Raw genomic sequence first — 57,671 nt, forward strand, 5'->3', positions numbered from 1 at the left:
TCGCCGTCTGCGAGGTTAATACCGCGCACACCAATCGAGTTACGACCAGCAAAGACACGAACATCAGTGACAGGGAAACGAATGCACTGGCCACCGGCGCAAGTCAGAAGCACGTCGTCGAATTCCGTACAGGTATCGACCGAGAGGATTTCATCGCCCTCGTCTTCGAGCTTCATCGCGATCTTACCGTTACGGTTGACCTGAACGAAGTCCGAAAGCTTGTTACGGCGTACCGTACCGCGCGTGGTCGAGAACATGACGTCGAGGTTTGCCCAGGATTCTTCATCCTCTGGCAGCGGCATGATCGTAGTAATGCGCTCACCCTGCTGCAACGGCAGCATATTGATGAGTGCCTTGCCGCGCGATTGCGGATTACCGACTGGCAGACGCCAGACTTTTTCTTTGTAAACGATGCCGCGCGAAGAGAAGAACAGCACCGGCGTATGCGTATTGGCAACAAACAGACGAGTTACGAAATCCTCGTCCTTTGTAGCCATGCCGGAGCGGCCCTTGCCGCCACGACGCTGCGCACGATAGGTCGCGAGTGGCACACGCTTGATATAACCAGCATGACTTACGGTGACGACCATGTCTTCGCGAGCGATGAGGTCTTCATCGTCCATTTCAGCGCCGCCGAGACCAAACTCGGTGCGGCGTGGCGTGGCAAACTCATCACGAACGGCAATCATCTCTTCTTTGACGATTGTCATCACGCGAATGCGCGAGCCAAGAATATCGAGATAATCGCGAATTTCTTCGCCGATCTTATTCAATTCGTCCGCAACTTCATCGCGACCAAGTGCAGTCAAACGCTGCAAGCGCAATTCAAGAATCGCACGTGCCTGCTCTTCAGACAGATTATAGGTATTGTCTGCATTGATCGCATGACGTGGATCATCAATCAGGCGGATAAGTGGCGCAACATCAGCTGCAGGCCAGCGACGTTCCATCAACTGCTCACGCGCGGTTGCCGGGTCCGGCGCACGACGAATGAGAGCGATAATCTCGTCAATATTGGCAACAGCGATCGCAAGACCAACCAACACATGCGCGCGATCACGCGCCTTATTGAGCAGGAACTTGGTACGGCGTGTAACCACTTCTTCACGGAACGCCACGAAAGCGCGCAGCATGTCGAGAAGATTGAGCTGTTCCGGCTTGCCGCCATTCAGCGCCACCATGTTGCAGCCAAACGAGGTCTGCAGCGGCGTGTAGCGATAAAGCTGGTTGAGCACGACATCAGCAACCGCATCACGCTTAAGCTCGACCACGACGCGATAACCATCACGGTCAGATTCGTCGCGCAGATCGGAAATGCCCTCAATACGCTTGTCGCGCACCAGTTCAGCCATTTTTTCGATCATCGAAGCCTTGTTCACCTGATAAGGAATCTCGGTGATAACAATGGCTTCACGGTCGCCGCGCATTGGCTCAATCGCCACGCGACCACGCATAATCACAGAACCACGACCCGTGCTGTATGCCGAGTTGATGCCCGCGCGTCCAAGGATGATACCTCCGGTCGGAAAATCCGGGCCGGGAATGATTTCCATGATTTCTTCCAGCTCAATAGCTGGGTTTTCGATGAGCGCTACGCAACCATCGATGACTTCGCCAAGATTATGCGGCGGAATATTGGTGGCCATACCCACCGCAATACCGCCCGAACCATTGACGAGAAGATTTGGGAAGCGCGCCGGCAGAACCATTGGTTCGCGCTCGCGACCATCATAGTTATCCTGGAAATCAACGGTGTCCTTGTCGATATCCGACAGAAGTGATTCCGTGACCTTTTCCAGACGGCATTCAGTATAACGCATTGCCGCTGGCGGATCGCCATCGATCGAACCAAAATTGCCCTGCCCGTCCACGAGCGGATCGCGCAGCGAAAAGTCCTGCGCCATACGCACGAGGGCGTCATAAATTGATGCATCGCCATGCGGATGGTATTTACCCATCACTTCACCGATCACACCTGCCGATTTACGGTAGGGGCGATTGTAAGCGAGGCTCATCTCGTTCATGGCGTGGAGAATACGGCGATGCACCGGCTTCAAGCCGTCGCGCACATCGGGCAGCGCGCGACTCACGATAACGCTCATCGCGTAATCGAGATAGGAGCGCTGCATCTCCTCAATAATAGAGATCGGCTCAATACCTGTCGGGCCGCTCGGGCCGCCATTCATATCTTCGGAACCGGGTGGTGGCGTTAGATCTGACACTATTCAGATATCTTTCTCAACAGAATCGATAAAGTCACTTTATAGAACAAAACAGCACAAAAGGCCAATTTGGTGACCATTTCACTGAGCGAAATTTCCTCGCCTTATCAATACCTTGAAAGATATTCACATAAACATCGCGCAATGATGTTGTGTGAGGACACGCTTTGCGTCGACCATACGTCATTGATCGGCTACAATCCGTTTCACAAATCAAGCAATAATTGCCAATAAAAGGGGCGCGTTTAGCATGGGGTTCTACGATACGGTTTTCAGCGCCTTCGTCACCCTGCTCGTGACCATCGATCCGCCCGGTCTGGCTCCGCTCTTTCTGGCGCTCACCCCCGGCATGGATCGCAGCCATCGCAGTCAGGTAGCATTGCGTGCATCCATCATTGGCTTCATTGTCATGGCGCTGTTTGCGATTGCTGGCGCGCAGATACTCGGCATGTTCGGTATCAGCATCGGCGCTTTCCGCGTCGCAGGTGGTCTGCTTCTGTTCTGGATCGCTTTCGAGATGATTTTCGAAAAGCGAACCGAGCGTAAGGAAAAGAGCGCCGAAGTTGCCATTACCAAGGACCATATCCGTAATATCGCGGCATTCCCGCTGGCCATTCCGCTGATCGCGGGCCCTGGTGCGATCTCAGCAATCGTGTTGACATCCGATTCTTTTAACGGCATCGGTCCGCGTGCTGCCTTGCTTGGCGTGATCGCTGTATGTTTGCTCATTACCTATGTCGTATTGCTGCTTGCAGAACGCGTCGACCGGTTTTTGGGTGAAACAGGCCGCTCTATTCTCACACGTCTTCTCGGCGTTATCCTTGCAGCACTTGCAGTTCAGTTTGTAGCAGACGGCGTAAGGTCGCTAATTAATAGCTAGATCATAAAAGCACTCAACGCGTTTTCAAATATATAAAAACAATCTCGGACAAGAAAAACTTCGTTAGGATTTTCATTTAAATAATTGACTTATATATATTTTTTAGATTTTTTATAAAAATATCCGTAGCAATAGTGACATCTCCCGAATTATCGATGATTAAAACATCGTCAGCACCGTCATCAAAGTAGACCTCACGGGAAAGTCGTTTGATAATTTCTTCCCGGCTCTCGCGACCGCGGGCAGTCAACCGCTCTGCCAAGACCTCTGGCTTAGCAGAAATGACAACTATGCACCGTACGGCGTAAAGACTGCGGATTTCACCCAACACGCGGCGGGAGACATTGGCAATGACCACGGCACCTTTTGCAATTTCATGGTTGAGAGATTTTGGCAGACCATAGCTTAACCCATGCGCCTGCCAATGAAGAGCAAAAGCACCATCGTCAGCAGCCTTCGAAAAAGCCTCTTCGCTGAGACTGTCATGATATTCCGTGCCCGGCACTTGCAAACGGGTAATTGTGCGGCGAACGAAATGAAATTTTGGATCAGCAGCGAGTGCTGCACGCGCTGCTTCCATGATTGTGTCTTTACCGGCGCCGCTGGGGCCGACAACGGCCACAAAGCAACCTTTTGGAGCCGAGCTCCGACAAACATCTCTCATATCCGCACTCGATGCATTTCTAAACGATGTGCCAAAAGGAACGCAGTCGATAAGCCGCCTCACGAACAGTTCCTAATGCTTCATATGCTAGCTCACTCGCATGTACTTCATAAGCCTTGCGGATATGAAGTTCAACGATCAGATACATGAAATTATAATCCAAAGACAGGCATGTTTGGATGTCCGACACTAAGCAACGAACGTAAAAGCGATTTCTTCAACAAAAACTGACTGCTTTTGAAAAGAAAAATGGTTGAAATTTCGAGCAGGAAACCAAAACAGAGCATTGAATGCGCACATTATATTTCATAAAAAAATTAATTAAAACAGCAACCTATTTGTATATCTAAATTATTCAGCTTAACTAAAAAACGGGCGCTTAATGCGCCCGCTTTTTTCATCAAAATGGAATTTCGTCGTCGAGATCACGGGAGAAACCTCCGCCGCCGCCCTGACTGGATGGTCCAGACGAACCAAAATCATTACCGCCGCCGGAGTAGTCTGACATCTGGTTACGATTGCCGCCGCCACCGCCGCCAAAGGAGCGCCCTTCACCACCGCCTTCTCCGCGGCTATCGAGCATCTGAAGTTCACCACGGAACTTCTGCAACACGATTTCGGTGCTATAGCGGTCATTGCCGTTCTGATCCTGCCATTTACGTGTTTGAAGCGCGCCTTCGATATAAACCTTAGAACCCTTCTTCAGGTACTGTTCGGCAACCTTTGCAAGATTTTCATTGAAAATGACTACGCTGTGCCATTCGGTGCGATCCTTGCGTTCGCCGGTCTGGCGGTCACGCCAGCTTTCCGAGGTCGCAATACGCAGATTGGCAATCTGATCACCCGAATTGAGGCGACGAATTTCAGGATCGGCACCAAGATTGCCGACCAGAATGACTTTATTGACGCTACCAGCCATCAAAACTTACTCCGGGTCTCTCGCAAACACACTAAGTGAGCTTATGCCCAGCAAAACAGTGCATGCTTTTTAAAAATGGTCAAAGCACGAGCATTGACCTGAAACTCAAAACTCACCTTATAGCAGCAGCTCCCGCTGCGCTTATATTGGTCGGATTAATTCAGTCAATGTCCACAGAAGTTATGTTCTTGTTTTGTTCAAATTGCAAGCACGAAATAGGGTTTTCGGCCTGCCTTAAAGACCAAACTTTCCGTGGAAGATTGTTTCCGCAAGGTTAAGCCCTGCCGCTCACTGTTTCTTAGGCGCGCAGGGCTTGGATTTGAGCAACGCTCTTATATCGACAATGCTTCGCCGATAAATTTTTCGGAAATCTACTGCATTAAAGCGGACGATCTCCGCGCATATTCCAGATTTTCTGCAATCAACAACCACGAACAATTATGCGTCAATCTCAAAAGACGATACAGAATTACGTGAAGTGATTGTGCTTTCACAATCGTGAAAGCGAGGCAACTTAGTCAGGTGGTCTCATGCTCCATTTCCTCCTGTTGCATTGACTCGCCTATCTGGACCTCTTGTCGATATCGAGTAACCATCCCGACGTCTCTCCATCCAGCGAGTAATCACAGTCTGCGCCTGTCAGGAGTAACAGTCAATGCTCTTGCGTTCACATTTCGTATCGCATATCAGAGGTCGAGTTGTTCGATCTTTGTTCCGGTGATATTTAAGCTGTAAATGATCGAACGCCCCTTTCCTTGGAAGGGGTCCATACACATATTATGGAGCGGCGCGACGTTAAGCTCGACGCCCAACACTCCATGACAGGACCAAACAGGCAGGACGCGGAATGAGCGATCAGAAATTCATTTCCATACGTGGCGCGCGTGAACACAATCTAAAAAATGTTGACCTTGATCTGCCGCGCGACAAGCTGATCGTAATGACCGGCCTTTCAGGTTCCGGTAAATCATCGCTGGCATTTGATACAATTTATGCAGAAGGCCAGCGGCGCTACGTCGAAAGCCTTTCGGCCTATGCGCGCCAGTTTCTGGAAATGATGCAAAAGCCGGATGTGGATCAGATTGATGGTCTTTCCCCTGCTATTTCCATTGAGCAGAAGACCACGAGCCGCAATCCGCGCTCGACTGTCGGTACTGTAACCGAAATCTACGATTATATGCGCCTGCTTTTCGCACGCGTGGGTGTACCTTATTCGCCTGCAACGGGCTTACCGATTGAAAGCCAGACTGTCAGCCAGATGGTTGATCGCGTTCTCTCATTTGAAGAAGGCACCCGTCTTTATATTCTGGCTCCGATCGTTCGTGGTCGTAAGGGCGAATATAAAAAGGAACTGGCAGAACTTCAGAAGAAGGGTTTTCAGCGCGTAAAGGTCGATGGCACCTTCTACGAAATCGCTGATGTCCCTACCCTCGATAAAAAATATAAGCACGACATTGATGTGGTCGTGGACCGTGTTGTGGTGCGTGGTGATCTTGCAACCCGTTTGGCTGACAGTCTTGAAACCTGTCTCAAACTGGCCGAAGGTCTGGCAATTGCCGAATTTGCAGACAAGCCTTTACCAGCAGAAGAGACAGCCTCTGGAGGGGCGGCGAATAAATCGGCGAATGAAACGCATGAACGCGTCATGTTCTCAGAAAAATTTGCCTGTCCTGTTTCGGGTTTTACAATTCCGGAAATCGAACCGCGTTTGTTCTCGTTCAACAACCCTTTCGGTGCCTGCCCCACCTGCGATGGCCTCGGCACACAACAGGCAATCGATCCCAATCTCATCATTCCCGATGCATCTGTCTCACTCAAAGACGGTGCGGTCGCGCCATGGGCTCGGTCGTCTTCTCCTTATTATAATCAGACACTTGAAGCGCTCGGAAAAGCCTATGGCTTTAAGGTGAGCGCTAAGTGGGCAGATCTTTCAAATGAGTCCCAGCAGGCCATTCTTCACGGCACAAAGGGCAAGGAAATTGCCTTTAATTATGATGACGGCTTACGCGCTTATCAGACCACTAAGGCATTTGAAGGTGTTATTCCAAACCTCGAACGCCGCTGGAAAGAAACCGATTCAGCCTGGTCGCGCGAGGAAATCGAGCGCTTCATGTCCTCAACACCCTGCCCGGCATGCCGTGGCTATCGTTTGAAACCTGAAGCACTGGCCGTCAAAGTGGGCATGAAACATATCGGTGAAATCACCAATATGTCGATCCGCAACGCTGACCAATGGTTCCGCGATATCGATGGTACATTCAACGAAAAGCAACGCGAAATTGCAGCGCGCATTCTCAAAGAAATTCGTGAACGTCTGGACTTCCTCAATGATGTTGGTCTCGACTACCTGACGCTCGCGCGTAATTCCGGCACGCTTTCAGGGGGCGAAAGCCAGCGTATTCGTCTCGCTTCGCAGATCGGTTCGGGCCTGACGGGCGTTCTTTACGTGCTGGACGAACCATCGATCGGCTTGCATCAGCGTGATAATGCGCGCCTTCTGGACACGCTGCGTCACCTGCGCGATCTTGGCAATACCGTTATCGTCGTCGAACATGATGAAGATGCAATCCTGACAGCGGACTATGTAGTCGACATTGGACCTGCAGCGGGAATTCATGGCGGCCATATTATTGCACAAGGCTCACCTGATGACGTGATGTCGAACGCCAACTCGCTCACCGGCAAATATTTGTCAGGAGCGCTTGAAGTTGCAGTACCTGCTGAGCGTCGCGAAATCTCAAAGGCAAAGCGCATCAAAGTTGTTGGCGCACGCGGCAACAATTTGAAAAATGTCTCGGCGGATATTCCGCTTGGTACATTTACAGCCGTTACTGGCGTGTCGGGCGGCGGCAAGTCCACCTTCCTGATCGAAACACTGTTCAAGGCAGCGTCGCGCCGCATCATGGGCTCCCGCGAACATCCCGCGGAACATGACCGTATTGAAGGCCTTGAATTTCTGGATAAGGTCATCGACATCGACCAATCACCAATTGGCCGCACACCGCGTTCCAACCCTGCAACCTACACTGGCGCTTTCACGCCGATCCGCGACTGGTTCGCAGGTCTGCCGGAAGCCAAGGCGCGCGGATATCAAGCCGGACGTTTCTCGTTTAACGTCAAAGGTGGTCGCTGTGAGGCTTGTCAGGGCGATGGCGTCATCAAGATTGAAATGCACTTCTTGCCAGATGTTTATGTGACCTGCGACGTCTGCCATGGCAAGCGCTACAACCGCGAAACGCTGGAAGTACAATTTAAAGGCAAATCGATTGCCGACGTGCTGGATATGACTGTTGAAGAAGGTGCTGAATTCTTCACAGCCGTTCCTGCTGTGCGTGACAAACTCGAAACGCTTGTCAAAGTCGGTCTGGGCTATGTAAAGGTCGGCCAGCAAGCCACAACGCTCTCAGGCGGCGAAGCGCAACGCGTGAAGCTCGCTAAGGAACTGTCGCGTAAAGCTACAGGCCGCACGCTCTATATTCTTGATGAGCCAACGACAGGCCTGCATTTCCATGACGTCGCCAAGCTTCTAGAAGTGCTGCACGAACTGGTTGAGCAGGGAAATACGGTTGTGGTGATCGAGCACAATCTCGAAGTCATCAAGACTGCTGATTGGGTAATCGATCTCGGTCCAGAAGGCGGCGATGGCGGTGGCGAAATCGTTGCTGTTGGTCGTCCTGAAGATATTGCCAAGGAAAAACGTTCTTATACAGGCCAATTCCTCCGGGAACTGCTTGAACGCCGTCCAAGACGCAAAGCAGAAGCTGCTGAATAATTATAAAGCCGGGCAACGCCCGGCTCAGACTGCTGACAAACCCGTCGATTTTTTTGGCAGGTTTTTGGTGTTTTGTGAGTGCGTGTTCAGATGGTGTTTTCGGGGCTGGGTGGGCGGAGTTTGAAGTGGGCTTGAGAGCCCTCATCCCCAAGCTGGTTTTGGGGTTTTCGTCATCGCCATTGCGATCTTCTTGATATTCTGGGCGCTCGCTGCAAGCAGGCATTGCCATCTGACCTGGATGAGACCGCGAAAGAGGCATAGCGGTGCCCGTGTAGCTGTTTGGCATCGGCAAACGAGCGTTCGACCGTCTCTTTGCGCCGCTTGTAGATCACCTTGCCCCACGTCGTCTTGCGGTTCATGCCGGTGCGCTCTCGGGCATCAGCCCAGACATGCCGGGTAATGGTCCGCTCCGCCTTGGCGTTTGCGGTGCACGATGCCAGAAGCGGGCAGTCGCAGCACACTGACGGGTCCGAGCGGTAGTGCTTGTAGCCGTTGCGGTCGGTGGTGGCGTAGCTGAGTAACTGGCCTTGAGGGCAGCGATAACCGTCCGCCTCGGGCTCGTAGACGAATTTCGATTTGGCGACCATCCCCTCTTTGGGCGGGGTCGGCCTGCGATAGCCGGTCACGCCAAGGATTTGCCTGCCCTCCAGACCTCTGGCCCCTCCAAACCCCTGGCAATGCCTGCCGTGGCATAGCCCGCATCCAGACCGACTGCGCCGACAGTGAATTCGAAGCGTTCACGCTGCCGGTCCAATCGTTCGAGATAGACGATGGAGTCATGCACATTGGCTGGCGTCACATAGGTATCAGTGATTATGGCATGGCGGCCATCGACCGTGCGGTGATCGAGATAAAAGAAACCCTTAGGCTTACCGTCGCGGACCATGTAACCGCTATCGGGATCGGTACGACTGACCTTGGTTTCCTTCACCTCAGCTTCGCGTTCCTTGTCCTTCAACGGCTTCTGGCCGTGCGCCACACGCTCGGCCTCAATCGCCCGGTCGAGATCGGCCCAGTAGTCGGCTCGCGACTTCTTCAGCATCACCAGATCGTACTTGCCCTTGTTGGCATTGGCCTTCAGATGGGTCGAATCCGTATAGAGCACCGTGCCATCCACCAGGCCATGGCGGATCGCCTGCTCCACGATCGCATCGAAGATGTCCTGCGCCACGGACGTGTCGTTGAAGCGGCGGCGACGGTTCTGGGAAAGCGTCGAGGCCTCGAAGACCGGGTCCGTCAGCTTCATGCGCAAGAACCACCGATAGGCGACATTCACCTCGATCTCGCGCACCAACTGACGCTCCGAGCGCACCCCGAACAGGTAGCCGATGAACAGCGCCTTGAACATCAGCGTCGGATCGAGCGGCGGCCGACCGTTGTCGGCGCAGTAGAGCCTCGCGACGCGATCATGAATGAAGGAGAAGTCGATCACCGCGTCGATCTTGCGAAGCAGGTGATCCTTCGGCACCAGGCTATCTAGTGTCACCATCTCGAGAGCCGTCTGTTCGGGAGCGGGTTTCTTCAACATGGCCCAGTGAATCATAAACCCCCAGCTCGCGCCAGGGGTTTGTCAGCAGTCTGAGGCTCCGCATCGCGGGGCTTTTTTATTCTACAAGACCAACAATCGGCCCGTATCCACCGTGCCATGAAATGTCATTTTGATCCATGGTGGGACTATAAATCCCCGCTCCGCCGCCGCCATCAAGGAACAATGCATTGGAGCATTTGAGCTCATTACGAAAAAGCGTCGCGAAGTCATAGAAATTCACGGCGTCTTCGCTGATCGCAATTCGGATCGATTTATCAGAACAAACACCAACGCCGCTTCTGCGAGTGCGGTCTGTTGATCCTTTAATCAGAATGGGATTGAGCTTGTTATTAATAACCAGCATTGGCCCGGATTGAGTTGCAAAGCTTGGTCGAAGCTTAAGCTTCAAGAACTTATCGGTGGAAACAATACCGGCGCTGTCATTGTCAAAATAGAAAACGCCATTCGGCTTTTTATAGAAATTGGGAATCGGACCAGAGGTGCGCTGAGGCACTTTCGTATCAGCGGGAATAAGCTCCTGCCCATTTTCGAGATATAGACCCATTGGCGTAGAATCGACCTGATACATTCCAGCATTCAAGGCAAATGATAATGTTTTGCCGTCTCCAGCTACGGCATCTGCCACTTTCGAGAAAGTACGATATGGCTCACCATCTGTATTCTTCCAGAATAGTCGCAGTTTCTCTTTGTTCTTCACCGTGCAGATAATAAATTTCGTATCCTGAAAAATCTGCTGTTCACATGCCTCAGCTTGTGCTGGCGGCGTTGCAAAATAAAGACCGGTAAAGCCTATAGCTGCGAATGCGATCATCAATTTACACGAGCGCAAAGCAAAACCTCTCTCAAAAATAAAAAAGCCCGGTTAGACCGGGCCTTCTCGTAGCACTGTCCGCGACTATCGCGACAGTTATAGCACCAACCCACAAATCGAAAATCGATTTTAGAAAGCACGATGCTCGAGCTAGAAGTCAAAACATACCTCGTGCGCCAAACGTGACGCACAGCCTCTGACATTTAGCCGTTTACGGCATCCTTGAGGCCTTTACCGGCCGAGAACTTCGGCACGTTGCGGGCTGGAATTGCAACTTCTGCGCCAGTCGACGGGTTGCGGCCTGTCGAAGCTGCGCGATGCGATACGGAGAAAACACCAAAGCCTGGCAGACGTACTTCTTCGCCAGCCTGAAGTGCACCGGTGACAGCTGCGAGGACTGCGTCAACTGCAGTTCCTGCGTCGGCCTTTGTCAAACCGCCCTTTTCCGCAACTGCGGCGACCAATTCGTTCTTGTTCATAGGCATTTCCTTTCTTTATCTACCGGCGCGATTGACGCGAACGGATTGCGTGCAGTTTATTCAAATTGATTGACAAACCAAGCCTGTCAACACGAAAAAAGCCCGGAAAACCGGGGTTAAACACAGAAATGCCGAGCTTTTAGCCCGGCATTGTCAGCTTATTAGCACCCAACGATGATCAATGGGCCGTCGAGACGCCCGCATCGTCATCGACCTTAGTCGACGCGACAGGTGTTTCAGGCTCTGTCCATTCTATCGGTTGTGGCTCACGAACCAGTGCATGTCTCAAGACTTCACCAACGCGAGACACCGGAACGATCTCAAGATTGTTCTTCACATTGTCCGGAATATCCGCCAGATCCTTGGCGTTTTCTTCTGGGATCAGAACTTTCGTGATGCCGCCACGCAATGCAGCAAGCAGCTTTTCCTTGAGGCCACCAATAGGCAGAACACGACCACGCAGCGTCACCTCGCCTGTCATTGCAATGTCCTTACGAACCGGAATGCCGGTCATCACAGAGACAATTGCCGTAACCATGGCGATACCAGCCGACGGACCATCCTTTGGCGTCGCACCTTCCGGTACGTGCACATGTATGTCGCGCTTATCGAACAGCGGAGGCTCAATGCCAAAATCAACCGCACGCGAACGAACATAAGATGCCGCTGCAGAAATCGATTCCTTCATCACATCACGGAGGTTACCCGTAACAGTCATGCGGCCCTTGCCGGGCATCATGACACCTTCGATGGTCAACAGTTCGCCGCCCACTTCAGTCCACGCAAGACCAGTGACAACACCGACCTGATCTTCACCGTCGATCTGACCAAAACGATAACGCTCAACACCGAGATAATCGGAGAGGTTTTTATCGGTGATCTTCACCGACTTCTTCTTCGCCTTCAAAATCTCGGTCACGGCCTTACGTGCCAACGTCATCATTTCACGTTCAAGGCTACGCACACCGGCTTCACGCGTGTAAAGACGGATAACGTTGCGCAGCGCATCGTCTGTGACCGAAAACTCTTTAGGCTGCAGAGCATGATCCTTGATCGCCTTTGGCAGCAAATGCCGTTTGGCAATCTCGAGCTTTTCGTCTTCGGTGTAACCGGCAATACGGATGACTTCCATACGGTCCAGAAGAGGACCCGGAATGTTCAACGTATTGGCAGTCGTGACGAACATGACATTCGACAAATCATATTCAACCTCAAGGTAATGATCCATGAAGGTCGAGTTCTGTTCCGGATCCAACACCTCAAGCATTGCCGACGACGGATCGCCACGGAAGTCCTGACCCATTTTGTCGATTTCATCGAGCAGGAAGAGCGGGTTGGACTTCTTTGCCTTCTTCATCGACTGGATGACCTTGCCGGGCATCGAACCAATGTAAGTGCGGCGGTGACCACGGATTTCAGCCTCGTCACGCACGCCGCCAAGCGACATACGGACATATTCACGGCCGGTAGCCTTAGCGATCGAGCGGGCAAGAGAGGTCTTACCAACGCCGGGAGGTCCAACGAGGCAGAGGATCGGGCCTTTGATCTTGGTCGAGCGAGCCTGCACTGCGAGATACTCGACAATGCGTTCCTTAACCTTGTCGAGGCCGAAATGCTCATCATCAAGCACTTCCTCGGCAAAGTTCAGATCCTGCTTGACCTTAGACTTCTTGCCCCAAGGAATCGAAAGCAGCCAGTCAAGATAGTTGCGCACAACGGTCGCTTCTGCCGACATTGGGCTCATGCTGCGCAGCTTTTTCAGCTCAGCCTGTGCCTTTTCGCGTGCTTCCTTGGAAAGCTTAGTCTTGTTGATACGTTCTTCGAGTTCAGCCGTCTCGTCACGACCGTCCTCACCGTCACCAAGCTCCTTCTGGATCGCCTTCATCTGCTCATTGAGGTAATATTCGCGCTGGGTCTTTTCCATCTGGCGCTTGACGCGACCACGGATGCGCTTTTCTACCTGCAAAACAGAAATCTCGGATTCCATGAAGGCAAGTGCCTTCTCAAGACGCTCACGCACCGAGAGAATCGACAGCATTTCCTGCTTTTCAGGAATCTTGATCGCGAGATGCGAAGCAACCGTATCAGCAAGCTTGGAATAGTCTTCGATCTGAGTGGCTGCACCAACCACTTCGGGCGAAATCTTCTTGTTCAGCTTGACGTAGTTTTCAAAGTCAGAAACCACAGACCGGGCCAGCGCTTCGACTTCAACAGCATCTTCTTCAGGTTCAGGAAGAACCGTAGCAAATGCTTCGTGATAATCTTCGCGATCAGTAAATTTGGAAACCTTGGCGCGCGCAGTGCCTTCGACGAGAACCTTCACGGTGCCATCTGGCAGCTTAAGAAGCTGCAACACATTTGCGATCGTGCCGATTTCATAAATAGCATCAGGTGCAGGATCGTCGTCTGCAGCATTCTTCTGCGTTGCGAGCAGAATCTGCTTATCGACACCCATCACTTCTTCAAGTGCTTTGATCGACTTTTCACGTCCAACAAACAGCGGAACGATCATATGGGGGAAGACTACAATATCGCGCAACGGCAAAACGGCATAAAGCCCGTCTTCGCCACCCGCTTCTGTCTTCTGTTCAATATCCGTCATGTCAGTCCTTTCTCAGGTCGTTCGACCCGACTGCCAAAGGCTGTGGCCCCTTTCATGATGAGGCAGTCCACAACCAGTGCTTCGGTCCATAATTGGAGTGTCGAACTCCTAAATTCAAGCTGCTTTAATGGCAGCATTCATAGAATCGTCATCTATCCTGCGCCGTCACAGAAATTTGTACAATAACAACTACGCGATGTATCCAGACTGTTCCTAAAGATAGACAAGAAAAAGGCCGCTTTCGCGGCCTTATCTCTTTTTCTTCGACAGCCATTAAGCTGATGCATTGCCTTTTTCGTCCTGACGATCGGCGTAGATATAAAGAGGACGGGCGCTACCATCTACAACATCACCGGAAATAGCCACTTCCTGAACACCTTCAAGCGTTGGCAGCTCGAACATTGTATCCAGCAGGATCTTTTCCATGATCGAGCGCAAACCACGCGCACCCGTTTTGCGTTCAACTGCCTTGTTCGCAATCGCGCGCAGCGCGTCGTCATGGAAGCTCAGTTCAACATTTTCCATGTCGAACAAACGCTGATACTGCTTCACGAGCGCATTCTTTGGCTCGGTCAGAATCTGCACAAGCGCGTCAACGTCCAGATCTTCCAGAGTGGCGATCACAGGCAGACGACCAACAAATTCCGGAATAAGACCGAACTTCAGCAAATCTTCTGGTTCCAGCTCCTTGAAAACATCACCGATACGACGTTCATCAACTGACTTCACGTTTGCACCGAAACCAATTGATGTCTTTTCACCACGTGCCGAAATGATCTTGTCGAGACCGGCAAAGGCACCGCCACAAATAAACAGAATGTTCGTTGTGTCGACCTGCAGAAATTCCTGCTGCGGATGCTTACGGCCACCCTGCGGCGGCACGGACGCAACAGTGCCTTCCATGATCTTAAGGAGGGCTTGCTGAACGCCTTCACCCGAGACGTCACGGGTGATCGAAGGATTGTCCGACTTGCGGCTGATCTTATCCACTTCGTCGATATAGACGATGCCGCGCTGCGCACGTTCAACGTTGTAATCGGCCGACTGGAGCAGCTTCAAAATGATGTTTTCAACGTCTTCGCCGACATAACCAGCTTCAGTGAGTGTCGTAGCATCAGCCATGGTGAACGGAACATCGATGATGCGTGCGAGTGTCTGGGCAAGATAGGTCTTGCCGCAACCGGTTGGGCCAACCAGCAAAATGTTTGACTTCGCAAGTTCGATGTCGTTGCTCTTCGACTGATGAGCAAGACGCTTATAGTGATTGTGTACCGCAACCGAGAGAACGCGCTTGGCGTCTTTCTGACCGATGACATAGTCATCGAGTACGTCTTTGATTTCCTGCGGCGTAGGCACACCTTCGCGCGACTTCACCATCGAGGTTTTGTTTTCCTCGCGAATGATGTCCATGCAAAGTTCGACGCACTCGTCGCAGATAAATACGGTCGGGCCTGCAATCAGCTTACGTACTTCATGCTGGCTTTTGCCACAGAACGAGCAATAAAGCGTATTCTTTGAATCGCCGCCGCTGTTGCTGACTTTGCTCATTGCAGTTTCCTTTCAATAAACCGAAATGAACAGCAGCCGTCTGTGTCCATCTCGATCGTTTCTTCCGGTTCGGACCCTTTGAAGAAGCAAAACAACACTTCTTCCCGGCTCCATCGGCAGTTTTTACGCACTGCCAGTCATTTTGGATCTCGCGTACCAAAGGCTTTCCGACCGAATAAGCCTTAAGTGGCGACTTTTGCAGAACCTAAAGCGGGGAACAATTGAAAAATCATGTTCCCCAGCGAGATTCGGCATAATCTGAACTATTTTAACGCCGTGAACCCCAACAGATGCTTAACGCGATGCGTTAACCTTTACGTAGGACCACGAAATAAGCCGCTTTTGTGGCAAAAGATGCTAAAATATGAAGAGGCAGACGAACTACCTCCCCGGATTACTTAGTTTCTTCAACAGCCACTTCACGCGATTCGATGACCTTATCGATCAAACCGAACTCAAGAGCTTCCTGCGCTGTCATGAAGTGATCACGATCAAGCGTACGTTCAATAGTCTCGTAATCGCGACCTGTATGCTTGACGTAAATCTCATTCAGGCGGCGCTTCATCTTGATGATGTCCTGCGCATGACGTTCAATATCGGATGCCTGTCCCTGGAAACCACCCGAAGGCTGGTGAACCATGATGCGGGCATTTGGCAGCGCATAACGCTGGCCAGTTGCACCGGCCGTTAACAGCAGCGAACCCATCGAAGCAGCCTGCCCCATACAAAGTGTCGAGACTGGCGGCTTGATGAACTGCATCGTGTCATAAATCGCCATGCCGGACGTAACAACGCCGCCGGGCGAATTTATGTACATGTTGATCTCTTTCTTCGGGTTCTCAGACTCGAGGAAGAGCAACTGCGCGCAGATCAGCATCGACATGCCGTCTTCGACAGGACCGTTGACGAAGATGATACGTTCTTTCAGCAAACGTGAAAAAATATCATAGGCCCGCTCGCCACGGTTGGTCTGCTCGACAACCATCGGCACGAGGTTCATGACGGTTTCAATTGGATCTCTCATTATGGGCCTCTGCATATTTATAACGAATATGAATCGTATGGATGTTCCATACATAGGGCTTTGCAGCCCTGTTCCGCAAGATGCCGATCAATCCCAATCGGAATCCTGCTCGACAGGCTTAATGCCGCGTTTCTCATCGAGCATTTTGCGTGCTGTTTCTGTCAGTCGAGCCTGAACGCGAACCGATCCGTCCTCAAGGTCTTCGCGCTTCACTTCGCTGCCGTGTTGATAAATCCAATCAAGGATACGAAGCTCTGACGGAGGAAACACCACATCCACCGAGCCAAGCGCACCAGCGATGCGGCTTTCAATCAGCGACAGCAACCTGTCAACGCCTTCACCAGTCCATGCAGAAAGCGGGATCGGCCGACCTTCATCACCGCCAGCCGCAGCGAGACGCAGGGCGGCCTCACGGCCAGCTTCGTCCAAATTATCGACCTTGTTCCAAATCTGGATCACGCGCTTATGATCATGGGGATCGACATCAAGACCCGTCAGAATGCTTTCGACGTCTTCAGCTTGTGCCGCATTATCCGGATCTGAAATGTCGCGCACATGCAAAATCAGGTCAGCTTCGACAACTTCTTCAAGCGTCGCGCGGAATGCTGCAACGAGATGATGCGGAAGGTTCGAAATGAAGCCCACAGTGTCTGAAAGAATAACTGTTTCACCATGCGGCAGGCGAATACGGCGCAATGTCGGATCAAGCGTTGCGAACAGCATGTCTTCAGCCAGCACATCGGCGCCCGTCATGCGGTTAAACAATGTCGACTTACCCGCATTGGTATAGCCAACCAATGCGATGACAGGATGTGGAACTTTGCGGCGCTTTTGACGATGCAACGTGCGAGTACGGACAACCGTTTCCAGCTCGCGTTTAATCTTCAGGATTTTTTCCTGAAGCATACGTCTATCTGCTTCAATCTGTGTTTCACCCGGACCACCAAGGAAGCCACCGCCACCGCGCTGACGTTCCAAGTGCGTCCAGCTTCGAACAAGACGACCCTTCTGATAATTCAGGTGTGCGAGCTCGACTTGCAGCGCACCTTCCTTGGTACGCGCTCTCTCGCCAAAGATTTCCAGAATAAGGCCAGTACGGTCGATGACCTTAACGTGCAATTCTTTTTCGAGATTACGTTGCTGCACCGGCGTCAAGGCGTGATCGACGATCACGAGACCGATTGACTTTTCTTCCAAAATTTCAGCGATTGACTCAATCTTACCCGTACCCAACAGTGTCGCGGGTCGCGGTTGGCTGACAGTCACATTTTCAGCATGGGCAATGTCAAGATTGATTGCGCGGGCAAGACCAGTTGCCTCTTCCAGCCGTGCTTCATTGGAACGCTGAAACTGCGTCCGTTCGCCTTCTTCACTTGCTGTACTGTTATTATAACGTTCCGGCAGAATGGGAACGATCACCGCTGCTCTGGTGGGTTCTGGCTCAGACAGGCCAAACCCCTTCTTTTCATCGGCAGGCGAAACATTCACGTCTTTGAATTTCGACAAATAAACTTACTCCGGGATACGGCCCCAACTGCTTTAGCAGATAGGTCATCGCATAAGCGGTTTCAAATAGAAGACGCCCCGGCCAATCAAATCATGATCCATAAACCCGCCATGCGGGATCAAAATCGAAAAAGCTGGAGCAGAGTGACAATTCAAGAGATCACCACGCTCCAGCATAAAACTGGTCAGTTATAAACTGAGAAGCGTCAGACTTCCTCACCCTCAAACATCTGTACCGGCTGGCTCGGCATGATGGTCGAAATTGCATGCTTGTAAACAAGCTGCGAATGACCATCGCGACGCAGCAAAACACAGAAATTGTCAAATGACGTAACAATACCTGTGAGTTTCACACCATTGATAAGGAAAATGGTCAGTGAAATTTTCTGCTTGCGTACAGAATTGAGAAAAAGGTCTTGAAGATTTTGCGATCGTTCAGCCATTGTTTTTATTCCTTTAATCGATCAGCAGTTTGTTCGCTTATGCCAGACGAACACGCGCAAACACATAAATCAAGCTCCCGGGTTGCGCAAAACCAGTCGCTAAAAGCAATTGCTGTGGAAAGACAACTGCTTCGCTCTTAATCTTCGGTTAACAGGATGGGAATCTTTCCGCAACCAACAAATTCAAAACCCGACATGCAAATCTTTGCAGGTATAAATACACCAACCTTATTTGATGTCATTCGAAAGTGGTTCACCAAGCATTGGTCTAACCCGATCAATCGCCCACATATAGAAACTTCCAGGCTGCATAGAAACAACTTCTTTATGTTTCTTATGGATATGAAAACCAATAAAATCAGGGTGTTTGGTCGGCTCTAAGCCATAGAACGGATCATAAATCCGCGTCGCCTCTTTCCCTACCCAGTAGTAGAAATTCTCCTGCGGGGCCGCATTCTTAAAGATGCCATACTTGCGTGCAAGCCGCGATATGCCGTCATTTCCGAAAATTGTAATCCCGATAGCAGCAGGCGTAACTTCTTTACCCGTAAGACGATAGTATAATGGCCGCAGTTTGCCGCGACGCACTCCCAGCCAGCGCGGCAGCGGATCTCTAGAAGCGACATAATCCTCAAATTCGCGAATGATCGGGTGGTCATGCGGCAGATAAAGAGCCGACACCCCGACACGAAAATGATTCTCTCGCGCCAAGTATGGCTTCGTGGGATCGGGATGAAATTGCTTTAGCAAATAAACATCCGTATCAAGCCATACACCCTGCTTATGCTTCATCAGCATGATACGGAAAATATCACTGAACTGAACGATTGTCGTTCGGCTGCGTAAATTTGGATAATGGGGATCCAGCCGCTTAAATACCTGCTCAGGCAGGATAGTACTGGCATCGTGAATTTCGACGCCCTCAGGGACATTCTCGATTGGCGCATATGAAAAAAGCTTCACACGCTGGCCTGTCATCACCATTGATGCCAGACAGATTCGATCAACATCGCGCAGCCGCGGCCCATACCAGAAAGTGCAGATATCCATCAGAGATACCGGAGAATAGAGGTTGGCATTTTTCAAAAGCTCAGAAAAATTCGAGGCTCACGCGGAACATCTGTTCCACGTGCTTAATAGCATCTGCAGTTGCGAATATTACAACACGATCTTTCGGCTTTATACGGACGTCACCATTTGGCTGAATGACCTGCCCTGCTCGGTAAATCGCGCCAATGCGCAAGCCTTCCGGCAAATCGAGATCACGCAATGGAGCGCCGACCAGCGATGACGTCTCAAGCGCTTCCGCCTCAATGATTTCCGCCATGTCCCGATAGACACTATAGACTGCGCGGATACGACCGCGTCGAACATGCTGCAATATTTTCGAGACAGTTACAGCCTTCGGATCAATATAAGCATCGATCCCCACCATGTGGGTAAAATCCTGATAGCCAGTCGTATTGATTAGCGCCATATTCGCCTTGCATCCAAGCCTCTTGGCCATGATGCTAGAAAGAATATTCACCTGATCCTGATTTGTCAGAGCGACAAAAAGATCAGCACCCTCAATATCCGCTTCCTGTAAAAGCGCCTGATCCAAAGCGCTGCCATGCAAAACCATGGTGCGTTTCAGCTGGTCAGCGATCATGAAAGCGCGCTCATGCTCACTTTCGATCATCTTTATACGCGTCTGCCATTTGCGTTCTTCAATGGCTTTCGCAACATATAGGCCAATATTGCCACCCCCCGCGATAACAATGCGATGCGCCTCAGGCTTTTCGTGCCCAAACAATGACAGCGTTCTGCGAACCTGTTCACGCGTCGTCACAACATAAGCGAGATCACCGGCATTGAGCTGATCGGTCGAGCGCGGAATAAATAGACTTCCCTTGCGTACAACGCCCACGACCGTTGCCGCAAGATCAGGGAACAGGTCGGAGAGCTGTTTGAGTGGTGTATTGATAACCGGGCACTCTTCCAGACACTCAATGGCAAGCCCGATGACCTTGTCATCCGCAAACCGCAAAACATCGGTGGCGCCCTGCAAGGCAATACGCCGCAAAACCACTTCACCCACCTCAAGCTCGGGTGAAATAATCACGTCAATCGGCAGATTTTCGCGCAGGAACAAGTCCTGATATTCCGCTTTCAAATAAGATTGCGCACGAATACGTGCGATCTTCGTCGGTACGTTGAAAACCGAATGAGCAACCTGACAAGCCACCATATTGACTTCGTCAGACAGCGTCACCGCGATAATCATGTCGGCTTCGTTAGCGCCAGCAGCGGCCAGAACATCCGGCTGTGAACCATGACCAACGAACCCGCGCACATCCAAAGTATCGCGCACGATTTCGATATGGCGCGCAGATGTATCAATGACGGAGACGTCATTTTGTTCGGCAGCAAGCCGCTCGGCAATGCCGTAGCCGACTTGCCCCGCTCCGCATACAATTACACGCATATCATCCCGCCCACTTGAATATTAAACGCCAAGCGACTTTAGCTTGCGATGCAATGCCGAACGTTCCATCCCAACAAACTCCGCTGTCCGCGAGATATTGCCGCCAAACCGATTGATCTGTGCAATGAGATATTCTTTTTCAAATCGCTCACGTGCTTCACGCAAAGGAAGCGCCATGATGTGCTGATCGGATTCGGTCGGCGCACGTGGCAGCGTGTCGCCAATTTCTGCTGGCAGAAGATCGGCTGTCACCGGCGCGTCCGGGTCATCGCCGCGTGCCAGAATCATCAGGCGTTCCACATTGTTTCGCAGCTGGCGGATATTTCCCGGCCAGCTATGTGACTGCAACACTGCCATTGCATCAGAGCCGATTTTACGCGGCTTGATACCCGCCTGCTCGGCAATCTGCGTCATGAAATACTCAACGAGAGATGGAATATCCTCACGACGCGAGGCAAGCGCCGGCACATGCACAGGCACAACAGACAGGCGATGGAAAAGATCCTCTCGGAACGTACCTTCGGCAATCATGCCTTCAAGGTTCTGTGCAGTCGATGAAATAATACGGACATCAACCTTCACACGCTTGGTTCCACCCACACGCTCAAACTGCTGATCAACCAGCACACGCAAAATCTTGTTCTGCGTCTCACGCGGCATATCGGCTATTTCATCAAGATAAAGGATGCCACCATGCGCTTCTTCCAGCGCACCAACCTTACGCTCGCCGCCATCCATTTCCGTGCCGAAAAGTTCGATCTCCATACGCTCTGGCGTAATCGTTGCGGCGTTGACCGTCACGAACGGACCATTGGCCCGGCCTGACTGCGCATGGATAGCACGCGCTGCCAGTTCCTTTCCTGCGCCCGAAGGGCCGGTAATCATAATACGGCTATTGGTTGGCGCAACGCGCTCAATCGTCTGACGCAGCTGGTTGATCGCAAGCGAAGCGCCAATCAGTTCCATGCTGTTGCCACCGCGCTTGCGCAGATTGGAAACTTCACGCTTGAGCTTGGATGTTTCCAGCGCACGTTCGGCAACCAGAATGAGACGATCCGCCTTAAATGGCTTTTCGATAAAATCATAGGCACCGCGCCGGATTGCAGACACCGCTGTTTCGACATTGCCGTGTCCAGAGATCATCACCACTGGCAGATCAGGGTGCTGCTTCTTGATTTCATCAAGCAGTGCAAGACCATCAAGCCGGCTGCCCTGCAACCAGATATCAAGAAAGACAAGCCGCGGCACACGATCATCGATCGCGGCGAGCGCGCTGTCAGCATCAAAGGCCGTGCGCGTCTCATACCCTTCGTCGCTCAGGATACCTGCAACAAGTTCCCGAATATCCACTTCGTCATCAACAACAAGAATATCGGCTGCCATATCAGTTCACCTGTCCAACTATCTCGTTTCCGGGATTTCCTTCTTCCGCACCAGCAGAGCCGGTGGAAACCTCAGGAAAGATCATACGTATCATTGCGCCACGTCCACCGTAGAAATCGGCTGGCGCATCATGCAATTCCAACTGTCCGCCATGGTCTTCGACAATTTTGCGAACGATTGCGAGACCAAGGCCAGTACCCTTTTCGCGCGTCGTCATATAGGGCTCCAGGAGCTTTTGACGATCATCGCCCGGCAAGCCTTTGCCGTTATCAATCACTTCGACCAGCAGATTTCCGTCCTCTTTGCGAGCGCGAACAAGAATATGTCCTTCACCACGCTCTTCCTTTGGCACCGCATCAATCGCCTCGCTGGCATTTTTGATGATATTGCCAAAAGCCTGACCGAGCAGACGACTGTCAAAAGATCCAATCAGCTTTTCAGAGCCGTATTCATTGGTGAATTTTATATCCTGTCGGCTGACTTCAATGAGGAATGAGGCCTCGCGCAGCGCCTCACGCATATCCATCGCCTTCATCTCCGGCTTTGGCATACGTGCAAAAGCTGAGAACTCATCGACCATACGACCAATATCACCCACCTGACGAATAATCGTATCGGTACACTGATCGAACACCTCGCGATCTTCAACAATTACCTTGCCATAGCGACGACGAATGCGTTCCGCAGAAAGCTGGATTGGTGTCAGCGGGTTCTTGATCTCGTGCGCAATACGGCGCGCAACATCGGCCCACGCCGAAGAACGCTGCGCCTGAACCAGATCAGTAATATCATCAACGGTCACGACATAGGAGTGATCGTCAGATTCCGAATCTTCGACCGTCACCTGCACATTAAAGGTTCGTGCAACACCATTTCGCGTCATATTGACTTGTTCACGATGCATCGCACGATCCGTTGTACGCGCAACTTCAAACGCCTGTCCGATTTCAGGCGCAATATTGCTCAAGCTTTTGCCGATTGCATCATGTGAACTGACACCGAACATATGTTCAGCCGAGCGATTAAGAATCGTTATTGAACCATCCGTCTCAATGCCGATAACTCCCGCATTAACGCCAGAAAGAACCGCCTCCGAGAAGCGGCGGCGTTCATCAATCTGATCTTTGGCAGACAAAAGCTCGTTGCGTTGGCTATTCAACTCAGCAACCATATTGTTGAACGTATCCGACAAAGCGCCAACGTCGCCGTCAGATGCGCGTACCGGCACGGAAATATTGAGATTACCGGCAGCAACATCGTCAGCCGCGCCGATCAAAAGCCGGATTGGGCGAACGAGACGGTCAGCCACTGCTATACCTGTCCATATGGCAGACAGGAGAACAATTAGCGTCAGACCGAAATAGAGCAGCGCAAAAGCAATCTGTGTTGGTATGCGATTTGCATCCATCTCCTGATAGCGCTGTGTATTGGCCTCCATCAGGCGCATTGATTCCAATATCTGCGGATCAACCTGCCTTACCGTGTAAAGATAAAGGTTCGGTATCTCGCGCATCTTGATAACAGCACCAACAAAATTACTATTGCCCGGAGGAATAATAACTGGCCTTCCATCAACAGCTGTTCTCAAGGCATCTTCGGTTGGAGGAGGAAGTCGCGCTTCAACGCCCGTTTCGCTTTTAACAACCACATCGCCATTTTCACGCACTAGAAATGCGCCCAACAAACCGCGACCGCCAGCCTGAAGTGTCATGTAGCGAATAAAGCCCCCCCTATCGAGACTGTAAACAGTGCGCTGCGCATCCAGTTCCTGAAGCATTGAAAATGAAGTGCTTTGCAGATTTAGCGCTGTCTCTTTAATGTAGGCAGTCGTCAGACTCTGTGAAGAACTCACAATATCGCGTGTATTGGTATCAAACCAGCGATCTAGCCCGAGATTGAGTGTGACTGACGCGACGATAGCCACCACAATCGCAGGCACGGCAGCAATCAATGAAAACAGTGCAACAATACGCACATGCAGTCGTGATGCCGCTTTTCCGGATCTTCGCGCCGATATAATGCGATAAATCTCGCGGCAAATGAGCAGGATCAGAAAAACAATAAGCGCGACATTGATAATGACCAGCGCAAGAGTCACTGCCCGATCAGGCGTGATCGGCGTTATGCCAATCAGAATGCAAAACGACAGTGATGCAGTAATCAGCGCCAGAACAACGGTAATAATACCCGGCAAAGCAAGAAGCCTGCGCCCCTCACCGCTGTGCGATGGTCGCCCTACCTTATCCATATCAGTCGTCAGATTCGCTGTATTCATGTTAACCATGTTACCCAATAGCGTTGCATCTATGCAACGCATTGTGGCGAAAATGCAACGATTGTTTACAGCTTAAATAGGGTTTCGCGAAACTGTGAGCGGCTTTCTACGCATTTTCTACTGCTTGGCGCCCCGATAGATATTAACACCGAGCTCTCTAATCTTCTTACGCAGCGTATTCCGGTTAAGGCCCAGAATTTCTGCAGCCTTGATTTGATTGCCGCGCGTAGCCGTCAAACATGCAAGGATGAGCGGATATTCCAGTTCTGCCAGAACGCGATGATAAAGACCGGGCGGCGGAAGATCAGAGCCGAACGAGCCGAAATAACGCTGCATATTCTGCTCCACCACCTGCGAAATGGTGATATTCTCCAGATCGCCCGTCACAACCACAGGTGCATCAGGCTTCGATAGTTCTGATTTCAGCTCAGCTTCGATGATCTCAGGCGAAATCTCGTCTTGCGGGTAAAGTGCGGAAAGCCTGCGCACAAGGTTTTCGAGCTCACGCACATTGCCCGGCCACGGATAACGGCGCATCATATCAAAGCCCGTGGCCGTGATGCGTTTTTCAGGCAGCCCCTCTTCCGCTGCGCGCTTGAAGAAGTGACGAACCAGATCCGGTACGTCTTCACTGCGTTCGCGAAGCGGCGGCAGTCGTAGAGGAACAACATTCAGACGATAATACAGGTCTTCGCGGAACAGGCCCTGCGCGATGAGCTGGCGCAAATCCTTATTGGTTGCAGCCACAATACGAACATCTGTCTTGATCGGTGTACGACCACCAACGGTCATATATTCGCCCTGCTGTAACACGCGCAGCAAGCGTGTCTGTGCTTCCATCGGCATATCACCGATTTCATCCAGAAAAAGCGTGCCACCATTGGCCTGCTCAAAACGCCCACTTGAACGGTTCTGTGCGCCGGTAAAGGCACCCTTTTCGTGGCCAAACAATTCAGATTCGATGAGGTCACGCGGAATAGCCGCCATATTAATAGCAACAAAAGGTCCTTTGCGACGGCGCCCATATTCATGCAGCGCGCGCGCGACCAGTTCCTTGCCTGTCCCCGACTCACCTGTAACCATCATGGTCAGATCGGTCTGCATCATACGGGCTAAAACGCGATAGATTTCCTGCATGGCTGGCGAACGGCCAACGAGCGGCATATTTTCCGCCTGCTCATCCTGCAACACGGCAGCTGGTTTATGCTTGGGCTCTGAAAGCGCACGCCCAACAATATTGATGAGCTCTGTCAGATCGAACGGCTTTGGCAAATATTCATAAGCACCGGCTTCCGAAGCGCGGATAGCGGTCATGAATGTATTCTGCGCGCTCATCACCACAATTGGCAGATCAGGACGCATTTTCTTGATGCGTGGCAGCAGATCAAATGCATTCTCGTCCGGCATATTCACGTCGGTAATCACAAGATCACCATCGCCAGCAGCGATCCAACGCCAAAGAGATGCACCATTGGATGTCACCCGCACATCATAACCTGCACGCGACAATGCCTGATTAAGCACCGTGCGAATTGCAGCATCATCATCGGCAACGAGAATCGTACCTGTCGGACGTCCGGCAATCATGCGTTATCTCCTGTCTTTGCAGACATATTTTCAGCTGAACTCTTCCACTGCGGCATCAAAATGCGGAATGTGGTGCGCGATGGGTGGCTGTCGCACTCGATTACGCCGCCATGATCACCAATAATCTTGGCAACCAGCGCCAGTCCGAGACCAGACCCATTGGTTTTCGTCGTGACAAACGGATCGAACAAATGCGGCAGCATATCCTCCGGAACGCCAGGACCATTATCATGCACGCAGAATTCAAGCGGAAGAGCGACGCGGTCGCTTGCACCTGGAACCTGTAGGCGGATACCCGGACGATAAGCGGTTGAGAGCGTTATCTCAGCACCTTCACGGTCGCCGATGGCTTCGGCGGCATTCTTCACCAGATTAAGGAAGACCTGAACAAGCTGATCGCGATTGGCATAAACCGGCGGCAATGATGGATCGTATTCCTCGACAAAGCGAATATTCCGCGCAAAACCGTTGCGCGCCAATGTCTTCACATGATCAAGTACCGAATAAATATTGACTGCTGTGCGCTCTATCGGGCGCTCATCGGAAAACACTTCCATGCGATCAACGAGCTTTACGATGCGGTCGGTTTCATCGGTAATCAACCGTGCCAATGCGCGGTCTTCATCGCCAACCACCTGTTCAAGCAATTGGGCAGCACCGCGAATACCGGAAAGCGGATTCTTGATTTCATGCGCAAGCATTGAGGCAAGTCCCGTCACCGAACGCGCAGCGCCACGATGGGTCATCTGGCGGTCGATCTTCTCCGCCATGGTCTTTTCTTTAAACAGAATAACCACGGCGCCCGGCGTTTCAATTACAGGTGCTACATAGAGATCGACAATGCGCTCAGCACCAAGTTTCGGTGATGAAATATCAACGCGATATTCATTAACCGGCACCTGAGCCGTGCGAACCTGATCGACCAAAGCCAGCAATGGACTGCCAAAAGGCAGAAACGATTCAAGACGATTACGCGCCAGAATAGACGAGCCAGAGCGAAAAAACTGCTCGGCGTCCATATTCGCATAAACGATGTGATTATCGGCACTCACCATAATCACAGGCTGATTGATCGCATCCAGTATGATTGCTGGAATGCCGTTCGCTTCACCTCTAACGCCCATCATGCGACCTTTCTGTCAGCGTCATGCAGAAAAACGCGGGTCAGCGCCGCGATAACCGCTTCGGGATCAGTGAGCGTCATGATTTCAGCCTTATCTGCCTGCGAGAATGCTTCACGCGCATGACGATCCAGATACCAGCCTAGATGCTTTCTCGAGTGGCGGATACCTGTCTTGTTGCCATAGTGCTCGAGCATATCTTCGTAATGTGTTATAATATAAGAAAGAATTCCATTAGCGGAACGCGGTGCGAAATCACTGCCTGCGATCAGCCCTGCAAGCCACGGCTGACCATAGGAAGCACGACCAACCATCACGGCATCAGCACCAGAGCGACGCAACAATTCTTCTGCATCGTCGCGTGATAACACATCGCCATTGGCAACCAATGGAATTTTCACAACATCACGCACCGCATGAATGGCGTCCCAGTCGGCTGTGCCTTCATAAAACTGGCAGCGTGTGCGTCCATGAACTGTCACCATAGCAATGCCTGCATCTTCGGCGCGTTTAGCAAGCTCCGGCGCGTTAATGCTGTTTTCATCCCAGCCAAGACGCATTTTCAGCGTAACGGGCACTTTCACGGCATTAACGGTTGCTTCAACCAACGTCATGGCATGATCAAGATCCCGCATCAGCGCGGAACCCGAATAGCCGCCCGTCACTTTCTTGGCAGGGCAGCCCATATTGATATCGATAATATCCGCGCCTTCACCCTCGGCGATGATGGCTGCTTCACCCATCCAGTGCGCTTCGCGGCCTGCAAGCTGCACAACATGCGTGCCAAGCCCTTCGCCGGATAAGCGCAACATGCTTTCCTTATGGCGATTACAAAGCTCGGCACTTGCCACCATTTCAGAAACAACCATGCCCGCACCGGCCGCGGCGGCGCGCCTGCGAAACGGAAGGTCGGAAACACCCGACATAGGAGCAAGAAAGACGCGGTTTGGAACGACCACGTTGCGTATGTTTAAAGGCTGCTCAAGATTGGTGACCAAAAGATGCTCATTTGATGTGCATGATGCAATTAGCACACACTTTAATCATTCAATGCTGTGAAAGCAAGGAAAAGCACCTAGCTGCGATGATAAATCGATTGCCGTCTGGCAATTATTTGCGCAAGGCATTATTCCGCATGTAACTAGATGAATCTTTTGGCGAAGGCGACCAACATTTTCCGGGCAGCAGCAGTCATCGTAGCCGCAGGACGTGGCGAACGTGCAGGACAAAGCATCGAAGGTCCGAAGCAATATCGGCGAATCGGCGGCGAAGCCGTGCTTTCACGCACGCTGAGGGCCTTTGCGCAGTGTCCTGAAGTTGTCGAGATCATCGTGGTCATCCATGCCGATGATACAGTGCTTTATGAGAAAGCCATCATGGAACGCTACGACAATGTGCGCGTCGTCACCGGCGGTCCGACACGGCAAGAGTCCACACGGCTTGGATTGCTGGCGCTCAACGAAAACGCTCCTGACTATGTGCTTATCCATGATGGAGTGCGTCCATTCATTGAGCAGGATTTGCTAGCGCGTATATTCGACAATCTGACACCGCAGGAAGGCGTACTGCCTGCGCTTGCTGTGTCCGACACGCTGAAACAATCAGCCAGTGACGGTACAGTCAAAATGACGGTTCCGCGCGCTGGTCTTTTTGCAGCGCAAACACCGCAGGCTTTTCCTTTCGCACAAATCCTCGATGCGCACGAAAAGGCATATCTCAGCGGACGTTCGGATTTCACCGATGATGCGTCGATTGCAGAAGCCTATGGACTTGCAGTGCAAATCATCGAAGGTTCAGCAGATAACACCAAACTGACATGGGCCAAAGATATCGAAATGGCCGACAAACGCTTGAGGCATGGCATGACTTCTTTTCCAGATATTCGGACTGGCAATGGCTATGACGTTCACAGTTTCGAGCCGGGTGATCACGTCACGCTTTGCGGCGTCGCCATTCCGCATAATAAGAAGCTTAACGGTCATTCAGATGCTGACGTGGCCCTCCACGCACTGACCGATGCTTTGCTTGCCACGCGCGGCGCAGGCGATATTGGCACGCATTTCCCGCCATCCGATCCGCAGTGGAAGGGTGCAGCATCACATATCTTCGTTGAACATGCGGTCAAGATAGTGCGCGAAGCCGGTGGCCGCATCGCCAACGTGGACGTAACTATCATAGCTGAAGAGCCAAAGATTGGTCCGCACCGCCCTGTAATGACGGAAACCATGGCCAATATGCTTGGCATTTCGCAAAACCGCGTTTCCGTCAAAGCCACCACCAATGAAAAGATGGGGTTTGTTGGCCGTGGCGAAGGTATTGCTGCTATTGTAACGGCAACCGTGATCTATCCCGGCGAGGTTCCTGAATGACACTCATTGCCGAAGCTCAAGCCATCAACGTCCTGAATGCATGTCGCAAACACAGCATCATGATTGTGACGGCAGAATCCTGCACAGGTGGGCTGATCGCGGCAGCACTCACAGATATTGCCGGTTCTTCCGATGTAGTGGACCGAGGCTTTGTCACCTATTCCAATGAAGCCAAAAATGAGATGATCCGTGTTCCGATGGAATTGATAAACCAAGTGGGTGCGGTTTCAAAAGAAGTGGCGATAGCCATGGCAGAAGGTGCACTTGCCAACTCACGTGCAGGCATCAGCATTGCCGTGACAGGTATTGCGGGACCCGGTGGCGGATCAGTAGAAAAGCCGGTCGGCCTTGTGCACATCGCCAGTGCGCGCAAAGGTTTTGCCACGAAGCACAAAGAATGCCGCTTTGGTGAAAAGTCACGCGAAGACATTCGTCAAGAAACAGTGATTTCTGCGCTGGCTCTGGTACTCGAGGCGCTTAATTCTTAACCGTATATCTGATCGGCGCGTTTCTCAAAGGCTTCCGAGAATTTGCGAAAAGCCAGATCGAACATCGATCCCATTAGCAGGCCAAGCGTGCGGCTTTTGAATTCATAATCGATAAAGAACTCAACATCGCATTCCGAACCATCCCCAACCGGCTTGAAAGTCCAGCGATTGTCGAGATAGCGGAACGGGCCATCGACATATTTCACGTCGATGACATTTTCTTCCGGCTTCAAAAGCACCTGGCTCGTAAATGTCTCGCGGATCAGCTTATAGCCAACTGTCATATCCGCGATTAGCAATGTCTTTCCGTCCCGTTCCTTGGCAGAACGAATGGAGAGTGCTTCGCACATTGGCAAAAATTGCGGATATTTTTCCACGTCCGACACCAGGGCAAACATCTGGTCTGCCCTGTGATGAACGCGTCTGACATTCGTAAACTGGGGCATACGAATTTAAGCCTGCGCTGCAATCTGCGCTTCGCGAGCGGCCTTGAGCTTTGCGAAATCGTCACCGGCATGGTGCGATGAACGCGTCAGCGGGCTGGACGCAACGAGCGCAAAGCCTTTGGTCCGACCAATCGTCTCGAAAGACTTAAATTCGTCTGGGGTAACGAAACGGATGACCGGATGGTGCTTACGGGTTGGCTGGAGGTACTGGCCGATGGTCATGAAATCCACATCCGCAGAACGAAGATCGTCCATCAACTGCAAGATTTCATTCCGCTCTTCACCAAGGCCAACCATGATGCCGGATTTTGTGAAAATTGTCGGATCGAGTTCCTTCACGCGCTGCAGTAAGCGGATCGAATGGAAATAGCGCGCGCCCGGACGAACCTTGAGGTACTTGGACGGAACTGTTTCCAGATTGTGATTGAACACATCAGGACGTGCCTTAACAACGATCTCAAGCGCGCCTTCCTTGCGAAGAAAATCTGGCGTGAGAATTTCAATCGTTGTCTTTGGTGTTGCAGCACGGATTGCACGAATAACGTCGGCAAAATGCTGCGCGCCGCCATCGGCCAAATCATCGCGGTCAACGGATGTAATAACGACGTGGGTCAGGCCCATCTGCTTGATTGCGCGTGCAACACTTTCCGGTTCATTCGGATCCAGAGCTTTCGGAATACCGGTCGAAACATTACAGAACGCACAGGCACGGGTGCAGATTTCACCCATGATCATGAATGTCGCGTGCTTCTTTTCCCAGCACTCGCCAATGTTCGGGCAGCCAGCTTCTTCGCAAACGGTAACGAGCTTGTTCGAGCGGACGATCTCACGCGTTTCATTATAGCCACGCGAAACGGGAGCCTTGACGCGGATCCAATCCGGCTTTTTCAGGATTTCATTGTCCGGACGATGTGCCTTCTCCGGATGACGAAGACGTCTCTGGTTCACCGTGTCGAGAACTGTAACCATGCTGTTTCCTGCCTATCCGAAGTTTTCACGAACTTGAAACACTTCTAAATTGGGTCCGGTTCGTAGTCTTTGGCCTGTACTCTGTCAACTTGGCACGCCCAAAGACAACGTCAATATGCTGCGGCTTACCGTCTCGCCGCTATTCCTAATGCCCTGAAAACCAGTGCCCAGATAAGGCCAAACAATAGCCCGCCAAATCCAAGGGCAAAAACCAATGTCCAGACGCCATACCAACCAGCAATCGCCATTCCATTGATCGATATGGTGTTTCCGCCGATCAGGCTCAAGCTTCCGGCCATAAAGCCGAGCGCAAGACCGCTAACGGTACACCATTTAATCATGGGCCATGCGGCGCGCCGCCATGGCCCTCCATTATCGATCAGCGGAATGTGACTACCTCTTTGTTATGCGTTCAGCACACGACCATAGGCATCCAGAACACTTTCCTTCATCATTTCGGAAAGGGTCGGATGCGGGAAGACCGAATGCATCAGCTCTTCTTCAGTCGTTTCAAGATTCATCGCAACGACGAAGCCCTGAATAAGCTCGGTGACTTCCGCGCCAACCATGTGTGCGCCGAGCAGCTGTCCGGTCTTCTTGTCAAAGATCGTTTTGACAAGACCCTGATCTTCACCAAGCGCAATAGCCTTACCGTTTGCCGAGAAGGAATAACGACCGACACGAATGTCAAAGCCCTGTTCCTTCGCCTTAGCTTCAGTCAAACCAACGGACGCAACTTGCGGATTGCAATAGGTGCAGCCCGGGATCATGAGCTTATCGAGCGAATGGACATTCGGCAGACCGGCAATCTTTTCGACGCAGATCGTGCCTTCATGCTCGGCCTTATGAGCTAGCATTGGGGGACCGGCAACGTCGCCAATGGCGTAAATGCCTTCGACATTGGTCTTCCCATAGCCGTCGATCACAACGCAACCACGATCAGTCTTCACACCGAGCGCTTCAAGACCGAGGTTTTCGATGTTGCCCTGAACGCCAACAGCCGAAATAAGACGATCAACGGTTAGCTTTTCAACCTTGCCGTCCTTGGTTTCGATATGAGCAGTGACAGAGTCTGCGCCCTTCTCAACCTTCGTAACCTTGGCTTCGGTGATGATCTTGAGGCCGAGCTTTTCCAGACGCTTGCGGGCGAAAGTGGAAATTTCCACATCTTCAACCGGCATGATGTTTGGCATCAGCTCAACAACCGTCACGTCAACGCCCATGGCATTGTAGAAGGATGCAAATTCAATACCGATAGCACCGGAGCCCATGACAACCATCGACTTTGGAAGCGCCTGTGGAACCATGGCTTCGAAGTAGGTCCAGATCAGCTTGCCATCCGGCTCAATGCCCGGCAGCGAACGCGGACGTGCGCCGGTCGCAACGATCACATGCTTGGCCTTGTAGTTGCCCTCACCCAGAACACCCTTCGGCACGGGATTTTGCGGCAGCATTGGCTGCTTCGACGATTTACCGACAGAAATCTCCGCAGGCGTATTGCCGGAAGCGCCCTTAACGAGCTTGGCTTCGCCCCAGATCACGTCGATCTTGTTCTTCTTCATCAGGTAGGCAACGCCGCCATTTAGCCGTGCCGACACACCACGCGAACGCGCAACAACCGCATCCACATCAGCACTGATCGAGCCTTCAAGCTTGAGGCCGTAATCCTTGGCATGTTCGCCGAGATGCAGGACTTCCGCAGAACGCAACAGCGCTTTAGTCGGAATGCAGCCCCAGTTGAGACAAATGCCACCCAGATGCTCACGCTCGACAATCGCAGTCTTGAGGCCAAGCTGCGCTGCGCGGATAGCGGTGACATAACCGCCCGGTCCCGATCCGATGATAATAACGTCGTAGATGTCGGCCATAGTTTCCTGCCCTTAAAACATCGCAAATACGGGAAACGGCATCTTACGCAGTTTCTTGCGGCGCGCATTCCCGAATTGCCGACTTTCTGTCGGCTTACAAATAGGAAACGCCGCATGTGTTGTCCACACGCGGCGTATAACCATATCAGACTAGCATACCCATCGGGTTTTCGATGTGACGCTTGAAGGCCTGTGCAAGTTCAGCAGCCAGCGCACCATCGACCGCACGGTGATCGGTGGAAAGCGTGACAGACATTACTGTCGCAACCTTCACTTCACCGTTCTTGACCACCGCGCGCTGTTCACCCGCACCAATTGCGAAGATCGTCGCATGTGGCGGGTTGATGATCGCAGCAAAGTCCTTCACGCCGAACATGCCGAGGTTGGACACAGAGGTCGAACCACCCTGATATTCATCAGGCTTCAGCTTGCGATCACGCGCACGCTTGGCAAGGTCCTTCATCTCATTGGAGATGGCGGACAGCGTTTTGGATTCCGACTGACGCACGATTGGCGTAATCAGACCGCCGGGGATCGACACAGCAACGCCGACATCCGCACGCTTATGCTTGATCATGCCGCCTTCAGTCCAGGAGACATTGGCTTCAGGAATGTCACGCAGCGCAAGAGCCACAGCCTTGATCACCAGATCGTTGACAGAAAGCTTGTAGGCCGGAACCTCGCCCTTCTCTGTCTTTGCCAGTGGTGCAGCCGAATTGATCTGCGAGCGCAAAGCCAGAAGCGCATCGAGTTCGCAATCGATCGTCAGATAGAAATGCGGAACAGTCTGCTTCGATTCAACCAGACGGCGGGCAATGGTCTTGCGCATACCGTCGTGAGGAACGATTTCGTATGTGCCTTCTTCAAAGAGCTTGAGAATGGCATCATCCGACTGAGGTTTTGGAGCCGATGCAGCTGCCTGTGGTGCAGCAGATGCAGCTTTTGTGCCGCCCGACTTGATTGCAGCTTCAACGTCACGCTGAACAACACGGCCATGAGGACCAGTGCCTTTAACAGCGGAAACATCAACGCCTGCATCCTTTGCGATACGACGAGCAAGCGGCGATGCGAAAACGCGATCTCCCTTGTTTTCGGCGCCACTATTAATAGCAGGAGCAGCCGCTGGGGCTTCAGCTTTTGCAGGAGCCGGGGCTGCTGCGGGTGCAGCTTCCTTCTTTGGCTCTTCCTTAGGCGTTTCAGCCTTAGCTTCCGCCTTTGATGCAGGAGCGGCATCGCCGCCTTTGGCTGCTTCTGCAACATCCTCGCCGTCTTCGGCGAGGATTGCAATCAGCGCGTTGACCTTCACGCCTTCGGTCCCGGCAGGAACGACCAGCTTGGCAACAACACCTTCATCGACAGCTTCGACTTCCATCGTCGCTTTGTCAGTTTCGATCTCAGCGATCACATCGCCGGACGTAACCTTGTCGCCTTCTTTAACCAGCCACTTGGAAAGATTGCCTTCTTCCATGGTTGGTGAAAGTGCTGGCATGGTGATTTTAATCGGCATGTCCAGTACCTCCTCAGGCGGTGTAGGTCACGGCTTTCACCGCTTCCACCACTTCAGCTACAGTCGGCAGAGCCAGCTTTTCGAGGTTGGCCGCATATGGCATCGGAACGTCCTTGCCAGCGATCGTCAGGATCGGCGCATCGAGATAATCGAAAGCCTGCTGCATGACGCGGGTAGCAATTTCAGTACCAACGGAAGACTGTGGGTAGCCTTCTTCAACGGTCACGAGACGACCGGTCTTCTTGACCGATTCAACGACCGTTGGAATATCCATTGGACGGATGGTGCGCAGATCGATGATTTCAACATCAATGCCCTGTGCAGCAAGTTCTTCCGCAGCCTTGACCGCATAGGTCATGCCGATACCGAACGAAACGATGGTCGCGTCCTTGCCCTGCTTGTGAATGCGGGCCTTGCCGATTGGCAGAACGAAATCGTCAAGCTTCGGCACATCGAAATGATGACCATAGAGAATTTCGTTTTCAAGGAAGATGACCGGATTTGGATCGCGGATAGCAGCCTTGAGAAGACCCTTCGCATCAGCAGCCGAGTAAGGCATGACCACCTTGAGGCCAGGGATCTGGCTGTACCATGCGGCATAGCACTGGGAGTGCTGAGCAGCAACGCGAGCAGCAGCGCCCGAAGGACCACGGAACACCATCGGCGCACCCATCTGGCCACCCGACATATAAAGCGTCTTCGCAGCCGAATTGATAATCTGGTCAATCGCCTGCATGGCGAAGTTGAAGGTCATGAATTCGACGATTGGCTTAAGACCAGCCATAGCGGCACCAACACCAACACCAGCAAAGCCATGCTCGGTGATCGGGGTGTCGACAACGCGGCGCGGGCCGAATTCATCCAAAAGACCCTGCGTGATCTTGTAAGCGCCCTGATATTCGGCAACTTCTTCACCCATGATGAAGACATTGTCGTCGCGACGCATTTCTTCAGCCATAGCGTCGCGCAGTGCTTCACGCACAGTCATCGAAACCATTTCTGTACCGGCTGGAATGTCTGGATCGGAAGCGACTTCAACTTTCGGAGCAGCAGGCACGCTGTCGGCCTTCTTTTCTTCAGCCTTTGGCGCTTCTTTCGCTTCTTCTTTCGGTGCTTCTGCTTTTGCAGCAGTAGCTGAACCGATGTCAGACGCGCTTTCGCCGTCACCGAGCAGGATTGCGATTGGCGTATTCACTTTTACGCCTTCCGAACCTTCTTCGATCAAAAGTTTGCCGATTGTGCCTTCATCGACGGCTTCAACTTCCATCGTCGCCTTATCGGTTTCGATTTCAGCGATCACGTCACCGGACGTAACCTTGTCGCCTTCTTTTTTAAGCCACTTGGACAGTTTGCCTTCTTCCATCGTCGGGGAAAGGGCAGGCATGAGAATTTCTACGGGCATGACAATACCTTTCCTGAATTAGAGCAGAATATCCGTGTAAAGCTCGGAAACATCCGGCTCAGGATCGTTTTGAGCGAATTCGGCAGAATCAGCGACGATGTCGCGAACTTCCTTGTCGATTTCTTTCAGCTCTTCTTCAGTGGCCCAGTTATTTTCGATCAAGCGCAGTTTGACCTGCTCAATCGGGTCGTGCTCGGAGCGCATTTTTTGCACTTCGTCCTTCGAGCGATACTTCGCAGGATCGGACATGGAGTGTCCCCGATAGCGATAGGTTTCCATTTCAAGAATCAATGGACCCTTACCCGAACGCGCCCAATCGGCAGCAAATTCAGCAGCAGCCGCTACAGCACGAACATCCATGCCGTCGACCTTGATGCCCGGTACGTTGAACGAAACGCCGCGCTTGGAGAAATCTGTTTCAGCGGAAGAACGCGAAACCGATGTACCCATTGCATAGCGGTTGTTTTCGATCACATAGATCACCGGCAGCTTCCATAGCGACGCCATGTTGAAGGCTTCATAGACCTGGCCCTGATTGGCAGCGCCATCGCCGAAATAGGTAACAGAGATATTATCATTGCCGCGATACTTGTTTGCAAAGGCAAGACCAGTGCCAAGAGGAACCTGAGCGCCGACGATACCATGACCGCCGTAAAAGCCCTTTTCCTTCGAGAACATGTGCATGGAGCCGCCCTTGCCCTTGGAGTAACCTCCACGGCGGCCGGTCAGCTCGGCCATAACGCCACGTGCTTCCATGCCGGTTGCCAGCATGTGACCATGGTCACGATAGGAGGTGATGATCTGATCACCTTCCTTGAGCGCTGTCTGCATACCGACGACAACGGCTTCTTGACCGATATAAAGGTGACAGAAGCCACCGATGAAACCCATACCGTAAAGCTGTCCGGCCTTTTCTTCGAAACGGCGGATCAAAAGCATTTCACGGTAAGCACTCAGTTCCTGCTCTTTATTAAACTTTGCAGGCGCTGGCGTCTTGGGGGTGGTGACAGAAGACGTCTGCGTTTTTCCAGCAGGCGCCTTATTAGCCCTCGGTGCCATATCTCGCTCCCTATAGCATAAACCCAAAATCAGAGGTGATTTTGAAAGCAACATGCGACGATTCAAATTATCAGAGCACCTTTCACGCACACGAAGGACGCGCGGCGCTCTACGATTGTCGTTCTATTGTGACGTTATACGGGCAATTTACAAGATACAATATGCACGCAAAGCATAGCTGCTATGCCGCCAAGCCTTTAAAAACATATCACAAAAAGACAATTAACCTGAATTTGGTTAATTAGACCGATCTTCGCGAGAAATGATTATTGTCATTTCATCGGAATGGGAGAGATTAAGCGCTCTGCGAGCCTGCTCGTCAAGCATGTCCTTTTCAATCGAACCATCGCGCAGAAGCGTGACTCGCTTCTCAAGTGCAGCTCTGTCGGCAGTCACTTGTGCAAGCTGTTCGGTCAGCAGGCTTTTCTGCTGTTCCAGCTGGAGACGCGAATAAAGACCAAATTCGCCATGATAGGCGTGAAAACCAAAATAGCTCAGAAACGCAGCTGTCAAAACAGGCAGCACAAAACGGCCACGAATAGATTTACGTTTCTGCTTGGTCCACATTTCGGCTTCCTTCCCGGACACTCACGAGGGCTTCGATACTAATTTGAAGCCGTCAATCCGATTTCCACCATAAAACATAATTCTGCTTAACAGAGCTTTACCGCAACGCGATGACAGAGGGGCCAGCGTCAGTTTTTTTGAAGCCCTTGGCTCAGCGTGAGATAGGAATGGCGACAAGAGCCGCCATCCCATCAATAAATACTGGGCAAGCTACACATCAACAATCGTTGAAAAACCGCCCATAATCATGCGTTTACCGTCAAAAGGCATGGTTTCACCCATGTGCTTCATGCGTGGATCGCTCATCATTTTCTCATTGGCTGCATCACGCGTTGCTTTGTCGGGATATTCAAACCACGAGAAGACCACCTCTTCATCGTCTTTGGCCTGAACCGCACGACGAAAGTCCGTGACCTTGCCATCGGGCACGTCATCGCCCCAGGCTTCGACCATACGCGTTACGCCAAACTCTTTGAACAATTCCGCAGCTTTAGCGGCATGTTGCCGATAAACGTCTTTATTGGCCTTCGGAACAGCTAAAACAAATCCTTCTATGTAAGCCATTTTTCTCTCCCAATTGTTTGCCCTCCACCAAGTGATGATATTTTTCTTATTATTCGCCTGAGCTCAGGAAATTAGAAATAGGTTGCGAGCGAGCGAAAGCAATAGCGCATCAGACTCTCACCAATATTCAAAATGGCCAACTTATATTTTAAATAAAAATCAACAATAATTCAGTAAAAATGGAATATTTATAATAACTACATAGGTCCATAAATTATGAATGAGAAAATAGTAAAAAGAATAGCATGCATTGTTATGGCATTATTCCCTACTTTATGGGGTTTATTCAGTTTGTTGAATAATACTGCCGATTTCTCAGGCACTGCTCAACATGCGGTCTCACCGCTTTTGTCAATGACTGACACATACGGAAACCCGGCTTTAACCTGGCGCGCTATTACAGCAAGTTGGGCCCCTTACGTCGGACTTGCTGGAATCACAGCGATGGAAACACTGGCAGGTATCCTCGCCACAATCGGCGTTATCAAGATGATCACAAACATTGGAAAAGACTACACCGCTTTCGCAAACGGCAAAGCATGGGCGATGCTCGGAGGCCTGTGCGCTATCGCAGTCTGGGGGCTTGGCTTCATGGTCGTTGCAGGTGATTGGTTCATGGCGTGGCAAGCCAAGGAAAATCCGCTCAATACCCAACTAGGGGCGCTATTATATGCTCTACCGAGCATGATGGCCGTTGTGATTATGATGCTTCACAAAGAGGAAGCATGAAAGCAATAAAAAACGGCGGCCTTTGAGCCGCCGTCTTTCATTTAACTAACCACTAAGAGGTCTTAGAGGAACTTCAGAGCGCTGCGGCCTGCATAGCGAGCCTGCTTGCCAAGTTCTTCTTCGATGCGGATGAGCTGGTTGTACTTTGCAGTACGGTCCGAGCGCGCCAGCGAACCGGTCTTGATCTGTCCGCAATTGGTTGCGACTGCGAGATCTGCAATGGTCGAGTCTTCAGTTTCGCCCGAACGGTGCGACATGACAGAGGTGTAACCTGCCTTGTGAGCGGTTTCGACAGCGTCCAGAGTTTCGCTGAGCGAGCCGATCTGGTTAACCTTGACGAGGATCGAGTTGGCAACGCCCATCTTGATGCCATCGCGCAGGCGTGCCGAGTTAGTCACGAACAGATCGTCACCAACGAGCTGGCACTTGTCACCGATCAGGTCGGTCAGGTATTTCCAGCCTTCCCAGTCGTCTTCAGCCATACCGTCTTCAATCGAAACGATTGGGTAATCAGCAGCAAGCTTTGCGAGATACTCAGCCTGCGCTTTTGGATCGCGAGTCTTGTTTTCGCCTTCATAGACGTAGTTACCGTCCTTGAAGAATTCAGTTGCCGCGCAATCAAGACCGATTGCGATGTCTACGCCTGGCTTGAAGCCAGCTTTTTCGATCGATTCAACAACGAAATCGAGCGCTGCTTCTGCACTGAGCAGGTTCGGCGCAAAGCCACCTTCGTCACCAACATTGGTGTTGTGGCCAGCATCTTTCAAACGCTTCTTCAGTGTGTGGAAAACTTCCGCACCATAACGAACAGCTTCGCGGAACGACGGAGCGCCGACAGGAATGATCATGAATTCCTGAAAATCGATTGGATTGTCAGCATGTGCGCCGCCATTGATGATGTTCATCATTGGAACTGGCAGAACATGGGCATTCGCACCGCCAACATAGCGGTAAAGTGGCAGGCCAGCAGCCTGTGCCGCAGCCTTGGCAACAGCAAGCGAAACGCCGAGAATTGCGTTTGCACCAAGGTTGCCCTTGTTTGGTGTGCCATCAAGTTCGATGAGTGTCTGATCGATGAGCAGCTGATTTTCAGCATCAAGACCAGCGATTGCATCAAAAATCTTGCCATTGACTGCTTCAACAGCCTTTTCAACGCCCTTGCCGAGATAGCGGCTGCCGCCGTCGCGAAGCTCTACAGCTTCATGCGCGCCAGTCGATGCGCCCGATGGCACAGCGGCGCGGCCAAAAGAGCCGTCTTCAAGGTAAACGTCGACTTCGACGGTTGGATTACCGCGGCTGTCGAGAATTTCGCGACCAACGATGTCGATGATTGCAGTCATAGGGGCAAGTCCTTCCCTGTAGATAGCCCCGCTTTGTTGCAAGGCACATTGAAGAAATTCAATTTCAGGTCTTCATTACAGACATTTAAGGCGGAGGAAAATCCCCCGCCTGTGAATTCTTGATGAATTTTAAATCGATTTAGCAATCTTGTCGAATGCCATGAGCTTCTCAAGCAGTGCAGGCATTTTATCGATAGGCACCATGTTCGGGCCATCGGACGGTGCATTGTCAGGATCCTGATGGGTTTCAATGAACACACCAGCCACACCAACAGCCACAGCAGCGCTTGCAAGCGTTTCAACAAACTCACGCTGACCACCTGAAGAGCCACCCTGCCCGCCCGGCTGCTGCACAGAGTGAGTCGCATCAAAAATCACTGGCGAGCCAAAACCAGCCATGATCGGCAGCGAACGCATGTCGGACACCAGCGTATTGTAGCCAAAGGATGCACCGCGCTCGGTAGCCATGACATTTGGATTGCCATTTTCGGTGATCTTCGCCAGCACGTTCTTCATATCCCAAGGTGCCAGAAACTGGCCCTTCTTCACGTTGATCGCGCGGCCAGTCTTGGCTGCCGCAACCAGAAGATCAGTCTGACGGCAAAGAAATGCCGGGATTTGCAGAACATCGACAACTTCAGCAACTTCCGCACACTGATGTTCATTGTGAATGTCTGTCAGCACCGGAAAGCCGTATTCTTTCTTAAGGTCCGAAAAGACCTCCAATGCCTTTTCCAGACCAATGCCGCGTTGTGCGCTCAGCGACGTGCGGTTGGCTTTGTCAAAGCTCGATTTGTAAACGAGGCCAACGCCAAGCTTGCTGGTGATTTCAACCAGACGGCCAGCCATCTCAAAAGCATGTTCACGCGTTTCCATCTGACAAGGCCCGGCAATCAATGCCAGCGGTGCAGTGTTGGAGAACGTTACATTGCCGATTTTTACAGCAGGATTGGCCGTCGTCATGATTTGGAACCTTTAAATATTACAAGTGCCTGAGAGGCACCTTATCTGGCGTGCGAATTGAACGAAAACAAGGCGCACAAATGAAACGCGCCCCAACAAGCATGTCTCCAAAAAGTGGGATCCGGTTTTTGGATAAAGACATGCGAAAAACAAAGGCGTATCTCGCGTAAAGTAAAACGCGCCCCAGAAGGGCGCGTAAGAGCTTTAAACCAGTCTGCCCTGCTCCATCGCAGCAGCGATGAAGGAGGCGAAGAGTGGGTGCGGTTCAAATGGGCGTGATTTCAATTCCGGGTGGTACTGAACGCCGATGAACCAAGGATGATCGGCATATTCGACTGTTTCCGGCAGGACACCATCAGGCGACATGCCTGAGAAGATCAGGCCGCTTTCTTCAAGGCGATCCTTATAGTCAACATTCACCTCATAACGGTGACGATGACGTTCGGAAATCTCAGTCGAACCGTAAATGTCGGCAATACGCGTTCCAGCCTTTAGCGTGGAATCATATGCGCCGAGACGCATAGTGCCACCGAGATCACCCGACTTCGTGCGCTTTTCGAGCATATTGCCCTTAAGCCACTCAGTCATCAGACCAACAACTGGTTCCTTGGTCGGACCAAACTCGGTCGAAGATGCATTCTCAATACCAGCGAGATTACGCGCCGCTTCAAGACATGCCATCTGCATACCAAAGCAAATACCGAAATAAGGCACCTTGTGTTCACGTGCGAACTTGGCCGCAAGAATCTTGCCTTCCGCGCCACGCTCACCAAAGCCACCCGGCACCAGAATGCCGTGGACCTTTTCGAGATATGGTGACGGATCTTCACTTTCAAAGACTTCCGCTTCGATCCAGTCGAGATTGACCTTCACCTTGTTGGCGATGCCGCCATGCTGAAGGGCTTCAATCAGCGACTTATACGCATCTTTCAGCTCCGTATATTTGCCGACAACGGCAATCGTAACTTCGCCTTCAGGATTATGAAGAAGGTTAGAAATGCCTTCCCAACGCTCCATGCGCGGCTTTGGTGCAGGCTCAATGCCGAATGCTGCAAGCACTTCGTTGTCGAGACCTTCCTTATGATAGGCAATCGGCACATCATAAATGGTCGAAACGTCGAGCGCCTGAATAACCGCGCTTTCACGCACATTGCAGAACAGCGACAGCTTGCGGCGTTCAGAAGCCGGAATTTCGCGATCCGCACGCACCAGAAGAATATCCGGAGCAATACCAATTGAGCGCAGTTCTTTAACCGAATGCTGTGTTGGCTTGGTCTTAAGTTCACCTGCCGCAGGAATATACGGCATCAATGTCAAATGGATATAGACCGCGCTGTTGCGTGGCAGTTCGTTGCCGAGCTGACGAATCGCTTCGAGGAACGGCATAGCTTCGATATCGCCAACCGTACCGCCGATTTCGCACAACACGAAATCATAGTCGTCATTGCCTTCAAGGATGAAGTTTTTGATTTCATCCGTAACGTGAGGAATGACCTGTACCGTCGCACCGAGATAATCGCCGCGGCGTTCTTTTTCGATGATGTTGCGGTATATACGACCCGTCGTAATATTATCCCGCTGATTGGCAGGACGACCGGTGAACCGCTCGTAATGGCCCAGATCAAGGTCTGTTTCGGCACCATCGTCAGTGACGAACACCTCACCATGCTGGTAAGGCGACATCGTGCCGGGGTCGACGTTCAGATAAGGGTCGAGTTTACGGATACGCACGCGGTAACCACGTGCCTGAAGGAGTGCAGCCAATGCTGCTGCGGCAATGCCTTTTCCAAGGGAAGAAACCACGCCGCCTGTGATGAATACATATCGCGCCATGGGCTTATGTCGTTAGACCCTTCTGATTGATTCCGCCACTAAAAAAATGGGAATCAATGTTTTTTCCATCAAAATCACGCCCGAACTGCATTGCATGCGAGAAAATCAGACGCTTCCACCAAGTTCGTTCTGTTCATAACATATAACTTGAATTGTTATGTACGCACGAAAAAAGGCCGGGGAACCCCCGGCCTTTCGGGTAGTTTATAAAAAAATCAGAGAACGACGACTTTTGCGCCCATACCAACGCGGTCATAAAGATCCATGACGTCTTCGTTGGTCATACGGAAACAACCGTTTGAAGCAGGGCTACCGATTGTCCATGGCTGAGTCGTGCCGTGAATGCGGATATATGTGTCTTTGTTGCCCTGGAACAGATACATGGCGCGTGAACCGAGCGGGTTGCCCGGGCCGCCATCCATGCCATTTTTATAACGACCATACTGCGCTGGATTGCGCTCGATCATTTCCTTGGTCGGAATCCAGCGTGGCCATTCGCGCTTGGCGTTAACAGTAGCAGTTCCTTTGAACTCCAGACCGACTTTACCAACAGCGATACCATAACGGCGCGCGCTGCCCGAGCTTTCAACGAGGTAAAGGAAATATTTCGACGGATCGATCACGATTGTTCCTGGCTCGTAGCCAGTGAACGAAACGGTCTGAGCCTGATAACGTGGATCGATGTTGTAGCGATTAAGGCCAACCTTCTTCGCAGCACCTGCATTAGAAGCGCTTTTCTTTTTCTTCTTGGCAGGCTTTGCAGTTGTATCGCTTGCCACAGCTACCTGCTGAACAGCAGTCGCGGCAGCATCAAGCTCAGCTTCTGCGCCAGCAGCACCGGCGGCAAAGCTCTGGCCTGAAAGACCGATGCAGAGGCTTGCGATGCCAGCCATCAAAATAAAACGTGAAGACATGATCAGTTCCCGAAACCAGACGTAAGCGGAAAATACCTGTCGCAACATTGCGTTCAGGTTTTGCAACTCAATACGTTAATCAGCAAAATTACTCAATTATCGGAACGGTCAATACATCACGATTCGATGATCGCTATTGCCTGCATGCAACACTTTGGGTGCTTATTACCAAAATAGAAAGGCCGATCTGAAAACAGACCGGCCTTTTAGAAAATCTATGAGCTCTAATAATCTTACTGTGAGCTTGGAACCTGTGGAGCCTGTGGCTGCGTGCTTTCTGGCTGTGCAGGAGCTGGAACCTCACCCGAAGCAGGTGTTTCAGCTTCGTTGGTGCGCGAAGATTCGCCACCGAGCTGATTAAGGATGCCGCCGCCTGCATCAGTTCCACCAGCAGGCGTATTTTGCGTGCTACCAGCGGCAGGGATACGGTTCAGAATGTCGGTCGGCTTTTCGCCATAACGCGCCATGATGCCGAGAGCCAGCGAAGTCGCGAAAAAGCCAATCGCGAGAATGGCTGTTGTACGGGTCAGCGCATTTGCCGCGCCGCGAGCCGTCATAAAGCCCGAACCACCGCCGATACCAAGGCCACCGCCTTCGGAACGCTGGATGAGCACAACGCCAACAAGCGCCAAAACGATCAACAAATGAATGACAATGACTATGGTCTGCATAGGTTAAGGTCTTTATATCTCTGGACTTATGCTCAACCGAGACAGCACTAAAACATGCGTCCGGTTAGCGATGATACAAATAGATAGAGCGGCTCTTTACACGCTATTGCGTCATAAACCAAGCCCCGCGCCCGATATTGATTAAAGGACGCAATCACTTGTCACAAATTGCGATAGGTTTCGCATATGGCGAGGAAGTCCGTTGCTTTCAAGCTGGCGCCGCCAACCAAAGCACCATCAACATCCGGGACACTCAGCAATTCCATTGCATTCGACGCCTTCACCGAACCGCCATAGAGAAGACGGAGATGCGCGCCATTGGCACCAAAACGCTCGGTCAGCTTTTTACGCATGAATGCATGGGCTGTCCGAACATCCTGAACCGTAGGCGTCAAACCTGTGCCGATAGCCCATACAGGCTCATAGGCAACAATCGTGTTTTCAGCCTTAACACCTTCAGGAAGAGACGCTGCGAGCTGCTCGCCGATAATATCAAGCGTACGCTCCGCCTTGCGCTCATCTGCCGTTTCACCGACACAGACAATCGCAACAAGACCTGCTACCCATGCGGCTTCCGTTTTGCTGCGCACCAGTTCACTGGCTTCACGGTGATCGGTCCGGCGCTCTGAATGACCAAGAATAACATGGCTTGCACCAGCTTCTTTGAGCATTTGTGCCGAAACATCGCCTGTGTGCGCGCCGGATACTTTTGCATGACAATCCTGTCCGCCAAGACCGACGGTTTCACCTTCCAGCGTTTCAGCTGCACGTGAAAGCAATGTTGCCGGAACGCAGATCACTGCATCAAGTTTACGACCAAGATCAGAACTCAAACCCGCCGCGATTGCGCGCAGTTCGGTTAGAGATTCTCCCGTACCATTCATTTTCCAGTTGCCAGCAACCAGCGGACGGATTCCCGGAGTCATGTCATTCTCCTCGTCTTGAACGACAGCAAACCGCTCAACAATATGCAAGCAGCGCCAAATTTTGCCACTGACTAAGCGTATTCGCACAGCAATGCAACGATCTTGGTGCTCTGCGTACAATGAGAACTTGCATCGGAACCTTTGTTAAGGTTATCCCCTCACAAGGCTTATCTTTACAGATAGCCGGGCTTTGTTTTGTTCTTAAAGGGTTTCCAATGCTCGACAGTATGCGTGACGCCGCCAAATCCTGGGTTGCTAAGCTTCTTCTTAGCCTGCTCGTCCTCAGCTTTGCGGCTTGGGGTATTACGGATGCTTTTCAGGGCGAAATGGAAGTTGATTCAGCCATTAGTGCTGGCGGTTCAAAAGTCAGCACAACTGACTATCGTTTTGCCTATGAACAACAGCTGATGCGCCTTTCGCAGCAGTTCCGCCAGCGGCTCAACCGTGAACAGGCCCAGCAGCTTGGTGTGGACCAGCAGGTTCTGGCACAGCTCGCAGCCGGTGTCGTTCTGGATGAACAGGCCCGCAACATGCAGCTTGGCCTTTCCAAGGACGGCATTGCGCGTCTGACCGGCGAAGACCCATCATTTCAGGATGCAAGCGGCAATTTCAGCCGCGCCCAGTTTGATGCCGTTCTGCGCCAGTCAAACATCCGCCCACAGGATTACCTCGATAATCGTGCAAAAGTTGCGCGTCGCCAGCAAATCGTTGAAGCATCAACCGATGGTTTGAAAATGCCAGCCACGATGCTGAAAGCATTGGCTCTATATCAGGGTGAAAGCCGCAGCGCCGATTACATTACAATTCCGGCTGAAAAAGCTGATGCGGTCCCTGCCCCTTCGGATGAAGCGCTCAAGACTTATTTTGATGCGCACAAAGACGAATATAAAGCACCGGAATACCGCAAGATTACCTATGTGAAGCTTGAGCCTTCGGACATTGCCGATCCGGCCGCTGTCACACAAGACGAAATTAAAGACTATTACCAAAAGAACAAAAGCCGTTTCAGCACCACTGAAACCCGCACAATCGAACAGCTTAACTTTGCCGACGAAGCAGCCGCAAAGGCCGCGCACGAAAAAATCGCAGCTGGTACCAGCTTCGTCGATATTGGCAAGGAACAGGGAAAGAGCGAAACTGATCTCGTTCTCGGCACCTTTGAAAAGACTGCTCTTCCTGATTCCGTCATTGCAGATGCAGCATTTGCGCTCAACGAAGGTGGCGTCAGTGATGTCGTAAAGGGTGCATTCGGCCCTGTTATTCTGCGCGTTACGACGGTTAATCCGGCAAGCGTCAAAGAGCTTTCGGAAGTCGAAAAAGAAATTCGCGACACCGTAGCGACCAATATCGCGATCAGCAGCATTAACGGTATTCACGACGCCTATGAACAGCAGCGTTCCGAAGGTGGCAGCATGCCAGACGTTGCCAAAGGTCTGAGCCTCAAGGCTGTGTCGATCGAAGCTGTTGACGATGAAGGCAATGATCCAGCTGGCAAAGCACTCGAGTTGCCAAACTCAGAAGCGCTTCTTGCCGCCGCATTTCAGGCCGAACAGGGTTTTGACAATGACGCTTTGACGCTCGGAAACTCTGGTTATCTGTGGTATCAGGTGGACGGAACGACCCCCGCGCGCGATCGCACACTTGATGAAGTCAAGGACAAGGTTACAGCGGCATGGAAGGGCGAAGAAGCAGTCAAGCGTCTCAATGATCGCATGGCTGAATTGAAAAAGCGTCTTGATGACGGTGAAACGCTCGACGCAATCGCAGCAAGTGCAGGCGTCGAAAAGCAGACCAAGCGCGGCATCACCCGTAACACCAATGATGCAGATTTCGGCTCTGCCGCAACCGCACAGGTATTCCGTGGTCCGCTTAACCACACCGGCACTGCTGGCGCTGTTTCCAATGACGGACAGCTTCTCTTCAAAGTAATTGAAGTGACCGAGCCAACTGCCACTGGTCCGGAAGCTATTCCAGAACAGCAGCAGACCTATCTCGCATCAACACTTACAGATGACGTGCTTGAACAGCTGGTCGGTGAGTTGCAGAAGCAATACCCGGTCAAGATTAACCAGACAGCCATCAATAACGCACTGGCATTCTGATAAGCGACGGACATAAGAGAATGGCTGACTTAAAACCCTATATCGCCAAGGCTGCCACCGGCACACCACTGTCGTTCGAGGATTCTAAAGCAGCCTTCGACATTATGATGTCAGGTCAGGCCACCCCTTCGCAGATCGGTGGCTTCCTGATGGCTCTGCGTGTTCGTGGAGAAACAGTGCCGGAGATTGCTGGTGCTGTTGCTTCCATGCGTTCCCGCATGCTGCCTGTTGCAGGATCAGAAGATGCGGTCGATATTGTTGGCACCGGCGGCGACCAGTCCGGCTCCTACAATGTTTCAACCTGCTCTGCGATCGTCGTTGCTGGCGCAGGCGTGCCGGTTGCAAAACACGGCAATCGCGCGCTCTCGTCAAAATCTGGCGCTGCTGATGCGTTGGCAGCGCTGGGCGTCAACATTGAAGCCGATGCCAATACAATAGGGCGTAGCATTACAGAAGCTGGTCTTGGCTTCATGTTTGCGCCGATGCACCATTCGGCAATGCGCCATGTGGGCCCATCGCGCGTCGAGCTTGGCACCCGCACAATCTTCAACCTTCTTGGACCGCTTTCCAATCCGGCTGGCGTCAAGCGTCAGCTCGTCGGCGTTTTCTCAGCAGAATGGGTAGAGCCACTAGCGGAAGTTCTTAAAACTCTGGGTTCAGAAACCGCATGGGTCGTCTATGGCGACGGCCTTGACGAAATGACCACGTCCGGCACCACCAAAGTTGCAGCACTCGAAAACGGCACCATCCGCACATTTGAAATTCAGCCGGAAGACGTCGGCCTTCGCCGCGTCGATATGTCTGAACTCAAAGGTGGCGATGCCGAAGTTAATGCCAAAGCACTGCTTGCCGTGCTTGAAGGCGCTCACAATGCCTATCGTGACATTGTACTGCTGAATTCTGGTGCAGCTCTGGTGATTTCCGGTAAGGCAAAAGACCTTAAAGACGGCATTGCGCTCGCGGCGCAATCAATCGATAGCGGTGCGGCGCTGGCCGTTTTGCAAAAAGTTATCGCTGTATCAAACGACAAGCCGCTCTGACGGAAAGGATCACATTATGTCCACCGACATTCTGCGGAAAATTGAAGCTTATAAACGCGAAGAAATCGCTGCTGCAAAGGCAAGCCTGCCTCTCAACGAAGTAAAGGCACTGGCCAAAGATCAGCCAGCAACGCGCGGTTTTCTCAAAGCGCTCGAAGCAAAGCGTGCGGCCAAAAAGTTTGCTCTCATTGCGGAGATCAAGAAGGCGAGTCCATCCAAAGGTCTTATCCGCCCGGATTTCGATCCTCCAGCGTTGGCGAAAGCCTATGAAGATGGTGGCGCTGCCTGTCTTTCGGTTCTGACCGATACGCCATCCTTTCAGGGCGCGCCGGAGTTTCTGACTGCTGCGCGCAATGCATGCTCATTGCCTGCGCTGCGCAAGGATTTTCTTTTCGATACTTACCAAGTCTACGAAGCCCGCAGCTGGGGTGCGGATTGCATTCTGATCATTATGGCAAGCGTCGATGATGATCTCGCAAAGGCGCTTGAAGAAACCGCTTTTGAGCTTGGTATGGATGCGCTGATTGAAGTGCATGACGAAGAAGAAACGGAACGCGCATTGAAACTTTCGTCGCGACTCATCGGCGTTAACAATCGTAACCTGCGTACCTTTGATGTCGATCTTGCCGTCTCCGAGCGCCTTGCAAAAATGGTGCCGTCAGACCGTCTCTTGGTGGGCGAGAGTGGCATCTTCACCCATGATGATTGCCTGCGTCTTGAAAAATCCCATATTGGCACATTCCTGATTGGCGAAAGCCTGATGCGCAAGGATGACGTAGCAAGCGCTACCCGCGAACTTCTAACCGGCAAGGTGTGAGCCATGACGGCCAAGCTGACCCATATCGACCAGACAGGTTCCGCCCATATGGTCGATGTCGGCGACAAGGCCGAAACGGATCGCGTGGCGATCGCCGAAGGCGCAGTCAGGATGAAGCCAGAAACGCTGGCACTCATTCTGGAAGGCAATGCAGCCAAAGGCGATGTCATTGGCACAGCGCGGCTTGCTGGCATTATGGCGGCGAAAAAGACCGCTGATCTTATTCCGCTCTGTCATCCACTGATGTTGACCAAAGTGTCCGTCGAAATAGAACCCGACCAAGCTCTGCCCGGCTTGCGCGTTTCGGCAACCGCAAAACTCAAAGGCCGTACTGGCGTTGAGATGGAAGCGCTGACTGCCGTTTCTGTTACCTGCCTGACGATTTATGACATGGCTAAAGCAGTTGATCGTCATATGGAAATTACCGATATCCGCGTTTGTGCGAAAAGTGGCGGCAAGTCAGGCGATTGGAAAGCCTGATCTTTCAGACGAAAGGAAAACCGATGTCCCTGTTTCCAGTCGATGAAGCACTTGCGCGTATTCTGAATAGTGCACGACCGCATGGTACAGAGACAATTTCGCTTTCTGAAGCAGGCGGACGTGTCGTTGCAGAACCTGTTCAGGCCAAACTGCAACAGCCTCCTTTTGATTGCTCGGCTATGGATGGCTATGCGCTAATTGCTCCTCCAAACACCAATTATCCTCTCGAATTCACAGTCATTGGCGAATCAGTTGCTGGAAAACGCTTTGATGGTGAGCTCAAACAAGGTGAAGCCATACGCATCTTCACCGGTGCACCAATGCCCGCAGGTGCCGATAGCATCGTTATTCAGGAAGATACGGAACGCTCGGGTGAAACACTCACCATCCTCAACGGACTAGACAAGGGGCGGCATATCCGACGTGCGGGGCTAGATTTCGCTCCCAGCGATGTTGTACTGCCAATCGGTCGTTCTCTTGATGCGCCTGCGCTTTCGCTTGCAGCAGCGAGCGGCAATGCAACAATTTCAGTATTCTGCAAGCCGCGCGTCGCGATACTCGCTACCGGCGACGAACTTGTACTGCCTGGAATAATTCCCGGCCCTGACCAGATCGTCGCTTCCAACAGTGTTGGCATTGCCGAAATCGTCCGCCGTGCAGGTGGTGAGCCAGAAGATCTAGGTATCATCACTGATAATCCGGCAAAGATAGAAACAGCAATCAGCGACGCTTTTTCGGATGGTATCGACATTCTGGTGACGGTTGGTGGCGCATCCGTTGGAGACCGCGATTACATTCACGGTGCGTTGCAGAATTGCGACGTTGATCTCGACTTTTGGAAAATCGCCATGCGTCCGGGTAAGCCGCTAATGTACGGACGCAAAGCCACTTCTGGCAAAACTATTCACGTCATCGGGCTGCCAGGTAACCCGGTTTCAAGTCTCGTATGCAGTCTTGTTTTTCTGCGCCCCCTCGTCGCGAAACTGTCTGGCACAGAGTTAAATGCAGATATTCGCCCAGCCAAACTTGGTGAAGCGATGAAAGCCAATGACCACCGGCGCGACTATGTGCGCTCGACTGTCACTCAGGCATCTGACGGCACACTGATTGCAACACCCTTCCCGGTTCAAGACTCATCGATGCTTTCAGCGCTGGTTCGCTCTCAGGCATTGCTGATGAGAGATGAGCATGCCCCTGCTGCCTCCACGGGTGACGCTTGTACGATATTAATGCTGTAAAGAACGCCCCCTCCGCACAACCATTAATCATTTTAAAACCATTGCGGAACAAGACTGGAACATATAGTGTTCGTTCTGGTTTTGTTTTTATTTGATTCTGGTCCGGAGGGTATGGCGCATGTTGACCCGTAAACAGCACGAGCTTCTGCTGTTCATTCATGAACGTCTTAAAGAGACGGGCATCCCTCCGTCGTTTGACGAAATGAAAGAAGCTCTCGATTTGGCTTCCAAATCGGGCATTCATCGCCTTATCACAGCGCTGGAAGAACGCGGTTTTATTCGTAGACTTCCCAATCGTGCACGTGCGCTCGAAGTTCTTCGCCTACCTGATTCCATTGCACCGGGCCTGAACTCACAAAAGAAGTTCGCTCCAAGCGTCATCGAAGGTAGCCTTGGCAAAGCGCCACCACCGCCTCCTCCGTCACGACCTGCACCTGTTACGGCAAATGATGATTCTCCAGCAACGGTTTCCGTGCCGATGATGGGACGTATCGCAGCCGGTGTACCGATATCAGCAATTCAGAATCAGACACATTCGATCAGTCTGCCACCAGAAATGCTCGGTGCTGGCGAGCATTATGCGCTCGAAGTCAAAGGCGACTCGATGATCGAGGCAGGAATTTTTGATGGTGACACCGTCATCATTAAGCGCGGTGAGACGGCCAATCCAGGCGAAATTGTTGTTGCACTGGTCGATGACGAAGAAGCAACTCTGAAACGCTTCCGTCGCAAAGGTGCATCAATTGCGCTTGAAGCTGCAAACCCGGCTTATGAAACGCGGATTTTTGGTCCAGATCGTGTGCGCGTACAAGGTAAGTTGATTGGCCTCATCCGACGCTATTAAAGCAACTGCATTTTAGGAGACATGCAACTGAATATGTTTCCTTTTAAGCAGTACAGTCAGCTATAATGGCTCTGCCAATTCTGTTGCGGCTTGCGACGCTTCATAAGCTCTACTTTTCTCAGCGCCAGCTCTCTTTTGATATTCGCGATCAGGTAGTCCCCTCGCCGCTCGCGAATAGAGACGATGCAAATGCCACGGGCGCGTTGGCGCATCGACTGAAAAGGTCAGCTGATCAGCATAGTCGGCTAAGTTGGTCGTTTTGGTCAGTGCGAAACGGTAAATTTTATTCTCCTGCGCAATACCGTTTTCGTCTGAGTTGATTGCAGAAGCGCTTACACGTAGCAGCTTATGCCCTAGTCTGAGTTCAAGAGTACCTTTTAAGGCTAGTTCCTGTCGGTCGATCATCAGGACGCTAAAACGCTTACAGCTCAACTCTTTGCCAGCTATAGCGAGAATGACAATGTCGCCAATATTGCAGGCTGCGTCTTTCATCTCTTCATCTGCCGTGTAGGATAGCATTCTACCGTCCCGCAGCGGAATGGCGCACACCCCATCTTCGCAAACAAAGGCTTCTTCAGCTGATACCATTCGCTGTTTTTTTACCACCTGCGGCGGAATAAACTCATTAATCAGATAGGCTGTCTGCCAGTTCTGCGCGGTAAATTTTGGAGGCCTGCTGCGATTAATAGCAAAATTCCCATCTGGAAGACGCACAGCGACGAATTTCGCATCTTCACTCACAAGAATATCAGGCAACGGTGTTCTTATAAAAACGGCAAGCCCGATAATTACGAAGGGGAGTGCCAGCCATCGCATTCGTGTTGTAAACACAACCGCTATAACAAGCGCCAGCGTCCAGAGAACAAGCGTGCTAGCTGGCATGACCCCTGGATTACCATCAGGCGAAAAGCTGGCGACAAAACTTGCAATATGTCTGACCAGTAAAACGCCGAACCCCATAATCTGCAATGGCAACCAATCCAGATGCAGCGGCATCAATAACAAGCTGAGCACTGCGAAGGGCATAACCAATATAGAAATAACGGGTAGTGCCAATACGTTGCCAACAAGACCAAACGGCGCCGTATTGTTAAAATGATAGGCTGCGAAAATTCCACTGGCCACGCCAGCAACAATAGACGTAGCGCCCGTCGCAACCGTTGGTAATAGAATTTTTGAAATAATCCCGCGTGGCTTTGCGCGACGATCTTCAATAGCTGTTTGCTTGCGAGATTTCTTATCGCTCCACCACGCAAAAGCTGCAATGAGACCCGCAGTGGCTGAGAACGACATTTGAAAGCTTGGCCCCACAATTTCATGCGGGGAAATCGCAATCATTGCCACTGAGGCGATAGCGAGATTGCGCATACTGATCGCTACGCGATCGACCAGCAATGCACAAAGCATCACAACGATCATCACATAGCTTCGTTGCGCAGCGACGTCAGCACCGGACATAGCCAGATAGAACGTGCAACTTAGAAGTGAAAGACATGCAGCAATTTTTTTGACCGGATATCTGGCGCTAAACGCTGGTGCGAGTGCGAATAAAGATCGCAACGACATCATCACAACCCCTGCAGCCAACACCATGTGCAAACCAGAAATAGACAAGATATGCGCGAGACCCGCTTTGCGCAGATCCTCATTTGTTTCTTCACTTATCCCCGCTCGTTCTCCAGCGATGAGTGCGGCTGCGACACTCCCATCCTCGCCTGAAAGCACTTCAGCGATACGTTCAGAAACATGTACCCGTAATTGAGCGATAGCGCCGGAAATTTTGGCGAAAACCTCACTTGGTGCAGGCACATCAGCTATTTTTGGAGTGCCCAAGAAAAAGCCATTTGCACCTATCCCGCCGAAATAGGCGTGAAACGCAAAGTCGTAGTTTCCCGGTCGAACAGGACCAGTGGGCACACGTAACCGCGCGAAACCAGTCAAGCCGCTGCCAATTTCTGTTTTGGCTGGTATATCGCGCGCCGTAATCCGGATGCGTTGCGGCGCATAGCGAAGTTTGGGTCGTTGCGTTTCAAGCAAATCAAGCGTCACACGCCAACTGCCATTATCGCGATACTCTAAGCCAACAACTCTGCCAGTGATACGCGTTGCAACCTCAGAGCCTAACAATTGCGTACTTCGTCGTTCCGTCTCGAACTTTCCCGCAACTATTCCCAATAACACCGCCAACACGAGTGTCACTGCTTGTGATACGAGGAAGTGTTTTCTGAATAAAAAACGTATTAAACAAACAGCTACAACAACAGATAGAATGGGCAACCATTCAGGTTCATAAGAAAGCGTGAAATAAACAACGGCTCCCAACCCCATAAAAACGGGAAAAAGAAGAAAAAATATTCCGCGCCCTATTTCACGATCAAGCGCCGCAATCAAAAGCTGCCGTGAACTACTCAGCAGTTCCCGCGCACGCTCGGAAGGTGTCAGTTTCCTTTCCGGTAAAGCGACGGGCTGAATATCAGCTCGTTCTTTCGGTAACCACGGTTCAGGAAGCAAGGCACGAGCAAGACCTTCAGGCATGTCTTTGACAAATGCCCGCTCGCTCACCTCTTGTCTTTCCCTTATGCCCGTCATGCCCCCGCCTGACTGCAAAAGTGCCCGCGCTTAATCTAAAGAAGCACGTCCCGACGGTGCGAAAGAATTGGGAAACGCTTGCACACCGTGCTGCCTATGCTACATGAACCACAGTCAAAATCGAGAGGGTTCTCGCAATGAGAATCCTTATCGCCCGTGGACTGTGAGAAAACGGGCGCTACATATTCAAAATTCTGCCTCGCGCTCGGCTTCCTGCCGCAACTCAACGAGGCTTTGACACAGTGGAGCTGTTATGTCGAAACCGGTCGTCACCCGTTTTGCCCCTTCGCCCACGGGTTATCTGCATATTGGCGGAGCCCGCACGGCTCTTTTCAACTGGCTTTATGCAAAGCATACGGGCGGCAAGATGCTGCTGCGCATCGAAGATACAGATCGTGAGCGTTCTTCCGAAGCTGCAACGGCCGCCATTCTTGATGGCTTGACCTGGCTTGGCCTCGATTGGGACGGTGAACCAATTTCACAGTTCGAACGTGCACCGCGTCACCGGGAAGTAGCAGAAGAACTCGTTGCGAAAGGCAAAGCCTATTATTGCTACGCAACACCTGAAGAACTCGAAGAAATGCGCGAGAAAGCACGCGCTGAAGGCCGTCCGCCACGTTATGATGGCCGCTGGCGCGATCGTGATCCATCCGAAGCGCCTGCAGGCGTGAAACCTGTTATCCGCATTAAAGCGCCACGCGATGGCGAAACCGTTGTTCGCGATGCTGTGCAGGGCGATGTCCGCTTTCCGAACAAGGATCTCGACGATTTCATCATTCTTCGTTCCGATGGCAATCCAACCTATATGCACGCGGTTGTCGTTGACGATCACGATATGGGCGTTACGCACATCATCCGCGGTGATGATCACCTGACAAATGCTGCCCGCCAGACCGTGATTTACGACGGTATGGGCTGGGAAGTCCCGCAGATGTCGCATATCCCGCTCATTCATGGTGCGGATGGTGCCAAGCTTTCGAAGCGTCATGGTGCACTTGGTGTCGATGCCTATCGTGCGATGGGCTATCTGCCGGAAGCACTGCGCAACTATCTCGTCCGCCTTGGCTGGAGCCACGGTGATGATGAAATCATGTCGACCGAGCAGATGGTTGAATGGTTTGACGTGACCGACATCAACAAGGGTGCAGCACGTTTTGACTTCCAGAAACTGGAAGCCATCAACGGCGTTTATATGCGCGCCAGCGATGACAAAGCTTTGTTCGACGCATTGATCGCCGTATTGCCGGAAATCGAAGGCGGTAAAGAACTGGAAGCGTCGCTTGACGAAAAGGGACGTGCACAGCTTCTGACAGCAATGCCCGGTCTGAAAGATCGTGCGAAGACACTGGTCGAGCTCGCAGATGGTGCGAAGTTTATTTTTGCCAAACGTCCGCTCGCTTTTGATGAAAAAGCAGCTTCCCTTCTCAGTGACGAAGGCCGTGAAATCCTTAAAGGCGTTCTGCCGCATTTAGAATCAGTTGGCGAATGGACTGTTGACGCACTTGATGCAGCTGTTCGTGCGCACGCGGAAACGATTGGCCTCAAACTTGGTAAGGTTGCGCAACCATTGCGCGCAGCACTCACCGGTCGTGCGACATCACCGGGTGTATTCGACGTTCTGTTCGTGCTTGGTCGCGAAGAGTCGCTTGCACGGGTAAAAGATCAAATCGTTTGAACTGTTAGCATTCACGCTGACGTGACAAAACTGGCTTAATTAGACCAAAATACGCATTGCATCGCGAAATCATTGGGATAGTTTGGCGGTCGAAATCGTTTGGATAATGCGTTGAAAAATCGGTTTCGCGCGAAAGTGCGAAACCTGTAGAAGTTGAGAAGACAAGTTATAGAGACGATTAAAATTTCAGCTGCCATGGGCAGCAAAAGTGGACACGAAAGGAAACACGATGTCAGATAAGACAGCTAGCTTTACCCTCGACGGCAAAACGTTCGACCTGCCTGTACGACAAGGCACTGTCGGGCCGGACGTTGTCGACATCGGTCCACTTTACAAAAACGCCCATGCTTTCACCTATGACCCAGGGTTCACCTCGACCGCTTCGTGCGAATCCAAAATCACCTATATTGATGGTGATGAAGGCGTGCTGCTTTATCGTGGCTATCCGATTGATCAGCTTGCTGAACATGGCGACTTCCTCGAAACTTGCTATCTGCTACTTTACGGCGAACTGCCAACAGCGACCCAGAAGGCCGATTTTGATCATCGTGTGACACGTCACACTATGATCCACGAGCAGATGACAAAGTTCTTTAGCGGCTTCCGCCGTGACGCGCACCCAATGGCCGTTATCGTGGGCTGCGTAGGCGCTATGTCGGCTTTCTACCACGACTCGACCGATATTACCGATCCGCATCAGCGCATGGTTGCTTCGATCCGCCTGATCGCCAAGGTGCCAACCCTTGCTGCAATGGCTTATAAGTACCACATCGGCCAGCCATTCATGTACCCGAAGAACGACCTCGATTTTGCGTCGAACTTCCTGTACATGTGCTTTGGCGTTCCGTGTGAAGATTACAAGGTCAATCCTGTTCTCGCTCGCGCTATGGACCGCATTTTCATCCTGCATGCTGATCACGAACAGAATGCTTCGACATCGACCGTTCGTCTCGCCGGTTCGTCGGGCGCAAATCCATTTGCATGTATCGCTGCTGGTGTTGCTTGCCTTTGGGGCCCTG

46 protein-coding genes and 1 pseudogene (2 of these 47 cut by a window edge) are annotated in these 57,671 nt (G+C 51.8%); 13 read left to right on the forward strand and 34 right to left on the reverse strand.

Going from position 1 to position 57,671, the window contains the following annotated elements; all coding sequences use genetic code 11:
• Positions 1-2,186, reverse strand: the 5' portion of a protein-coding gene (gene gyrA, locus RI570_RS00865) for a DNA gyrase subunit A (protein WP_313828507.1). 589 nt of this gene lie to the left of the window's left edge; the window shows 2,186 of its 2,775 coding nt (coding positions 1-2,186); it begins with the start codon at positions 2,184-2,186; its stop codon lies off the left edge, out of view.
• Positions 2,187-2,472: 286 nt separating this feature from the next.
• On the opposite strand from gyrA, the gene RI570_RS00870 reads away from it, so the two are divergent.
• On the forward strand, positions 2,473-3,102 hold the full coding sequence (locus tag RI570_RS00870; protein ID WP_313826541.1) for a MarC family protein: 630 nt from the start codon (positions 2,473-2,475) through the stop codon (positions 3,100-3,102).
• 76 nt (positions 3,103-3,178) lie between these two features.
• Here RI570_RS00870 and phnN read toward each other — a convergent pair whose 3' ends face one another.
• On the reverse strand, positions 3,179-3,766 hold the full coding sequence (phnN, locus tag RI570_RS00875) for a phosphonate metabolism protein/1,5-bisphosphokinase (PRPP-forming) PhnN (protein ID WP_313828508.1): 588 nt from the start codon (positions 3,764-3,766) through the stop codon (positions 3,179-3,181).
• 400 nt (positions 3,767-4,166) lie between these two features.
• On the reverse strand, positions 4,167-4,685 hold the full coding sequence (gene ssb, locus RI570_RS00880; RefSeq protein WP_313826542.1) for a single-stranded DNA-binding protein: 519 nt from the start codon (positions 4,683-4,685) through the stop codon (positions 4,167-4,169).
• A gap of 847 nt (positions 4,686-5,532) precedes the next feature.
• Here ssb and uvrA point away from each other — a divergent pair.
• Positions 5,533-8,457 (forward strand): excinuclease ABC subunit UvrA, encoded by a 2,925-nt coding sequence (gene uvrA, locus RI570_RS00885; protein WP_313826543.1) that lies wholly within the window; start codon positions 5,533-5,535, stop codon positions 8,455-8,457.
• A 141-nt stretch (positions 8,458-8,598) separates the two neighbouring features.
• Here the strand turns inward: uvrA and RI570_RS00890 are convergent.
• The 15 genes and pseudogenes from RI570_RS00890 to dusB all read right to left on the reverse strand — a co-directional run bounded on the left by RI570_RS00890 (position 8,599) and on the right by dusB (position 28,250).
• Positions 8,599-9,985: pseudogene (locus tag RI570_RS00890) on the reverse strand (IS1182 family transposase).
• Between the two features lie 76 nt (positions 9,986-10,061).
• Entirely contained in the window at positions 10,062-10,817 is a 756-nt protein-coding gene (locus tag RI570_RS00895) for a phosphodiester glycosidase family protein (protein ID WP_313826544.1), read from the reverse strand.
• Positions 10,818-11,020: 203 nt separating this feature from the next.
• Complete coding sequence (locus tag RI570_RS00900; protein ID WP_250039808.1) at positions 11,021-11,296, reverse strand: HU family DNA-binding protein; 276 nt, start codon at positions 11,294-11,296, stop codon at positions 11,021-11,023.
• Between the two features lie 178 nt (positions 11,297-11,474).
• Positions 11,475-13,898: an endopeptidase La gene (lon, locus tag RI570_RS00905; RefSeq protein WP_313826545.1), complete on the reverse strand. Its 2,424-nt coding sequence runs from the start codon at positions 13,896-13,898 to the stop codon at positions 11,475-11,477.
• A 273-nt stretch (positions 13,899-14,171) separates the two neighbouring features.
• A complete protein-coding gene (gene clpX / locus RI570_RS00910; protein ID WP_313826546.1) occupies positions 14,172-15,446 on the reverse strand; it encodes an ATP-dependent Clp protease ATP-binding subunit ClpX in 1,275 nt (424 codons plus the stop codon).
• Between the two features lie 394 nt (positions 15,447-15,840).
• Positions 15,841-16,470 carry an ATP-dependent Clp endopeptidase proteolytic subunit ClpP gene (gene clpP, locus RI570_RS00915; protein WP_250039805.1) on the reverse strand — a complete coding sequence of 210 codons (630 nt, stop codon included), beginning with the start codon at positions 16,468-16,470 and terminating at the stop codon, positions 15,841-15,843.
• 87 nt (positions 16,471-16,557) lie between these two features.
• Positions 16,558-17,976, reverse strand: coding sequence for a GTPase HflX (hflX, locus tag RI570_RS00920; RefSeq protein WP_313826547.1), 1,419 nt, complete (start codon positions 17,974-17,976; stop codon positions 16,558-16,560).
• A gap of 206 nt (positions 17,977-18,182) precedes the next feature.
• Positions 18,183-18,419: an RNA chaperone Hfq gene (hfq, locus tag RI570_RS00925; protein ID WP_007875113.1), complete on the reverse strand. Its 237-nt coding sequence runs from the start codon at positions 18,417-18,419 to the stop codon at positions 18,183-18,185.
• Between the two features lie 228 nt (positions 18,420-18,647).
• Positions 18,648-19,469, reverse strand: coding sequence for a glycosyltransferase (locus RI570_RS00930; protein WP_313826548.1), 822 nt, complete (start codon positions 19,467-19,469; stop codon positions 18,648-18,650).
• 40 nt (positions 19,470-19,509) lie between these two features.
• A complete protein-coding gene (gene trkA / locus RI570_RS00935; RefSeq protein ID WP_313826549.1) occupies positions 19,510-20,886 on the reverse strand; it encodes a Trk system potassium transporter TrkA in 1,377 nt (458 codons plus the stop codon).
• Positions 20,887-20,907: 21 nt separating this feature from the next.
• Complete coding sequence (locus RI570_RS00940; protein ID WP_250039801.1) at positions 20,908-22,269, reverse strand: sigma-54-dependent transcriptional regulator; 1,362 nt, start codon at positions 22,267-22,269, stop codon at positions 20,908-20,910.
• A 1-nt stretch (position 22,270) separates the two neighbouring features.
• The gene (locus tag RI570_RS00945) at positions 22,271-24,586 is read right to left on the reverse strand and encodes an ATP-binding protein (RefSeq protein ID WP_409558605.1); all 2,316 of its coding nucleotides are present in this window, start codon (positions 24,584-24,586) and stop codon (positions 22,271-22,273) included.
• Between the two features lie 75 nt (positions 24,587-24,661).
• A complete protein-coding gene (gene ntrC, locus RI570_RS00950; protein ID WP_313826550.1) occupies positions 24,662-26,131 on the reverse strand; it encodes a nitrogen regulation protein NR(I) in 1,470 nt (489 codons plus the stop codon).
• Positions 26,128-27,255 carry a nitrogen regulation protein NR(II) gene (locus RI570_RS00955; RefSeq protein ID WP_313828509.1) on the reverse strand — a complete coding sequence of 376 codons (1,128 nt, stop codon included), beginning with the start codon at positions 27,253-27,255 and terminating at the stop codon, positions 26,128-26,130. Before RI570_RS00955 ends, ntrC begins: the two co-directional genes overlap by 4 nt.
• On the reverse strand, positions 27,255-28,250 hold the full coding sequence (gene dusB, locus RI570_RS00960; RefSeq protein ID WP_313826551.1) for a tRNA dihydrouridine synthase DusB: 996 nt from the start codon (positions 28,248-28,250) through the stop codon (positions 27,255-27,257). The genes RI570_RS00955 and dusB overlap by 1 nt, the downstream gene beginning before the upstream one ends.
• Before the next feature lie 147 nt (positions 28,251-28,397).
• Between dusB and RI570_RS00965 the strand changes: the two genes are divergently transcribed.
• The gene (locus RI570_RS00965; RefSeq protein WP_313826552.1) at positions 28,398-29,621 is read left to right on the forward strand and encodes a bifunctional 2-C-methyl-D-erythritol 4-phosphate cytidylyltransferase/2-C-methyl-D-erythritol 2,4-cyclodiphosphate synthase; all 1,224 of its coding nucleotides are present in this window, start codon (positions 28,398-28,400) and stop codon (positions 29,619-29,621) included.
• Positions 29,618-30,109, forward strand: a complete 492-nt coding sequence (locus tag RI570_RS00970) for a CinA family protein (protein WP_313826553.1) — start codon at positions 29,618-29,620, stop codon at positions 30,107-30,109. The genes RI570_RS00965 and RI570_RS00970 overlap by 4 nt, the downstream gene beginning before the upstream one ends.
• Here the strand turns inward: RI570_RS00970 and RI570_RS00975 are convergent.
• The 9 genes from RI570_RS00975 to RI570_RS01015 all read right to left on the reverse strand — a co-directional run bounded on the left by RI570_RS00975 (position 30,106) and on the right by RI570_RS01015 (position 38,491).
• Positions 30,106-30,555, reverse strand: a complete 450-nt coding sequence (locus RI570_RS00975; protein ID WP_313826554.1) for a type II toxin-antitoxin system RatA family toxin — start codon at positions 30,553-30,555, stop codon at positions 30,106-30,108. The genes RI570_RS00970 and RI570_RS00975 overlap by 4 nt on opposite strands.
• Positions 30,556-30,561: 6 nt before the next feature.
• Positions 30,562-31,524: a lipoyl synthase gene (gene lipA / locus RI570_RS00980; RefSeq protein ID WP_313826555.1), complete on the reverse strand. Its 963-nt coding sequence runs from the start codon at positions 31,522-31,524 to the stop codon at positions 30,562-30,564.
• 125 nt (positions 31,525-31,649) lie between these two features.
• Entirely contained in the window at positions 31,650-31,865 is a 216-nt protein-coding gene (locus tag RI570_RS00985) for a hypothetical protein (RefSeq protein ID WP_313828637.1), read from the reverse strand.
• Between the two features lie 63 nt (positions 31,866-31,928).
• On the reverse strand, positions 31,929-33,392 hold the full coding sequence (lpdA, locus tag RI570_RS00990; RefSeq protein ID WP_313826556.1) for a dihydrolipoyl dehydrogenase: 1,464 nt from the start codon (positions 33,390-33,392) through the stop codon (positions 31,929-31,931).
• 145 nt (positions 33,393-33,537) lie between these two features.
• Positions 33,538-34,899 carry a pyruvate dehydrogenase complex dihydrolipoamide acetyltransferase gene (locus tag RI570_RS00995; protein ID WP_313826557.1) on the reverse strand — a complete coding sequence of 454 codons (1,362 nt, stop codon included), beginning with the start codon at positions 34,897-34,899 and terminating at the stop codon, positions 33,538-33,540.
• A 13-nt stretch (positions 34,900-34,912) separates the two neighbouring features.
• A complete protein-coding gene (locus RI570_RS01000; RefSeq protein WP_313826558.1) occupies positions 34,913-36,301 on the reverse strand; it encodes a pyruvate dehydrogenase complex E1 component subunit beta in 1,389 nt (462 codons plus the stop codon).
• Positions 36,302-36,319: 18 nt separating this feature from the next.
• Positions 36,320-37,360, reverse strand: coding sequence for a pyruvate dehydrogenase (acetyl-transferring) E1 component subunit alpha (pdhA, locus tag RI570_RS01005; RefSeq protein ID WP_313826559.1), 1,041 nt, complete (start codon positions 37,358-37,360; stop codon positions 36,320-36,322).
• 237 nt (positions 37,361-37,597) lie between these two features.
• Positions 37,598-37,927, reverse strand: coding sequence for an FtsB family cell division protein (locus RI570_RS01010; RefSeq protein ID WP_250039786.1), 330 nt, complete (start codon positions 37,925-37,927; stop codon positions 37,598-37,600).
• 210 nt (positions 37,928-38,137) lie between these two features.
• The gene (locus tag RI570_RS01015) at positions 38,138-38,491 is read right to left on the reverse strand and encodes a DUF1428 family protein (RefSeq protein ID WP_313826560.1); all 354 of its coding nucleotides are present in this window, start codon (positions 38,489-38,491) and stop codon (positions 38,138-38,140) included.
• A 216-nt stretch (positions 38,492-38,707) separates the two neighbouring features.
• Between RI570_RS01015 and RI570_RS01020 the strand changes: the two genes are divergently transcribed.
• Positions 38,708-39,220 carry a DUF2165 family protein gene (locus RI570_RS01020; RefSeq protein WP_313826561.1) on the forward strand — a complete coding sequence of 171 codons (513 nt, stop codon included), beginning with the start codon at positions 38,708-38,710 and terminating at the stop codon, positions 39,218-39,220.
• Positions 39,221-39,282: 62 nt separating this feature from the next.
• On the opposite strand, the gene eno is transcribed toward RI570_RS01020, so the two are convergent.
• The 6 genes from eno to tpiA form a co-directional block, all read right to left on the reverse strand.
• On the reverse strand, positions 39,283-40,560 hold the full coding sequence (gene eno, locus RI570_RS01025) for a phosphopyruvate hydratase (protein ID WP_250040859.1): 1,278 nt from the start codon (positions 40,558-40,560) through the stop codon (positions 39,283-39,285).
• Positions 40,561-40,689: 129 nt separating this feature from the next.
• On the reverse strand, positions 40,690-41,523 hold the full coding sequence (kdsA, locus tag RI570_RS01030) for a 3-deoxy-8-phosphooctulonate synthase (protein ID WP_313826562.1): 834 nt from the start codon (positions 41,521-41,523) through the stop codon (positions 40,690-40,692).
• Between the two features lie 204 nt (positions 41,524-41,727).
• The gene (locus RI570_RS01035; protein ID WP_313826563.1) at positions 41,728-43,356 is read right to left on the reverse strand and encodes a CTP synthase; all 1,629 of its coding nucleotides are present in this window, start codon (positions 43,354-43,356) and stop codon (positions 41,728-41,730) included.
• Positions 43,357-43,571: 215 nt separating this feature from the next.
• Entirely contained in the window at positions 43,572-44,270 is a 699-nt protein-coding gene (locus tag RI570_RS01040) for a L,D-transpeptidase (RefSeq protein WP_310010031.1), read from the reverse strand.
• Between the two features lie 233 nt (positions 44,271-44,503).
• Positions 44,504-44,941 carry a preprotein translocase subunit SecG gene (gene secG / locus RI570_RS01045; protein WP_313826564.1) on the reverse strand — a complete coding sequence of 146 codons (438 nt, stop codon included), beginning with the start codon at positions 44,939-44,941 and terminating at the stop codon, positions 44,504-44,506.
• Positions 44,942-45,102: 161 nt separating this feature from the next.
• Positions 45,103-45,867, reverse strand: coding sequence for a triose-phosphate isomerase (gene tpiA, locus RI570_RS01050; protein WP_313826565.1), 765 nt, complete (start codon positions 45,865-45,867; stop codon positions 45,103-45,105).
• A 215-nt stretch (positions 45,868-46,082) separates the two neighbouring features.
• On the opposite strand from tpiA, the gene RI570_RS01055 reads away from it, so the two are divergent.
• The 6 genes from RI570_RS01055 to lexA all read left to right on the forward strand — a co-directional run bounded on the left by RI570_RS01055 (position 46,083) and on the right by lexA (position 52,388).
• Positions 46,083-47,969 carry a peptidyl-prolyl cis-trans isomerase gene (locus RI570_RS01055; RefSeq protein ID WP_313826566.1) on the forward strand — a complete coding sequence of 629 codons (1,887 nt, stop codon included), beginning with the start codon at positions 46,083-46,085 and terminating at the stop codon, positions 47,967-47,969.
• A 20-nt stretch (positions 47,970-47,989) separates the two neighbouring features.
• Positions 47,990-49,009 (forward strand): anthranilate phosphoribosyltransferase, encoded by a 1,020-nt coding sequence (gene trpD / locus RI570_RS01060; RefSeq protein WP_313826567.1) that lies wholly within the window; start codon positions 47,990-47,992, stop codon positions 49,007-49,009.
• Positions 49,010-49,025: 16 nt separating this feature from the next.
• Complete coding sequence (gene trpC, locus RI570_RS01065) at positions 49,026-49,826, forward strand: indole-3-glycerol phosphate synthase TrpC (protein ID WP_313826568.1); 801 nt, start codon at positions 49,026-49,028, stop codon at positions 49,824-49,826.
• A 3-nt stretch (positions 49,827-49,829) separates the two neighbouring features.
• The gene (gene moaC, locus RI570_RS01070; protein WP_313826569.1) at positions 49,830-50,306 is read left to right on the forward strand and encodes a cyclic pyranopterin monophosphate synthase MoaC; all 477 of its coding nucleotides are present in this window, start codon (positions 49,830-49,832) and stop codon (positions 50,304-50,306) included.
• Between the two features lie 23 nt (positions 50,307-50,329).
• Positions 50,330-51,544: a gephyrin-like molybdotransferase Glp gene (gene glp, locus RI570_RS01075; RefSeq protein ID WP_313826570.1), complete on the forward strand. Its 1,215-nt coding sequence runs from the start codon at positions 50,330-50,332 to the stop codon at positions 51,542-51,544.
• 118 nt (positions 51,545-51,662) lie between these two features.
• Complete coding sequence (gene lexA, locus RI570_RS01080; RefSeq protein ID WP_313826571.1) at positions 51,663-52,388, forward strand: transcriptional repressor LexA; 726 nt, start codon at positions 51,663-51,665, stop codon at positions 52,386-52,388.
• A gap of 60 nt (positions 52,389-52,448) precedes the next feature.
• On the opposite strand, the gene RI570_RS01085 is transcribed toward lexA, so the two are convergent.
• A complete protein-coding gene (locus tag RI570_RS01085; protein ID WP_313826572.1) occupies positions 52,449-54,977 on the reverse strand; it encodes a ComEC/Rec2 family competence protein in 2,529 nt (842 codons plus the stop codon).
• A gap of 253 nt (positions 54,978-55,230) precedes the next feature.
• Between RI570_RS01085 and gltX the strand changes: the two genes are divergently transcribed.
• Both gltX and gltA read left to right on the forward strand, forming a co-directional pair.
• A complete protein-coding gene (gltX, locus tag RI570_RS01090; RefSeq protein WP_313826573.1) occupies positions 55,231-56,652 on the forward strand; it encodes a glutamate--tRNA ligase in 1,422 nt (473 codons plus the stop codon).
• A gap of 229 nt (positions 56,653-56,881) precedes the next feature.
• Positions 56,882-57,671, forward strand: partial view of a citrate synthase gene (gene gltA, locus RI570_RS01095; RefSeq protein WP_313826574.1) — the 5' portion only. The gene runs 503 nt beyond the window's last position; the window shows 790 of its 1,293 coding nt (coding positions 1-790); the start codon lies at positions 56,882-56,884; its stop codon lies beyond the right edge, outside the window.

The sequence above is a fragment of the Brucella pseudogrignonensis genome, assembly GCF_032190615.1.
Taxonomy (GTDB): Bacteria; Pseudomonadota; Alphaproteobacteria; order Rhizobiales; family Rhizobiaceae; genus Brucella; species Brucella pseudogrignonensis_B.

Bases quoted from the DNA above. Each gene is read 5' to 3' on its own strand.
- RI570_RS00870 (WP_313826541.1), top strand. From the start codon at position 2,473: ATGGGGTTCTACGATACGGTTTTCAGCGCCTTCGTCACCCTGCTCGTG.
- phnN (WP_313828508.1), bottom strand. From the start codon at position 3,766: ATGAGAGATGTTTGTCGGAGCTCGGCTCCAAAAGGTTGCTTTGTGGCC.
- ssb (WP_313826542.1), bottom strand. From the start codon at position 4,685: ATGGCTGGTAGCGTCAATAAAGTCATTCTGGTCGGCAATCTTGGTGCC.
- uvrA (WP_313826543.1), top strand. From the start codon at position 5,533: ATGAGCGATCAGAAATTCATTTCCATACGTGGCGCGCGTGAACACAAT.
- RI570_RS00895 (WP_313826544.1), bottom strand. From the start codon at position 10,817: ATGATCGCATTCGCAGCTATAGGCTTTACCGGTCTTTATTTTGCAACG.
- RI570_RS00900 (WP_250039808.1), bottom strand. From the start codon at position 11,296: ATGAACAAGAACGAATTGGTCGCCGCAGTTGCGGAAAAGGGCGGTTTG.
- lon (WP_313826545.1), bottom strand. From the start codon at position 13,898: ATGACGGATATTGAACAGAAGACAGAAGCGGGTGGCGAAGACGGGCTT.
- clpX (WP_313826546.1), bottom strand. From the start codon at position 15,446: ATGAGCAAAGTCAGCAACAGCGGCGGCGATTCAAAGAATACGCTTTAT.
- clpP (WP_250039805.1), bottom strand. From the start codon at position 16,470: ATGAGAGATCCAATTGAAACCGTCATGAACCTCGTGCCGATGGTTGTC.
- hfq (WP_007875113.1), bottom strand. From the start codon at position 18,419: ATGGCTGAACGATCGCAAAATCTTCAAGACCTTTTTCTCAATTCTGTA.
- RI570_RS00930 (WP_313826548.1), bottom strand. From the start codon at position 19,469: ATGGATATCTGCACTTTCTGGTATGGGCCGCGGCTGCGCGATGTTGAT.
- trkA (WP_313826549.1), bottom strand. From the start codon at position 20,886: ATGCGTGTAATTGTATGCGGAGCGGGGCAAGTCGGCTACGGCATTGCC.
- RI570_RS00940 (WP_250039801.1), bottom strand. From the start codon at position 22,269: ATGGCAGCCGATATTCTTGTTGTTGATGACGAAGTGGATATTCGGGAA.
- RI570_RS00945 (WP_409558605.1), bottom strand. From the start codon at position 24,586: ATGCGTTGCATAGATGCAACGCTATTGGGTAACATGGTTAACATGAAT.
- ntrC (WP_313826550.1), bottom strand. From the start codon at position 26,131: ATGATTGCCGGACGTCCGACAGGTACGATTCTCGTTGCCGATGATGAT.
- RI570_RS00955 (WP_313828509.1), bottom strand. From the start codon at position 27,255: ATGGGCGTTAGAGGTGAAGCGAACGGCATTCCAGCAATCATACTGGAT.
- RI570_RS00965 (WP_313826552.1), top strand. From the start codon at position 28,398: ATGAATCTTTTGGCGAAGGCGACCAACATTTTCCGGGCAGCAGCAGTC.
- RI570_RS00970 (WP_313826553.1), top strand. From the start codon at position 29,618: ATGACACTCATTGCCGAAGCTCAAGCCATCAACGTCCTGAATGCATGT.
- RI570_RS00975 (WP_313826554.1), bottom strand. From the start codon at position 30,555: ATGCCCCAGTTTACGAATGTCAGACGCGTTCATCACAGGGCAGACCAG.
- lipA (WP_313826555.1), bottom strand. From the start codon at position 31,524: ATGGTTACAGTTCTCGACACGGTGAACCAGAGACGTCTTCGTCATCCG.
- RI570_RS00985 (WP_313828637.1), bottom strand. From the start codon at position 31,865: ATGATTAAATGGTGTACCGTTAGCGGTCTTGCGCTCGGCTTTATGGCC.
- lpdA (WP_313826556.1), bottom strand. From the start codon at position 33,392: ATGGCCGACATCTACGACGTTATTATCATCGGATCGGGACCGGGCGGT.
- RI570_RS00995 (WP_313826557.1), bottom strand. From the start codon at position 34,899: ATGCCGATTAAAATCACCATGCCAGCACTTTCACCAACCATGGAAGAA.
- RI570_RS01000 (WP_313826558.1), bottom strand. From the start codon at position 36,301: ATGCCCGTAGAAATTCTCATGCCTGCCCTTTCCCCGACGATGGAAGAA.
- pdhA (WP_313826559.1), bottom strand. From the start codon at position 37,360: ATGGCACCGAGGGCTAATAAGGCGCCTGCTGGAAAAACGCAGACGTCT.
- RI570_RS01010 (WP_250039786.1), bottom strand. From the start codon at position 37,927: ATGTGGACCAAGCAGAAACGTAAATCTATTCGTGGCCGTTTTGTGCTG.
- RI570_RS01015 (WP_313826560.1), bottom strand. From the start codon at position 38,491: ATGGCTTACATAGAAGGATTTGTTTTAGCTGTTCCGAAGGCCAATAAA.
- RI570_RS01020 (WP_313826561.1), top strand. From the start codon at position 38,708: ATGAATGAGAAAATAGTAAAAAGAATAGCATGCATTGTTATGGCATTA.
- eno (WP_250040859.1), bottom strand. From the start codon at position 40,560: ATGACTGCAATCATCGACATCGTTGGTCGCGAAATTCTCGACAGCCGC.
- kdsA (WP_313826562.1), bottom strand. From the start codon at position 41,523: ATGACGACGGCCAATCCTGCTGTAAAAATCGGCAATGTAACGTTCTCC.
- RI570_RS01035 (WP_313826563.1), bottom strand. From the start codon at position 43,356: ATGGCGCGATATGTATTCATCACAGGCGGCGTGGTTTCTTCCCTTGGA.
- RI570_RS01040 (WP_310010031.1), bottom strand. From the start codon at position 44,270: ATGTCTTCACGTTTTATTTTGATGGCTGGCATCGCAAGCCTCTGCATC.
- secG (WP_313826564.1), bottom strand. From the start codon at position 44,941: ATGCAGACCATAGTCATTGTCATTCATTTGTTGATCGTTTTGGCGCTT.
- tpiA (WP_313826565.1), bottom strand. From the start codon at position 45,867: ATGACTCCGGGAATCCGTCCGCTGGTTGCTGGCAACTGGAAAATGAAT.
- RI570_RS01055 (WP_313826566.1), top strand. From the start codon at position 46,083: ATGCTCGACAGTATGCGTGACGCCGCCAAATCCTGGGTTGCTAAGCTT.
- trpD (WP_313826567.1), top strand. From the start codon at position 47,990: ATGGCTGACTTAAAACCCTATATCGCCAAGGCTGCCACCGGCACACCA.
- trpC (WP_313826568.1), top strand. From the start codon at position 49,026: ATGTCCACCGACATTCTGCGGAAAATTGAAGCTTATAAACGCGAAGAA.
- moaC (WP_313826569.1), top strand. From the start codon at position 49,830: ATGACGGCCAAGCTGACCCATATCGACCAGACAGGTTCCGCCCATATG.
- glp (WP_313826570.1), top strand. From the start codon at position 50,330: ATGTCCCTGTTTCCAGTCGATGAAGCACTTGCGCGTATTCTGAATAGT.
- lexA (WP_313826571.1), top strand. From the start codon at position 51,663: ATGTTGACCCGTAAACAGCACGAGCTTCTGCTGTTCATTCATGAACGT.
- RI570_RS01085 (WP_313826572.1), bottom strand. From the start codon at position 54,977: ATGACGGGCATAAGGGAAAGACAAGAGGTGAGCGAGCGGGCATTTGTC.
- gltX (WP_313826573.1), top strand. From the start codon at position 55,231: ATGTCGAAACCGGTCGTCACCCGTTTTGCCCCTTCGCCCACGGGTTAT.